Raw genomic sequence first — 57671 nt, forward strand, 5'->3', positions numbered from 1 at the left:
GCTCAACCGGATGAAAAAATGGCGTATTTTGAGTTGGAAGTAGGCAGTGCAACCGGATTGGCAAAAGTGCAAGTCATCGCCACGTCCGGAAACGAAAAAGCAACGTACGAAGTCGAACTCGACATCACTAATCCAAACCCAATTACGAATGAATTTAGCGATATTGTTTTAGAACCCAACAGTTCAAAAACGATAGCTGTTTCCACCTTCGGTGTCGCCGGAAGCAACAAAGCTCAATTGGAAGTTTCGTCTTTCCCAACCATCGATTTTAGCAGAAGATTGCAGTATTTAATCCAATATCCACACGGTTGTTTGGAGCAAACGACGTCGAGTGTTTTCCCGCAATTGTATTTGGCAGATATTTTCGATTTAGACCAAAATCGCAAAAACGAAATTCAGAAAAACATCAAAATCGGAATCCAAAAATTAGGCGGTTTCCAAATTTCAAATGGCGGATTTTCCTATTGGAGCGGACAAAATTATGCCGACGATTGGAGTTCATCCTACGTGGGTCATTTCCTCATTGAAGCAGAGAAAAAAGGCTACGTTTTACCCATAAATTTCAAATCAAAATGGATTGCCTATCAGCAAAAAGCGTCCAAAGAATGGCGATTGAACAAAGGCTATCACAACGATTTTGCTCAAGCCTATCGTTTGTACACCTTGGCTTTAGCGGGTTCGCCCGATATGGCCTCAATGAACCGTTTGCGTGAAACTACCGGAATTTCCAACGAAAGCAAATTGCGTTTGGCGGCTGCGTATGCCTTGGCGGGACAAAAACAAGCCGCTCAAACGCTATTCAATCAAAGTAAAATTGACGAAACAAACCAAAACCATTACTACTATTACGGTTCGCCCGAACGCAATAAAGCAATGGCTTTGGAAACGTTATTGCTAACCGGAAACAAACAAAGAGCCTTCAAAATGGCGACGGATTTGGCGAAAAATATGGCTTCTGATCAATGGATGAGTACGCAAACTACGGCGTATTGCTTGTATGCGATGTCAAAATTCGCTCAACAAAATGGCGTAAAAGGAGTTGAAGTAACTTATTCATTAAATGGAAAATCACAAACTATTACCACCACAAAATCATTGGCAAACCGAAATTTAGAAATCAAAAACGGAAGCAATTTCATCACCATCAAAAACACAAAATCCAATACGTTGTATGTGCGAGTGCTCACGAGCGGCATTTTGCCAATCGGTCAGGAAAAAGCGATGCAAAGTAAATTATACACCAATCTCGTCTTTAAAAACAGAAGCGGAGCCATAGTAAACGTTTCAAAAATCGCTCAAGGAACCGAGTTTATTGCCGAAATCACCATCCGAAACCAAACCAACGAACGCGTGGAAAATCTGGCATTAACCCAAATTATCCCATCCGGTTTTGAAATTGTAAACACCCGTTTCACCGATTTTGGCAGTTTTGGCAACAACGTAGCCGACCATATTGACATTCGCGACGACCGCACGAATTTCTATTTTGGCCTCAAAGCTAACGAATCCAGAACGTTCCGAGTGCTGTTGAATGCGTCGTATTTGGGCAACTATTATCTACCCGGTATGCAAGCCGAAGCGATGTACGATAACACGTATGCGGCGAGAACATTGGGTCAATGGGTGGAAGTGGTGAAGGAGTAGTTTTTACACAATCTTGACATACCGCAAAGTGTGTCATTTCGACGATAGAGAAATCACATAAAGTAGTTTAAGACAAACTATTTCAGACGATCTTGTCATTCCGACGCAGGAGGAATCTTATAAAGTAATGAAGAAAATAATAATTAGCCAACGTTATGTGATTTGCTTCGCCTGTTCGCTTCGCTCGAGTCTCCTATCGTCGAAATGACACAGTACCATAAAAACAGTATTAATATGAAGCCAATCCCGCTTTCCATTCCAAGCTTGTTTGCCAAAGCTGTTTTTTCTAAGACGCCCCAAGTCGCGATAGCTATCTGGATTGGTCGCTTTGGGTCAGCAAGGAAAAAGCAGCTTTGGCAAACAATGCTCTTGCATTGCAATCGGGGCTAGAGGGTTGGTTTTAAATTTAAAGATTTGAAAGAAGTTTTTCTCGTAAGAATGTTGAATAATCACAAAAATAGATACGCGTGGTCAAAGTTTGTATTTAGGGAAAACTATTAATTTCAAACATGTATCATTATTAGTAATAATTAAGTTGTTCTTATTTTTTTTGATAAAAGTTTTTAATTTTTTCTTCGCATATTTAAAATTAATTTACTATTCCTTTATACATTCTAAATATTCCCAATCACCTGTATTCGCGGTAGAAACATTTCCAAGGTTCGCAGCAGGTGCATTCCCAAGAGATGCATAAATAGGTCTATTGTGAATGGCTTTAAAAGTTGTTGGCGTAAATTCTAGAATATACATTCCATATAAGCCAATTTTACCTGATGTATTACAAATAATGCCAAGGTCAGCCCTATATTGAGAAAAATACCCTGAACTTGTTGTAAAGACACAATCTTCTGTTGGCCTCAAAACATAACTTTGATTAGTCACTCCGGCAACTAAACTACCAGAACTCATTTTAAAATGTACATATCTAAAACTATTACAATCTCCAAAGGGTTGCTGTTCAATTAAATTAGCAGTTCCATCACAAAAAGCATAACCTCGCTTTACAATTTTCCAATTACCTAATAAATCATTTAATGTTCCCGTTATAGTAAATGGAAATTGATTTGTAGTCGCTTCTTTACTAAAACAATCTTGTGAATAATTATTGTCACTATTGTCTTCGTTATTACTTGATGAGCATGCAATTATAATTAGAGCAACCGCTACAATAGTCAAAACTTTTTTCATTTACATTTGTTTAAATTAATATTTTGCAATGTACTAATATTTTTAATTTGTTGTAATAATTACATATACCGATATTTTCAGAAAATTATCAACTTCAATATTGGTAAAACAATTAATAAACAATTAATAGATTTTAAAAAATGTAGTGTATATTTGAAATAATTTAATCTTTACAAATTATAATAAGTTTAAGAGTTAAAAAGATTTATTATTAAAGCTTTTTAGGTGTTACATTACAAAACCTATTCAATACTTTTAAGATAAAACTTAAAATGCATTTGACAAAAAGTTAAAATAACAGAAAGAGCTAAATAAAAACCAAGAGTAAGTAACTTTAAATTAATATTTTATGAAAAAATTATCTATTTCAATTTTAATTACATTCATGATGTTTTCATCTTGTAAAGAGAATAATGAAATTAAAAATACTGAAACCATAAAAAATGAAGTTTTAGAAATTGATGAATTATTTACTGTAAAAGAGAAAATATCTAAACATGAACAATTAAATTTCATAAAAGATTTTTATGCATTAACTGTTGTCGATACAATGTTAATGAAAGACAAATCATTGGATAGAATCGCTTTGACAAGAGCTATAAAAGAGTTAGTGAAAGATTTTGGTTTTAGTGGAACAGAAATAGATAATAATAAACTAAATGAAGCACTCAAAAATTCAAAGACAAAATACGAATTAGCAAATGCAATTTATGATAATGATATAGAAAAAAGTTTGGCCTCTGATGGATTAATTACTTACGACATTGAAAAATTGACTGATAATATTTTCAAAATATATAGAAAAGATAGAGCAAGCATGGGTGGAAGTGATTTACTATTCAAGTACATTGATGAAAATTTTTCACCCATTAATGAAGATATGTTAAAAAAAATAGTGGAACCTTCGCTTAATTTAGTTTCTGAAAAGTTAAATCGCAAATTTTATAGACAATCAGCTAAGTATGACACTTATACAAGTACAACTATTGATGGAGAAAAGTATTTCACTATACCATACTATGAAAATTATAACGATGAAGGAGGTGCTGGATTTCAATTTAATTTATTAATTGCCTATAATGGTAATAAATTTCATTATTTATATGATGACCCACGAACAGACAGTGATAATTGGACATTTGATGAAGATGATTCAAAATCAGGTTTTGTTGAGTTTGGAGCAACAGGAGTTCCTTTAAACCCTAAATGGACATTGATAAAATAATCTGTGGGATGTGTTAATTTGTCAAGTTTTGGTTGTTATTAAATTTATGTAATTTTTTTAAAAAAAAAGCTCTGCGTATTCTATAAGTTCGGAGTATATTTTATCACAAATACTCCCAAAAATTCCCAGAATGAATCACAATCGTTTCTTTCGGGTGATATTGTTCGGTAAATGACTTGGTGAATCGCACTTGCTTTTTAGGATTGTATTTGATTTCATACGCTGTGATTTCGTTTTCCAATATTTCTAAAAAATCAATTTCGGCTTTTTGGGTGTTTCGCCAATAATGTGTTTTACCGTAAAAACCAGCGTAACTTAATTTTTTGATGCGTTCGCTAATGAAAAAGTTCTCAAATAACGCACCAACATCCTGTCGGTTTTGCAACGGGTTAAATTGGCCGATAATCGCATTTCGAATACCATTGTCATAAAAATAAATTTTAGGTTTGGCGGTAATTTCATTTCGTTGGTTGGTTGAATACGGATGCAATCGAAAAATCACAAAAACTTTTTCCAACAAATCAATATAATTGACAACGGTTACTCGGTCAACTCCCAATATTTTAGCTAACTCATTATATGAAACTTCACTTCCCACTTGAAGAGCCAAAGCATTGAGTAACTTCATAAGCAAATCCGGTTTTTTGATATTAGCCAACTCCAAAATGTCTTTATACAAATAACTTCCGGCCAATTCCAGCAGAATTTTTTGCTTTTTGCTTTCAGTAACCACTTCGGGATATAAACCATAAACCAAGAATTCTTCTAAACGATTGTGAGCTACCGCAAAACTGTAATGCTTACTCACTTCTTGCCAACTCAATGGGAAAAGTTGATGCTCCCATTTTCTTCCGGTAAGCGGTTCATTAATTTCGTTGCCTAAATCTAATGAAGAAGATCCCGTCAAAATAAATTGTTTATCTAATTTGGCATCAACCAGCATTTTTGCAGTGATGCCAATGTTTTCAATACGTTGAGCTTCGTCAATCACAATCACATCATAATCTGCCACTGTATTTTTAAGAAACGTAAAGTTAGCATTCGAAAATTGTAAACGCGTTTGCGGGTCATCACCGTTTAAAAACAAGACTTTTTTACCTTCTACAAGGTTTTTTATTAAGGTTGTTTTTCCCACTTGACGTGGACCAAGTAGCACAATGGCTTTCTTTTTATCCCAATCTTCTAGGATATTTTGATGTAAATCTCTCGCTATCATAATCACAAATGTAGTAAAAAAAGTTTATAACCACTAAAATATTATAATTTTATATGATTGTAACCCTAAAATATTGTAATATTTTATGATTGTAACCCTAAAATATTATATTTATTTGTTGAAATGAAAGGATGTTAATGCAATATTTTCTGTAATTTTACCGTTGTTAAAAACAAAAGTTTATTCGTTATTCGTGCTCAAACCCTTCCTCCATAAAACAAAAACCAAAATCGGCCAACACAAAATCAAATTCATTTTGATTTTGCTCTTGTTGGTTGGTTATTATTTTCGTTTACCGCGAACGCTTTTCAATAAACTAGATTCTGTTACCTTAAGTCTTTCTATTATGTTATAAGCAATCAACACCTAACTAAAATAGCCTATTTGATTGACTTTATTTTTTGTAAATTTGATTAAGTAATCAACTAAAAACCATGTCTGAAAGCTCTCTTATCATTTATCAAACCGAAGACGGAAAAACCAAAATCGAAACCCGACTTGAAGACGAATCGGTTTGGCTGACGCAAGCTCAAATGGCAGAATTATTCCAAAAAGCAAGAACTACTATCACTGAACACTTAAAAAATATTTTTGAAGAGGGAGAGTTAGAGGAAGGTTCAGTATGTCGGAATTTCCGACATACTGCCACAGACGGTAAAAATTATATGACAACTTTTTACAACTTAGATGTAATTATTTCTGTTGGTTACAGAGTGAAAAGTCATCAAGGCACAAAATTCAGGCAGTGGGCAACCGCTAGATTAAAAGAATACATCGTGAAAGGATTTACTATGAACGATGAACTTTTAAAGCAAGCCGGCGGAGGCAATTATTTTGATGAATTGTTAGCTCGCATTCGCGATATTCGTTCATCTGAAAAAGTGTTCTGGAGAAAAGTTCTTGACATTTATGCAACTAGTATTGATTACGACCCAAAATTAGAATTGTCGGTTCACTTCTTTCAAGCAGTACAGAATAAAATGCATTGGGCAGCCCACGGAAATACAGCGGCTGAAATTATTTTTAAACGAATTGATGTTCAAAAACCAAATTTAGGATTAACAACGTTTAAAGGTGAAAAGCCAACTAAACAAGAAACTGAAATAGCAAAAAATTACCTAACAGAAAGCGAATTAAATCTTCTGAACAGAATGGTGACAGCCTATTTAGAACTTGCAGAATTACAAGCATTGAACCAAAAACCAATGTATATGAAAGATTGGATTGAACGTTTAGACGATTTCTTAAGAATGACAGGAAATGAGGTTTTGCAACATGCAGGAACAATTAGTCATGAGCAAGCTTTGAAAAAGGCTAATGAAGAATATAAAAAGTTTAAAGCGATTAATCAACAAATCCTTTCTAAAGCGGAAGAAGATTTTTTAAAGCAATTGGAAACTACTGGAAAGCAGATTGAAATCAAAAAGGGGAGAAAAAAAGATTAAATAAAATTGTCTTGGATAATAGTTAACCAGCTTTTTGAAATCTCTCACTTTACATCAAATTACAAATAACCGCCAGATTCTAAAGATGTCTAACTTTGAACTTAGTTTATGAAACAATATTATAAAGAATATAATTTTATTGATTGGACAAATCTCTATGTTGATATAAGAAGAGATATTCAGAATAATTGTTGGACTCCTTTTGAACCCAATATTGGAGAAAATACTCGCAAGTTAATTTTGGATGAATTCATCAGGTCAATAGGTGATGAATTTTATGTATGTGAGTTTGGATATTTTTCTCATTATGTAATTGGAATCAAATACATACCAAAAGATTCTAAAAAGAAAATTCCAAATGATTTTCATGGAATAATAATAAATAAAGGAAAAATTATCGAACAGATGGGTAATGATATAATTAAGGTTGGCTGGAGACACTCAGGAAAAGAATTAATAAAAATTATCAAATGACTTGGAAAAGCTCGCTAGCAGGTCTCAGAAGTCTCCAAACTTCGAATTTAATAATTTTGATAAACAACAAAAATTAGTTTTATCTCCGTGCTCAAACCCCACCTCCATAAAGCCAAAACCAAAATCAACCAACACAAAATCAAATCCATTTTGATTTTGCTCTTCTTGGTTGGTTATTATTTTTGCTTACCACAAACACTTTTTAACGATCCGTATTCCACCGTAATTGAAAGTAAAGAAGGCAATTTATTAGGAGCCAAAATTGCTCGGGATGGTCAATGGCGGTTTCCGGCTTCGGATAGTGTGCCGGAGAAATTTCAACAATGTATTATCACTTTTGAAGACCAACATTTTAACTATCATCCCGGTTTTAACCCGATTTCGATGTGGAATGCCTTTCGGCAAAACCGCAAAGCCAATCGCGTTGTTCGTGGCGGAAGTACATTAACTCAACAAGTCATTCGCCTTTCCCGAAAAGGAAAAAACAGAACGTATTTTGAAAAAGTCATTGAAGTGGTTTTGGCTACTCGCTTAGAACTTCGTCATTCGAAAAAAGAAATTTTAAAATTGTATGCGGCTCACGCTCCGTTTGGCAGCAACGTGGTGGGGTTAGAAATGGCGTCGTGGCGGTATTTCGGCGTGCAATCGCATCAGTTATCGTGGGCAGAAACGGCTACATTGGCTGTTTTACCGAATGCTCCAAGCCTAATTTATCCCGGAAAAAACCAAGAACGATTACTCGAAAAACGCAATCGTTTATTAGCAAAATTATATGAAAATGAAGTGTTAGATCAACTTTCATACGAAATGGCGTTGCAAGAACCGTTGCCACAAAAACCGTTTGACTTGCCGCAAATGGCTCCGCATTTATTACAAAAAACAGCTAAAAAACAGGAAGGTCAAAAAGTGAAAACCACCATCGATTTTGCCTTGCAAGAACGATTGAATCAAATAGCTCACAATTATTATTACCACTTCAAACAAAACGAAGTGTACAACTTAGCCATTTTGGTCGTGGAAGTTGAAACCCGAAATATTGTAGGCTATGTTGGAAATGCTCCCACCGATAAAAATCATCAAAAAGATGTTGATATTATTTCGGCACCACGAAGTTCAGGAAGTATTTTGAAACCGTTGCTTTTTGCCGGAATGTTAGATGAGGGTGAATTGTTGCCCAACACCTTAGTTCCTGATATTCCGACACAAATTTCAGGCTACACTCCGCAAAATTTTAATTTGACGTACGATGGAGCGGTTCCTGCTAGACGTGCTTTGTCACGTTCATTAAATATTCCATCTGTGTTAATGTTGCAGGATTTTGGCGTGTATCGGTTTTACGAACAATTGCAACAATATGGTTTTAGCACGATGAAAAAACATCCAAATCACTACGGATTATCACTCATTTTGGGTGGAGCAGAAACCAATTTATGGGATTTGTGTAAAACCTATTCCGGTCTGACAGGAACATTAAATCAATACCAAAAAAACAAATTTCAATACCGCAAAAATGAATTTTCGGAGTTGAATTATATGGTTGAAAATAAAATAGACTTCGGAAAATTATCCTATCAAAAAAATATTGTGGGAGCCGGTTCGGTTTATCTTACTTACGAAGCGATGAAGGAAGTGAACCGTCCCGAAGGCGATGAAGCGTGGCGTTTTTATGATTCCTCGCTTCCCATTGCTTGGAAAACAGGAACTAGTTTTGGGAATCGTGATGCGTGGGCTGTCGGAACAAGTTCAAAATATGTAGTCGGAATTTGGGTCGGAAATGCTACAGGAGAAGGTCGCCCAACATTAACCGGTGTAACAAGTGCTGCACCCATTTTATTTGATGTATTTAATTTATTACCACGAAGCAATTGGTTTGAAAAACCATTGAACAATATGCAAGAAGCCGAAGTTTGTGCCAAAAGCGGTTTTTTGGCTTCAGAAAATTGTCCGAAAAACAAACAATGGATTCCGGTTTCGGCCAAACAAACAGAACAATGCAACTATCATAAATTAGTTCATTTGGATAAAACAGAGCAATTTCGGGTAAACAGCAATTGTGAAAATGTGGATGAAATGATAACTAAATCCTGGTTTGTTTTACCTCCTGTGATGGAATGGTATTACAAAAGTAAAAACATGGATTACTGGATTTTGCCGCCTTTCCGTCAAGATTGTGAGGACAATCAAACTCCTTTTATGGACTTTATTTATCCGAAAACAAATAGTAAAATTTACTTAACCAAAAATTTTGACAGTGAAGTGCAACCGGTCATTTTAAAAGTGGCTCATTCGCAACCCAACATCAAACTGTATTGGTATGTGAACAATACGTATTTGGGCATCACTCAAAACTTTCACGAAATGCCTATGCAAGCCAATTCAGGTGTTCATTATATTACTGTGGTGGATGAAAATGGGGGAGAGATTAAACGGAAAGTGGAAGTGGAGCGGGATTAAAATAAAAAAAACCGCCTCAAATGAGACGGTCTTAGGTTATTCATTTTCCACTACTTTTTCTTTATCTGTTCGCTGTGGTTCTTTTTTTGCTTGTCGATTACTTTTTCCTTTGTTTTCCTCTAAACGGATGTTTTCGGATTGTTCTTTTATTGAAGAAGAATTAACCGGTTGAATATTGTTTTGGTGATAAATGCCTTTTTCTTTGGATTGATTAAATAATTCCGGCATCAAATACTTTCCGCTATCATTCGAATCTTTGTTTATTTCCACGGCTCGTTTTTCAGGGAATTGCCGCAAGTAAGCATCGTTGCGTTCTGCATACACTTGCCACGATATTTTCTGGTTAGGAAGTCCGCCGGCGATTTTGAATTGGTTGTTGTTTATTTCTTCTTGGATAAACACCTCAGATTTTGCTCCAATTGATGTTAGATTATAGGAGAAATTAGTGTTTATTGCTTCAAAATAATTGGGTAGAGTAACAATTGCTTCGCCATTGATATCTAAAATAACGTTTCCACGGTACACATTTAGTACTTCATTTGATTCTAAGGCAAAGTGACGCAAATATTTGTTTGCAGGATCAGTTGGGTGGTCTATATAAAAAGGTTTTACTCCTGAAGCTCCCATATCGCCGTTAGCAAAAACAGCAAAACCAGCTGAACCGGCAGGAGTTTGGCCTACAACGCCATCGCCGGTTAAACTTGTATTAATCCCGACAATAGCAGTTCCTGTTGAGGAGTTTTGTCCTTGTACACCTACGCCGGTACCGGTATTGAATCCAATAACTCCAATTCCGGTTGTTACACTTTGTCCTTGCACACCAACACCCGTGCCTGAGTTTAAACCAAAAACACCAATGCCGGTTGAAGCACTTTGACCTTCCACACCGCGACCAGTTCCGGTATTGTTTCCTAAAACACCATTTCCTGTACCATTATTGAAACCGAAAACACCTATTCCAGTTGTAACACTTTGACCTCTTACGCCGACACCTGTTCCTGAATTTTCACCCCAAACACCGTTTCCTGTGCCGGTATTTGTTCCAATTACGCCTGTTGCGGTTGTTGCACTTTGGCCTCGCACCCCAAACGCATTTGCACCGGTTGTGCTCCCAAAAACACCAATTCCGGTTGCATTATCATTAAATCCCCAAACACCGTATCGATTTGCTACCGTAGATTCTCCAATTACTCCATCGCCACCAGTGTTGTTTGCAAACCCATAGACTCCGGTTCCGTTTGTACCTGTTGCTTGTCCAAAAAGACCACTACCAAGATTTCCTGATGAGTTACCAATCGCACCTATACCATTTGCGCCATTACTTGTTCCATAAGAACCAGCACCATTTGCAACGTTTGCCACGCCAAAAAGTCCAGCACCTACAGCACCGGCTGTTTCGCCGTAAACACCTACACCAGTACTTGTGTTGACACCACCTACGCCTACACCATTAGCATTAGTTGTTAAACCGTAAACCCCTTCGCCTGTGCCTGTGTTTTGGCCGTATACTGCAGAACCTGTACCTGCCGCATTACCATCAATTGCGTCATTATTTCCGGTAGCTAAGCTGTAAAATGTAGATGTTGCAAAACTAGTTGCTGAATTTACAATTACTTGGCCAGAAGCATTGATTCTTAATCTTCCTAATGAATTTGTTGAAAAACCTAAAATATTTGCACCAATTCGGTACATCCCCATGGTTGATCCTGAGGCCACATTCCAAGAGTAAGTTGGTTGTGCAGCATCTCCGTCATTGTAACTTCTTAGCCTACCATTATTTGTGAAATTAAAGCGTTCCGCATTGTTTGTTCGCACTCTAAAATCTATATTGTCAGTCGTTCCTATAAAATTTGTTCCGGCTACAGTTCCGGCATTACCGGTTGTTAGCCATGCAAAACCGTTAAGAGCGGCAGAAGGCGATTGAAAACTCAGAGCACCAACAGCATTGTATTGCAGAATTTGATTTGCTACAGTTGCTGGTCTGGCTGTTGGAAAAGAATAACCTGTTACTGTTGGATTGCCAATTTGGAATTGACTGTTTGTACGTAATATTTTTGCTCCAGTTGTAAAATCACCATAGATTAAAGCATTATCAGCATTAGCGTTGGAATTCTCTATGTATAAACGATTGCTCCCAGTTTCAAAATAACCAGCTTGATTTCCAATAGCTACATTGCTACTTCCGGTTGTGTTGCTGTAAAGTGCTTGAAATCCAATTGCTGTGTTGTTTGACCCGGTTGTGTTGTCTCTACTGGATTGAACTCCAAATGCACTATTTCTTTGACCAGTTGAATTAGTAAATAAACTGTTTACTCCTACAGAGGAATTTTCAAAGCCTGTTGAATTGTTAATTAAGGAAGATCTTCCAACGGCGGTGTTAAAATCGCCCGAAGAGTTATCTCTTAATGCAAGATAACCAAGGGCAGTATTTGAACTTCCTGTTGAATTGGTTGTCATAGCATTTCTCCCTACAGAAGTATTTTGATTTCCTATTGTATTACTGAATAAAGTACCTGCACCCATAGCAACATTCTCTCCACCGGTTGTATTAGAAACTAAAGTGTTTTCTCCAATCGCAGTGTTTCTTGTCCCGGTTGTGTTTGCATTTAATACATTAGCTCCAATAGCAGTATTTCTTGTTCCTGTTGTTGCTGCATTTAAGGAATTTAAACCAAATGAAGTATTGTCTGTGCCTAGTCTTCCCGCTCTCAAATTATTTCTTCTGAATATTAAATCAGTATTGTCAGTTGTACCCAAAAAATTAGTGCTGGAAGAAGTTCCACTATTGCCAACTAAAGACCAATCTGTACTTAACCCAGCGGCAATTTTTTCCCAAATGGTTCCATTGAAAAAGTAAAAACCTACAGAAGTTACATTAACAGTTGTTCCGGAAGCGGTTCCACTTGCTATTTCATCAATATAAACTAAAGTAGATGTTGGCGTACCGGTCATTATTTGAGCCCTTTGTCTTGAAATTCTTGGAATAAGAATTCCATCAACGTTTGTTGAAGGTCCGGTTGGGTTAGTTGCTGTAACATCTAAAGTTGCATTAGGAGTGGTCGTTCCAACTCCAACTTGAGCAGTTGACAAAAAACAATTTACAATTAAAAAAAGAAGTAGAATTTTTTTCATAGACAATCTTATTAAGATTAATAACAAAATAATTGATAAACAGGTAGTTATGTTGTTTTTGGCTATGCTTGGTATTCAAAAGCAAAGGTAAATGTTTTTTTAAGAATTGATAGTATTCTTGGGATAAAAGAAAGGATAAATTGAATTAATTTTACAAAATAGTAAAAAATATACATTTTATTTTGATAATATAGTTTAACATCATTTGGTGAATTAATTCTGTACCAGCGAAAAATAATGCAGTTGTTGTTCAATTGTGCCAATTACTTTTCTGGAAAAACGTTCGTTAGTTAAATAAAAATCAATTCCGTTGGTTGTACTGATGGCTTCAATTTGATGAAAAGGTAATTTGAGTTTTATTTTTCGCTGATTAGCTTTTTCAAAATTAAAAGCGTTTAAATCAGTAATTAAATACATAAAAGGCTTCAGTTTTTTGTTGTGACCACAAAGAGCGATGAGGTTTTTCTCTTCTACAAAAGTAGCTCCGGTAATTAAGCCTTTTACTTTCAAGGTTATAATGTATTCTGCAACATAATTTCCAGGTGTTTTCGGCAAACGATACACAGTAGACTTTTTGTTTTTCCATTGTTTGGTAAACAAAATCAATTCATTTTCTGTGGCGATAAAAGCTTCGCAATCAAAGTCGGTTCTGTTGCTTTTTTGTTTGGAAAAATAAGTTTGTTCTGGGTAAGAAAAAGTTATCGTTTCTATTTTTGGATTATCAAATAAGGAATCTTTTGCAATTTTATAAATGGTTAAATCACTTCGGTTTCCGCTCGCATTATTCCCAAAATCGCCCAAATAAAAATGGGTTTTGTCTTGTGTGAGTTCTTCCCAATCTTTGTTTTTAACGCCGCTTAATTTTATCTTTTTTGTGATAGCACCCTTTTTATCCAATTGATAAAGATGTAAATCTGTGTCGTCATTATGTGTGTAAAGATGACTTTCCCATTCCACCAAACCTGAAGTTTCGTTGAGCGTGTCGCTTAAAATAACAGAAGTAAATTTCTTTATTTTTAATCGTTTATAACAACAATGTCCATCATTTTCAATTGCATTTGCATCGTAATTTCTAGCCAAAACATCTGTGCAACCCGATTGAGCTGAAGTTGTATTTTGGTAAATTATCCAAAAAATAATAATAATTAGTAATTGAAATTTCATCAAAAGTTGCAAAAATAAGTTTCAAAATTAGTGCAATTCGCATAATTCGTGGCGAAACCGAATAAACAAATTTATAGAAAATAAGCAAAAAAAAACGCCTACCAAAAGGCAGACGTTTGTTTTTATTCTTTTATTACATTACCTTCTTTATCATAAAATTGGTATTGTAAAAACGTGTAAGCATCACGAGGTATAATTTTCACCCATTTTTTATGTTCAAAAAACCATTTTGAACGTAATGATGGAAAACCTTTGGTTAGGTATGCGGCCACAAAAGGATGGGCATTAAGCACCAATTTTTTGTGATTTTTTAGTCGTTCAACATCGAGATTGATTTTGTCGATAACTTGAATTGGAGCGTCAATTTCTCCATTTTCGTTGTTAGGGTCTTCTTCTCTTGTTTTAATGTTAACTTCCGGTCTTACGCGTTGTCGCGTGATTTGGATTAATCCAAACTTACTTGGCGGTAAGATTTTGTGTTTTGCTTTGTCATCACTCATTTCCTCTCGCAAGAAATCAAAAAGGACTTTACGGTTTTCGGGATTTTGCATATCGATAAAATCGACAACAATAATTCCGCCCATGTCTCGCAAACGCAATTGTCTGGCAACTTCTGCTGCGGCAATCATGTTTACTTCTAAGGCTGTGTCTTCTTGATTTTGAGCTTTATTGGAACGATTTCCACTATTCACATCGATGACATGAAGAGCTTCCGTGTGTTCAATAATCAAATAAGCTCCTTTACTCATCGATACCGTTTTGCCGAAAGAGGTTTTTATTTGTCTTTCGATATGGTATTTTTCAAAGATGGGTAACTCTTTTGATTGGTACAATTTGACAATGTTGACTTTTGAAGGATCAATTTCTTCAATTGATTCTTTGGTTTGCTCAAACAACTCTTCATCGTCTATATAAATTCCGGTAAAGGAATCATTAAACACGTCTCTCAGTATTGATGAAGCTCTGTTCATTTCACTTAATACTTTTGACGGATGATGAGCTGTTGGTAATTTTTTACACATGGCAGTCCATTTACTGAGTAAATTCTGCATGTCTTGGTCTAGTTCGGCTATTTTTTTGCCTTCTGCTACTGTGCGAACAATAACACCAAATCCTTTTGGTTTGATCGATTGTACAAGTTTCTTTAAACGGTCTTTTTCTTCTTTCGATTCTATTTTTTGAGAAACAGAAACGCGGTCAGAAAAGGGAACCAGAACAATATATCTTCCTGCCAAGGAAAGCTCGGAGCTAATTCTTGGACCTTTGGTTGAAATAGGTTCTTTAACGATTTGTACTAAAACCGACTGGTTGGCACTCAACACATCTGTGATGGTACCGTCTTTGTCGATTTCTTTTTCAAACTGAAAGTTTTTAAGGGAGAAATCTTTTTGTTTACCTGTGCTTACAAGTTTTGTGAATTTCAACATCGAAGATAAGTTGGGTCCTAGATCGTGGTAGTGTAAAAAGGCATCTTTTTCAAAGCCTAAATTTACAAAAGCCGCATTAAGCCCCGGAACCGGTTTTCTGATTTTGGCAATAAAAATATCACCCACTTGAAAGCCGCTCTTTTGCTCCTCTTCTTTGTGTAATTCTACTAGTTTTCCATCTTTTAATAAGGCAAAATCTACAGCTTCAGAACCTGACCTGATGATCAATTCTTTATTCACGGTGTAAATTTTTATCTATACCTTTTAGTTTGGTGATGGGTGATGGGTAATGGGTGATGGGTTGCGGATAATTAGTGAAAAAAGAATTGCAAAACACAATTAATTCAACTCCAATTACCTTTTACCAATTACCAATTGCCTTTTACCATCTTAAAAAACCGAATTGTACAGATGGATTAAACAATATTTTAAACAGGTAGTTTGTACCCGGTGAAACAGTTATTGTTTTTTACTGTTTCATTTCAAAGAACTTCTTGTAAAAGAAAAAAGTAGTTTAGAACTACTTTTTCTTTTTGTGACGGTTAGCTCTCGCTCTTTTCTTACGTTTGTGCGTTGCTACCTTATGTCTTTTTCTCTTTTTTCCACTTGGCATAGTGTGATCTTTTTGGTATTAATAAATGAGTTATACTGCTACTTCAGTGTTGGTTTTCACACCTTCTACAAATACTTTTGCAGGTTTGAATGCCGGAATGTTGTGAGCAGGAATTTTGATTGTTGTGTTTTTTGAAATGTTTCTTCCTGTTTTTTCAGCTCTTGTTTTGATGATAAAACTTCCAAAACCTCTTAGGTAAACATTGTCTCCAGTTTCTAATGAGTTTTTAACTTCTTCCATAAAAGACTCTACTGTTGCTTGAACATCTCCTTTTTCAAGTCCTAATTTTTCTGAAATCTTCGCTACGATATCTGCTTTCGTCATTTTCTTGCGTATTTAATTTTATGTGTAAATTTTTGAGAGTGCAAATATACAAATTAAAAAAACAAATATTCAAGCATAATTGATTAAAATTTAATTACATAAACTTATACTTTTGTTAACCAATTCAAATTTATGACTTTTTCTAATCGGCTTATTCAATGGTATTTAGAAAACAAACGCGATTTACCATGGCGAAACACCACAAATCCTTACAAAATATGGCTCTCGGAAATCATTTTGCAACAAACGCGGGTGGCTCAAGGTTTACCTTATTATGAACGATTTATCGAAACTTTTCCAACCGTTTTTGATTTAGCAAATGCATCTGAAGAACAAGTTTTGAAACTTTGGCAAGGATTAGGCTATTATTCAAGAGGGAGAAATTTGCATAAAACAGCACAAATTATTGTATTTGAACGAAACGGAACATTTCCAAAAACGTATCTTGAGTTATTAACATTAAAAGGAATTGGAACTTACACGGCTGCCGCGATTGCCTCGTTTAGTCAAAAAGAAGTTGTTCCCGTTGTGGATGGAAATGTATTTCGGGTCTTGGCTCGTTATTTTGATGTGGAAACTGATATTTCATCGGCTACAGCCAAAAAAGAATTTACGGCTTTGGCCAATGAACTTATTGATAATAAGCAACCGGATTTGTTTAATCAAGCCTTGATGGAATTTGGAGCCTTGCAATGTGTTCCAAAAAGCCCAAATTGTTCGATGTGTGTTTTTAATGATAGTTGTGCGGCATTACAAAAGAATAAAGTGGCTTTGCTTCCTGTAAAATTAAAAAAAACGAAAGTAACCGAACGCTTTTTTAATTATTTGGTTTTTGAAGACGATAAAAGTCATTCCCTAATTCAACAAAGAACTGCAAAAGGAATTTGGCATAATTTATATGAATTTCCGTTGATTGAATCGGAACATGAACTCAATGAAAAAGAATTAACTAGACAAGTTTCTATCGCCTCTTTTCTTACAAATAAATTAATTTCCATTAAAGCCTATGATGAAAAAAGTGTTGTACACATCTTATCACATCAACGACTGAAAATCAGGTTTTGGGAACTAAAAGTGGAAGGAAAAATTGAAAAAGGAATCTCCAAAGATGCCCTTAGAGCACTTCCATTCCCAATTGTAATTTTTAATTTTATTGAAAAGAATTTCTAAACTGTTATTAAATTTGTAACTTTGATATAATCCAAAAAACAACTCAAGAATATTATGAATGGAACTTTAAATAAAGTGATGTTAATAGGTCACTTAGGCGACGACGTAAAAATGCACTATTTTGATGGTGGAAATTGCATTGGCAGATTTCCATTGGCAACCAACGAAGTTTATATCAACAAAACAACCAACGAAAAATTAACTTCAACGGAATGGCATAATTTGGTGGTGCGAAACAAAGCTGCTGAAATTTGCGAAAAATACCTTTCAAAAGGAGATAAAATTTATGTGGAAGGAAGGATTAAGTCCAGACAATGGCAGGCCGAAGACGGTCAGACCAAATACACTACTGAAATTCAAGTCACTGAGTTTACTTTTTTAACAACTAAAAAAGAAACGGAATTGAATAAACAAAATCAGGATTCAAATAAAAACACTAATTTTGACAACCAAAGCGGAAGAAATTCAGACAATGATGACCTGCCGTATTAATGTTTAACCAATTTTTAAAAATTTGGACGCAGACCCCGCGAGTTTTCTGGAATTAGTCAATACAAGTTTACTCTTTGGAGTAATTAGTATTATTGTTTTATTGTTTTTTTCTGCAATGGTTTCCGGTTCGGAAGTGGCTCTTTTCTCGCTTTCTCAAAAAAACATTGAGGAAGCCATTGAGCAAAATGAAACCAAGGGAAACTTAATTTCCGACTTATTAAAAAGACCTAAAAAATTGTTGGCTACCTTATTGATAGTCAACAATTTTATTAATATTGGCATAGTAATCATCTTTTCGTTTATCAAAAATGATTTGTTGGGAACTATTTATCCCGATTGGTTGCAGTTTACTATTGAAGTTGGTGTGGTTACCTTTTTAATCTTACTCTTCGGTGAAATTTTACCCAAAGTATATGCCAATCGAAACAATATCAAATTCGCCAAAATGGTGGCACGGCCGATTCATATTCTCAATGTGCTTTTGTCGCCCATCAACATGCCGATGCGAGCCGTAACCATTTATTTTGAAAATAAATTAGGCAAACAAAAGACAAATATTTCCGTTAATCAATTGTCGCAGGCGTTGGAATTAACTTCTTCGGAAGACACCACTGACGAAGAACAAAAAATTCTGGAAGGCATTGTTTCCTTTGGAAATACCGATACGAGTCAGGTGATGAGTCCGCGAATTGATGTCTTTGCTCTTGAAATTGATGAATCGTTTAAAGAAATTTTACCTAAAATTTTAGACAAAGGTTATTCCAGAATTCCTGTGTACCGAGACAATATTGATCAGGTGGAAGGCGTTTTGTATGTCAAAGATTTGTTGCCACACATTGACAAAACCGATTTTAATTGGATAACCTTACTACGGGATCCGTTTTTTGTGCCTGAAAATAAAAAGTTAGACAATTTATTGAAAGATTTTCAAGGGATGAAAAACCATTTGGCCATTGTGGTGGATGAATATGGCGGCACATCCGGAGTGATAACTTTAGAAGATATTATCGAAGAAATTGTGGGCGATATCAGCGATGAATTTGACGATGAGAACATCAACTATTCACAAATAGACGACAAGAATTTTTTATTTGAAGGGAAAATAAACCTGAAAGATTTTTACAGAATTGTAGATGTTGATGAAGATTTATTTGAAGATAAAAAAGGTGAAGCTGAAACCTTAGCCGGATTTATTTTAGAAATTATCGGAACATTTCCTAAAAAAGGACAAAAAATCAGTTTTGATATATGTTTGTTTACCATTGAATCGGTAGACAAAAAACGAGTAAAACAAATTAAAGTTACTTTAGATGCGTAAATCGATTGTATATTTCGGGTTGCTATTTTCTTTTTCATTGGTGATAGGGTGCAAAGAGGATGTTTTGCCAAAACCTTCTGCTCAATTGCGATTGGATTATGAAATGGCCAATTACATGCAGTTTGATAGTCCGTGTGATTTTAACTTTGATCATAACACTGCTACGAAAGTGAATGTGAAAGACAATTGCGATGTCACGATTCAGTACCCAAAAATGAAAGCTACGGTTTATCTCACGTATCGAAAAGTGGATAACAACATTGATGAGTTATTGAAAGAGGCACAAAAACTCACCTACGAGCATGTGATTAAAGCCGATGACATTGTGGAAACGCCTTTTATCAACACGAAAGATAAAGTCTACGGCATGTTTTATCAAGTAGGAGGAAATGCCGCTACTAATACGCAATTTTACTTAACCGACAGCATTCAACACTTTGTAAATGGCTCGGTTTATTTTTATGCCAAACCTAATTTTGATTCCATCATGCCGGCGGCAAGTTACATTAAGGATGATATGCAAACGCTGATGGAGACGATGCGGTGGAAGAAATGATGTTGTGATTGGTTGATGTCCATTACATTGTAAATTCTATAGACATTCGGCCTTTTTGTAGCGGGTTGAATTTTATGTAGAAAGCTGCAGCTGGAACATCTACTCTTACTTTTGAAAAAAAAATCAACTTTAGATTATTGAAGATAGTAATAAATGAAAAAAATTAGCTACCTGTTTTATTTAAGTTTTTTATCGCTTTCAGCACAAATAAACTTAGATGTTATATATCGAGTAGAGTTCGTTTTTGAAGAAAAAGAGATGAAAAACGATTATGTTTCTCCATTGATTGAAATGGCAAAAGAAGCGGAAAAGCAGATGAAATTTACATTGAATTATTCAGATGGAAGATCAAAGTTTTATAAAAACAATCAAGGTATAAAGAGTGAAGGTTTAGAAATAGCATCTGTTTTTGCAGATGCGGATAATATATTTTATTCGGATTTTAAAACTAAAGAAAACTATACTGAGATTTCACAAAATGATATGTTTAAAAAGAATGAATTTATCGTAAAGGATGAAACTGTAACAAATTGGACCATCGTTGATAGTGTCAAAGTAATCGGTGACTTAAAATGTAATTATGCTTTTACTATTCTCAATAAAGATAACATAGGAACAAACAAAGATGTTCTTGTTGAAGCTTGGTTTACCCCGGAATTACCTGTTTCAGCAGGGCCAAAAGGATTTGGTAATTTACCTGGTTTAATCATACAGCTAAAAGTTAATAAAACAGTATTTATTGCAGAAAAAATTGATGAATTAACAAAAAAACGCACTATTCTTTTACCTGAAAAAGGCGAAATAATAACGAATGAAAAATACTTGTCGATTTTACGCGAAAGAACATTAAAAATTCAATCTAGTCGAAGAGAATAATAAAAATATGTTTCTTACGATTATATATTAAAATAGAAACATTACAATCGTGTATTTTAGCCAAAAACCATGAATTATTATTATATAGTATTAGTGTCAATTTTCTCATTATCAAATGTATTTTCTCAAAGTAAATCAGGTTTTGTAGAATACAAAGTAGTATTTGGTTCCGATGAAATTTTGGAAACATTAGATAAGAAAATGGTCGAGGAATTTAAGAATGAGACAGAGGCGGAACAGTATTTATTAGAATTCAATGAAAAAGAATATGTCTTTTATCTAAAAGATAAGATGACAATTGATTCAAAAAAAAGTTCAAAAAAAACGTTCTATTACAAAGAAAAGGATTCACTTTATAGTATAAGACCGGTAGAAGATGATACTTTTGGAAAGTTTATGGTAAAAGAACAAAAAAACACGAATTGGGAATTACATAATGAAACCAAAATGATAGGTGAATTTTTATGCTACAAAGCCACTTCTTATTATATTGCCGACAGAGGAGCGTATGGCGTTTTTAAATTTCCAATCATAGCTTGGTATACGCCACAAATACCATTATCATACGGGCCATTAACCTATGGTGGATTACCGGGTATGATTTTAGAATTGCAAGAACGAAATATAACTTACGGAGCAACGATAATTAAGTTTACATCTTTAGGAACTACTTCAAGATTAGCAAAACCTAATCGAAAAGATAAGATGATAACTTTGGAAGAGTATCATAAAATGATTCAAGCGTATTATAAAAAGTAAAAAAACTGTTTATTCATTAAAAAGATTATTGTTTTTTTATATTTTAAAAAACCCTTAACATATTCTGTATAAAAAGTGCCTTTCTTGTTAGTGAAAAGTTAAATTAGTTAGAAAAATTTTTGATTGCGATTTTTCTTTTTGCAATTTTATCATTGTTAAGTAAAATAGTTGGTTTAACGCTAAATTCAGAAAAATGAAATCGAAGATTCACGAACACCTAAAAACAAAAAAATCTCGTAAGTAAAAATTTATGATTAGTGCTATCGCGATGATGGCATTTTCGGAGAGTAGTTTGGGGAATACTATTCAAGTTAATAAACTTTTAGTTGAAAATGTTCACGTTCTTTAAAATTAGGAGTCATTGTAAATAATCACGAAACTTGCTATAATGAGCGAGTTACAGCTTATAATAATGCAATACAAGGAGGTGCAACTCATGAGCAAGCTTCAGCAATTGGATATCAAACTTATTTTAGTTGTATGAGAAACACATCACTAGATTAAATTAATAAGCAATAATGATTGTAATATATAAACAATTTTTCACTGTAGTTTTTTGGCTAATTAGCACTATTCTTTTTAGCCAGAATTCTATTAAAATCAATTATAATGTTGTAATTGATAAAGATGATATCTATGAAAAAGGTGTCGAGAAGCGAGGTATATCAGATATTAATAATGAACTCTATCTAGAGTCTTTACAAGAGTATAATGATTATTCATTTGCTCTGTTAAAAAATGATTCGACTACCGTTTTTTATTTAGAAACTTATAAAAATAAGTCTGCGGATAAAAATAAATATTTTATAATGGCCGGCTATACAGGTGTTATTTATCAGACAAAGAATCGGGTTTATAGTTTTAATTCCTATGAAAATGTATTTTCTTATAAAGATTTTTACTCCGATTGGGAAATTACTACAGAGAAAAAAATAATTGACGGTTACACATGTTATCTTGCAAAAGGAATAAAGTTGATAAAACACAAAGATTTGGTTTTTAGACATCCAATTCATGCGTGGTTCTGTCCGGAGTTACCTTATTCTGTTGGTCCAATGGGCTATGGAGGTCTACCTGGATTAATTCTTGAAATCAGAATAAGAAATGCTACTTTTTTGGCCTCAAAAGTTGAGATGAATTCAACGGAAGCAATTGATTTTGATTTTTTAAATAAACATAAAAAAATTACGCTAGAGGAATTGAATATGAAAATAGAGCAAGAGATGGACGATGCAATACGAAGTAGACGGTTTAAAAATTGAATATACGATGAAATTTAAAATTATTTTAGTTGTTTTATTCTTTCAAAACATTTACTCGCAAATAAATAATGGCGAAGTGACCTATAAAGTAACTTTCCCAATCGATGAGCAAATTGAAAAAATCGAAAAATTCAAAAAAAAATTTAATGAAATTAGAGAAGGAACATTATTGTTAACGATGAAGCTCTATTTTACAAAAGATGAATCGAACTTCACTGTTATGGAATACAGTGGGCTTGATAATAAAAAATGGCTTTTTGCAAAGTCCGTAGCATTAGCAAACTATCCTATTTACTCAAATCGAATAGACAAAACAGTATTGTTTACTACCTTTCAAAAGAACAGTCCATTATTCAAAGATAATGAGTTTTTGGTACAGTATAATTTTGATGATTGGGAACTGATAGATGAGCAAAAAACAATTGATAATTTTATTTGTAATAAAGCCATTTCCAAAAAAGAAAAAATAGTTAACGGTAGAAAAATTGTTTATACTAACATAGCTTGGTATTGCCCTCAAATTCCGGTTAGTTTTGGTCCAAAAGGCTATGGTGGTTTGCCTGGGTTGATATTAGAACTTAATGAAAATAATAAAATAATCTATCATGCGTCGGCATTTGACTTAAATAAGCTTTCTGAAAAAATAACTAAACCAAACAAAGGAGAAACAATATCTTTAGAAAAATATAATGAATTGTATAATGAAAGAAATGCTAAGTTAATGATGCAACGAGAATGATTTTTGTTTTTTTATGATATGAAAATTTTTTTATTTTTAATAAGTTTATTTAATTTACTAGTAGTTTTTTCTCAGGAAAAGAAATTTACTATTAAATATACTTTGTTCTTTGCTGAGCAAGATGATTCAGGCAGTAGTGAATATAAAAAAATTATGGCAGGTGTTTACAAAAAGAGTGGCCAAGTTAATTTTAATCTTTATGTAAAAGATTCATTGTCCTATTTTATTGCCGAAGATGGCATTGATAACTCTAATTTGTCATATCAATTAGCTTTAACAAAACCACTATATAGCATGCCTTTATTTACAAATTTCAATAAAAAAGAAATTGTTTATAAAAACAGTCCCAATTTTATTTTTTTTGACAAAGATCAATTCCTCATTAAAAGAGATTTTATTTCTAATTGGGAAATTCAATCAGAAACTAAAGTAATTGACGATAAGTTGTGCTATAAGGCTGTTTCAAAAGGAAATAATTACTATCATAGCAAAGGTAAGTTGATTAATTTTGATGTTACCGCTTGGTTTTGTCCTGAAATTCCGGTAAATGCTGGTCCGGTTTACTTTAATAATTTACCGGGTTTAATACTCGAAATTTCATACTTGGATGTTAAATTGGTTGCCACCTCAATTAAATTTGATGTTGATGAAAAACTAATTAAACAACCTACGGGAAAAGAGACTGTTAGTTATGAAGAATTTAATAAATTAAAGGAAGAAATGCTTGAAGAAAAAACAAAACAAATGAATGAACAAATGCGTACTAAAGAATAGCTTTATTTAATTTTAATGTTGAAACATTTATTTATATTTTTTTTACTTTTAAATACTCTAGTAAGTTTTTCTCAATCACTCACAGGAACAGTTTCCGATACCCTGAACAATACCCTTAAAAGTGAAAACGTAATAGTCAAACCTCTCTACAAAGTTTTTTCATAAATGTAAGACTGTGATGTATCATAAAAAAAGCAACTGTATCCTATTTTAAAAAATCTATTACTATTTTTTTAATTCCAACTAATTGATATAGTGAAATTTAAATATTTAACAAAACCCTTAACATATTCTGTATAAAAAGTGCCTTTCTTGTTAATGAAAAGTTAAAATAGCAAGAAAAATTTTTGATTCCATTTTTTTTTTTTTTCAATTTTATCTCGGTTAACCAAAAAATTAGTTTTAACTTTAAATTTTAAAAAATGAAAAAATTTATGTTTAGTGCTTTCGCAATAATGGCGTTTTCGGTGGGTTCGATGGCGAATGATGTCGAAGTGAAAGAATTAACTACCCCTAATTGTGAAGCTGAGGCTCAAGCTGTTTATAATTTAGAAATAGAAAACGGAGCATCTCATTATCAAGCCTACTTCAGGTCTAGAATGCAATGGATTGAATGTGTCGATGCTGTTGGAATAAATACTAGTATTGATTAACCTAAATTCTTAACGTCCTAAAAGTAAATAGCTTATTTACTTTTAGGACATTTTTTAACATTATTATGAAAATTATACTATTAATAATACTGATATCGAATTCTCTTTTTTCTCAAATAATTGAAAAAAAAGGTAAAATAATTTATGAAATTACTATTGCTCAAGAAGATTACATGAAAAAAAACCAAAACGTTTTAAAAAATTATCAAAGAGCTGTCGAGAGTACAAAAAATATAGAATTTACACTTACTATAGATGGTATTAATTCACATTTTGAAGTTAGTAAAAATCTTCAACTAGATAAATACGGATATGGGTATGCTTTATCTTACGCCAATTATATGGGTGAAATTTATCAAGATAGTATTTCTGTTTTTACAAAAATAGATAGCCATATAGGAAAATTAATTATAAAAAAACCACCAAAAAAAAATTGGAAAATCCTAGATGAGCAAAAAGTGATTGATGGTTATATTTGTTATAAGGCCACAAATGAATATATCGTTGAAAATGGTGTTGGGATATTTACACATCCAGTAATTGCATGGTTTTGTCCTCAATTACCTTTTCCTTTTGGCCCCAATGGATACGGTAATTTACCTGGATTGATTTTAGAGCTACAAGAACGAAATGTGGTATATGGTGTAAAAAAAATAATTTTTGATTTAAATGAAGATATAAAGTTTGACTTCAAAGAATACAAAGTAATGAATGAAGAAGAATTCCAAATTTATTTAAATAACATTAGTAAAAAAAATTAAGAAGTAGCATTAATAACATTATTAAAAAATAAGTGTTAAAATTATTTCCTTTAAATTAAAAAAATTTTAAAAATGATTAAACTAAATTTATGCCTCTCTTTATCTTAAGATCTTAATTAAGTGTCGATAACTTGTAAAATTAATCTTATACTTTTATTATGTGCTTAATTTAGTGACAACTTTTAAATTCAATTATGATAAAGTTTTTATTTTTTTTATTTTTTTTATTTAATAATGCGTATTCGCAAACGCTTACAGGGAAAGTTACCGATTCATTAGACAATCCCCTTGAGAGTGCCAATGTTATCGCAAAACCATTACAACAAAACGCATCCATAAAATTTGCAATCGCAGATAATAAAGGGAGATACAAACTTGAATTAGAAAAAGACGTTCGTTATGAAATTCGTGTTTCCTACATCGGTTTTGTTGAAGAAACTTTCATCTATGAACCAAATTCTGAAATAAAAACTTATGATTTCAAACTCAAACCAACCGGAATTGATTTAAAAGAAGTAATCATTAATCATAAATACGAACCCATTGTCATCAAAAAAGATACGTTGGTGTATGATGTCAAAGCATTCACTACCGGAAACGAAAGAAAACTCAAAGACCAGCTCGAAAAACTGCCCGGTGTGGAGGTAGATAAAGATGGCGGCGTAACCGTGCAAGGAAAAAGAGTCACTAAGTTTTTAGTAGAAAACAAATCCTTTTTTGGTGGTGGAACCAAATTAGGTGTCGAAAACATTCCCGCCGATGCTGTGGATAAAGTGGAAGTCATCGACAATTTCAACGAAGTAGGTTTCCTCAAACAAGTTTCCGATTCCGAAGACTTGGCGATGAACATCAAACTGAAAGAAGATAAAAAGAAATTTGTTTTTGGCGATGTCGAGGCTGGTGCCGGAAACGATTCCTATCATCTATTGCACGCCGCTTTGTTTTATTATTCCCCCAAAACCAATTTGAGTTTTATTGGCGACATTAACAACATTGGTAAACAAACCTTTACTTTTCAAGATTTAATGCGTTTTCAAGGCGGAGTAAGTAGCTTTATTTCCGGCAGAAAATCGTTGACCAATCTCTATTCTTTTACCTCAGAAAACAAAGATGTGGTAGAAAATAAATCACAGTTTGCAGCACTGAATTTTAGTCACGAACTTTCAACAAAGTTGGATGTTTCCGGTTTTGCTCTTTTTTCAAAATTGTTTACGGCAACACAAAATGAAACAGCGTTAGAATACCTTCAAACTGAAACACTCGAAACCCGAACACAAAATGGCAACAACCGCTCTTTGTTAGGTCTTGGAAATGTAAAACTGGATTATACGCCAAACAAAGACGAAAAATGGTATTACAATGCACAATACCAATCGAGTGCAAATGATGCTTTTTCGTTACTCAATTCGGTATCATTAAACAATCAAAATACATTTGAGACTTTACGGGAAGCCGATAATTCTTCGGTAAAACAATATACAGAATGGCATAAATCCATTTCTAAAAATCATACCACAACTTTAGTAGTGAATCACGCTTATGAAAATAATGTTCCTCAAAATCAATGGTTAACCAATCAACCCTTTTTAGCCGGACTAATTCCGTTGGAAGAAGATGAAAATTATCAAATTGCTCAATTAAAAAAGGTAAAATCCAATTCAGTTGATGCCTTATTTAAACATTATTGGATTTTGAATAATTTCAACCACATTTATACGAATGTTGGAAATAATTTTGGAACCACTGCTTTGCAAACTTCCGAAAGACAATTTTTATCCAACGGAACGATTAATGATTTTGCCGAAAATGGTTTCGGAAATGACATCGATTACCGTTTGAATGATGCTTTTGTCGGAATTGAATATAAATTCAAAATTGGAAAATGGACGAATAAACCCGGCATTTACGGACATTGGTATCAATTGAAAACCAAACAATTTGAGCAAGATGTAATGCATTCTACTTTTTTACTTCAACCGCAGTTTAATAGCGAATACGAATTTAATCAATCGGAATCGTTGCGATTTAATTACCGATTAGTCAATCAATTTCCGGAAGCTTCACAGTTAGCAGAACGATTCACTTTACAAAGTTATAATTCCGTTTTTCGAGGAAATGCTTTGTTGAATAATGAACGCTACCATTCGGCAATGCTGAATTATTCTAAAATGAGTATGTACCGTGGTTTGATGGTCAATGCTTTTGCGAATTGGAATAAGAAAGTAAGAACCCTACGAAACACCGTTGAATTAGACGGGATCAATCAGTTTACGATGCCAATTTTAACCGATAATCCAGAAACCAATTTCAGAGTAGGTGGTTCGGTGAGTAAAAAAATCTATCGTTTCAATCTTCGCTTAAACACATCTCTTTCATGGTTTGATTACATTCAGGAAGTCAACGGAATCGAAACGGCTAATTCTAGAAACAATCAAAATATCGGAGTCGAACTTCGAACGGCACACAAAAGTTGGCCATTTGTAAAAGTTGGTTTTACCAAAGGTTTCAACACATTTAGCGGAATCACTTCTTCCAAATTTGAAACCAATCAGTTTTCGGCAGAAATTGATCATGAAATCATCAAAAACATTTCCTTTAAAGCCGATTATGAAGCATTTACCAATTTGAATTTCACCAATCCAAATACCTTTTTTGAAATTGCCAACGCTTCAGTAACTTATCAAAAGAAAAACAGTCCGTTTGGGTTTGAATTCATGGTTTCCAATCTTTTAAACAATCAAACGATAAACCAAAACAGTTTTTCAGATTTTTTAATTAGTGAGCAAACTACGTTTATTTTACCTCGAATTTTTCAGTTTGTAGTGCGGTATAAATTGTAAGTTGGTCAATGTGTCTATTTGGCAATGAGTTAATTATTTTACCAAACTGCCATTCAAATAGTCTTACTATATTGGTGTAAACACTTTTGCACTCGCGTTTTTACACGAATACTTTCTCACTTTAGATAAAATTATCCGTTCATGACAACGCTTCTTTTGTTTACACTATTCATCGGTTTTGCCATTTTTTTGGATACAATAATTTACTTAATAAATGCTTGCATCTCATTCTCGATATTCACGCGAAGTTGTTTCAATTTTATGGCATACGCTTCTAATTGCTTTTCATGATCGGATGTAGGAACCCATTTTTTTACTTGAAGTGGTTTTCCATCGCTATCAACCGACACAAAAACAATGACACAATGCGTTTTTTTTGTAAATGAGTCTTCGTTGAGTTTTCGTGAGTACACATCAATAGCAATATGAATACTTGTTTGTCCGGTGAAAATAATGTACGCGTCAATTTTCACCAAATCACCAATGTTAATGGGTTTATAAAAACGAATTCCGCCCACATAAACTGTCACACAGTAAGTTTCAGACCATGTTCGTGCACACGTGTAAGCCGTTTGGTCAATCCATTTCATAACAGAACCACCATGAACCTTACCACCAAAATTCACGTCGGTTGGTTCGCTGATAAATTGAAAGGTAATTTTGTGTGTTTGTTTCATGGATTAAGGATTTAGTAATTTTGTAAAATAAAGTAGAACTATTGTAAAGGTAAGCAATTTAACTTTTTAGTTTTCAAAGGATATTGATGCGGCGATGGATTAAGTGTCTAAATATACTGTGTCGCAATTTTAGCATAAAAAAGAGGAGAAAATTTTACTATTAGGGTGCTAACGATAATTCATTAGTGCAGTTATCAATGCTTCGAGGTCGGAAAATCACCGAAGAGCAATGGATATAATTTGTAAGTTGGTCAATCAGTCAATGTGACAATGAGGCACTTATTTTTACCAAACTGCCATTCAAATAATCTTACTATATTTGTGTAAATGCAGTTCTACTTGTAATTTTACAATACTACTTTCTCACTTTAAATAAGATCATCCGTTTATGACAACCGCCCTTGTATTTTTACTTTTAATAGGTTTTGCTATTTATGCGATTAATACCAATCAAAAAAAGAAAGTAGAACAATTTCCACCCAAGTGGCATAATTTACTTTTGAAGCATGTGGCATTCTACGACGATTTATCGCCGGAAGAGCAAAAACGTTTTCAAAACCGAATGATGACATTTTTAAGTGAAGCCCACTTGGAAAGCGTTGGTTTTGAATTGAATGATTTAGACAAAGTATATATTGCTTCCAGTGCCGTAATTCCGGTTTTTAATTTTCCCGAATGGCATTACCGAAATTTAAGCACGGTATTGGTCTATCCCGATCATTTTAACGAAGACTTAGGTTTTGCTCAAAACGATAAAGACCGTAAAATTGGCGGTTTGGTTGGCACCGGACGTTTTGAAAACCAAATGATTCTCTCCCGAAAAGCCTTGCACGAAGGTTTTTCGCCGCATTCGCCAAAACACAATACGGGTATTCACGAATTTGTGCATTTGATTGATAAGCTCGATGGCAGTACCGATGGCGTTCCGGAAGTGTTGATGCAAAAGCCCTACGTCATTCCGTGGCTTAAAATTATTCATGAAAAAATGGAGGAAATCAATAACAATGAATCCGATATCAGACATTATGGTGGGACTAACCAAGCCGAATTTCTCGCCGTAGCCGCCGAATACTTTTTTGAAAAACCTGAGCTAATGAAAAAGAAACATCCCGATTTGTATCAAATGTTGGCGGTTTGTTTTCAGGGGAATAAGTAGATTGTTTTAATCGGTTTATCTATTATAGTCAGCAATTACTTTTAAAATATCTTCGTATGTATATTCTTTATTTTTTATTTTTTTTACAATAGTTTCATTATCATAAAAATATGTGCTTCCATATAATTTGAAATCTGAATTTTTATTTGCTTGTCCAAAGTTTTCATGAATTAAAGTAGCGGCTTCTTCACCGTCTCGAATGCAATAATAGCTTATGCCAGTTAAATTCATTGCTTGCCAACCACTTGCAGAATTTATTGTTGACGACCAATCTAAAGTTCCGATATACAGATTTACTTTTCCTTTTACAGTTTGTAACATCATTCGTTTATTTTTCTGTATTTTTTTTCCGGAAAAGTTAAATACTTTTAAGTTGTGATATTCTATTTTAGCACCATTTATAATCACTTCCAATTTGTCAATCTTTTGTAGTTCAACTTTTTCTTTTTTCTCATTTGTTTTTAATACAATAAATTTAGATCCAGATTTCACGGGTAATTCTAATTTCCCACTTTTTGTTATTCCGTCTTCCAAATAGATGACACAAGTTTCTTCATTTTTGAATTTTTTGTCTTTATCAATAGTAAAGAATGATAATATGCTGAAAAATAATACTACTAGTTTCATTTTTTTAATTTCTTTTACTTTTCTACAGCCGTTTTAAATAAAGGTGTATACGCTCAAATAATTGTATCAAATGTTTTTAAAACCTCAAAAAACCCTAATCCTTTATAAATTGTTTTATAGCACTTCCTTTCTCGGTTGTTAGTTTTATAAAATATGCACCTCTTTTTAATCGGCTCACATCTAGTAAAGAAAGTTCTCGTACTCCCGGATAGGCCAGAACAATTTGCCCTAACGTATTATAAATTGAAACCGAATTCAATTCCATTACTTCATTCATTTTTACATGTAAAACATCTTGTGCTGGATTTGGATAAATAGTGAAATAGCGATCAAAGGCAAAATCCTGCGAATTTAATAGCGTTACAGTTGTTGAAGTTAAATTGGTTGTAATGGGGTAATTGTAATCAAAAAAGATATTTGCCTCATTGGTAAATGTATCGTCAATAACTAAATTTGGATTCGTTTTTATTTTAAATGCAACATAACCATCATTAGTAGCATCTTCAAAAGGAAGATTAATATTTTCAAAAATAAACTCTACTTTTCCATTGATAATTCTTGTTACAAATGAATGACTACTACTTTGTGGAACAAGTGTGTTAAGGTCAAATTTAGTTGTGTCAATATTGTCTGTAACTACAACATTTTCCGCCGGAAACGTGCCGGTATTTTCAAATCGAATTACATAATGAACATAGTTGCCCACCATAGTTGGCGTAATGGTTTGTCCTTCTAAACAGGTTTTGTCATTTGGGTCATAGGAATTAACAACTACTAATTTGATTTGAGAATGATTGTCAACATAATTTTCATCAATATCAACCGGATAAATAATAGAAGAAAAACCCAAATCATCACCACCATTAACAGAAGGTGTTTCCATAGGCGAATTTACATTTAGAGTAAGTGAGATTTCTCTACTTTCAAAAGGTAACAAGTTTGCATAATCCCAATATAAAAAATCTTGACTTTGATTTGAAAGAGGAATACTTGAGCTAACATAGTCTATTTTTGAATCATCAAAATTAAATTGTAATGATCCTGATTGAGACTGATTGCCATTGTTTTTAAAAATAATCTTAAATGTAGCATCGAATCCTGGTCTAACAACACTTGTTGGAATTATTGTTACTTCTAAATCATGACGATTACCATTAGGGGTTATACAAAAACTATGTAAAAAAGGACTTGGATCGTCAGGAAATGAAACAGGGATGGTTGACGAAGAAAGTGTAAAATAAGAAGGATTTTCGATAAAAGGAGTAAATGTATAATCTCCTTCTGTAACAGCAATAATTGACTCTCCAGAACTATCAGAAATATAAATACCATTATAATTCTCACTTGCGATAGTGTATTTTAGAAACGGATATTTTGGGTCGAAACTATCACAACCATTGGTGTTTAAATCTAAAGATGTATTACTTTGAAAGGTATAAAAACTTCCCCCCGGAACAAATGAACAATAACTATTAAATGTACAATTTGTATAATTCCACTGACTAAAATTGGTTATAAACGCATTTAATTCAGACTCATCACAACACACATAAAGTAGACTAGTGCAATTATAAACTGAAGGGGTATTTGTTACACCGTTTTTGATTAGCAAAGTAGTTAACTGTGGATTATTATCATACCATGCACTAGCAAGTTTAGTGCAATTCATCAAATCCAAATATTCAAGTTGAGTATAAGAACATTGGAGTGTTAAAAGTTCTGTCAATACAGGTGTGTTTATTGTGGAAATCATATTTTCTGAAAAATCCAAAGAAGTGAGCGATGTATTATTATCTATATTCAAACTTGTTAAGTTGTTACTACCGCAGAAAAGCCACTTAAGATTGGGACAACCAGAAACATTTAATGAATTCAAATAATTACCATCACAATATAAAAACTCAAGTTGAGTACAAGCACTAACATCTAATGAGGTCAAAAAATTTTCATCGGCATGTAATGTTTTTAAATTTACAAAATATTCAATTCCAACCAACGAATTTGTGTTACATTGCCGCGCATATAACCAACTTACCTGAGCGGCTTCAGCAACTTCTATTTGTCCATTGTTATTTGCATCAATTTTAAAGTATGCGCCTGCTAAGTTTTTAGCAAAATTCACATCAGGAGAAGTAGCCAAAAGTCTGTTCTTAAAGTTTTGATTGGGAAAATTAATCACTTGTGCTTGAACTAAAATACTAAGCAAAACAAAAAGCAAAGTAACGTAACGTTTTTTCATAAGTAAATTATTTGATATTCAAATATATATATATTGTTAATGCAAAAACCAATTGTACAAAGTAAATGATAAGAATTATTTTGTTAGAAGAGAGACGAACTGTTGAAAAAAGGTTACAATTTGCGAAACATCTTAGACTATCCTTGTATTAATTGACTTCAGTCAGATATAAAAATGAAAAAGAAACATCTCGATTTGTATCAAATGTTGGCGGTTTGTTTTCAGGGGAAACGAAAATTTCGAAAGACAATCTACCTACAAACCAACACCTGTTTTTCGGAATCATCAGTAAATGGTCCTTCCTTAAAGTCGCCAAATTTGTGTATAATAGAAAAACCACATCGTTCCAAATAGGCATCTAATTCTTGAGGGAAATACAATCTGAAATCCAAATTCTGAACAGAGTCAAACGCTCCATTGATAAAATAATGCCATTCGATGCGGTTAATCTGCGTTTTGCTTTCATACCGCATGGTTTGCTTGATGACAACCGCTCTACCGTCTTGGGTGGTGTAGGAAGCAATTTGTTGTTGTTCTTTTTCGGCTTCAACGATGTAGCGAATATTGGGGTTAAAGCAATCTAAAAGTAACAATCCATCTTCTTTCAAATGATTTTTAACGCATTGCAACGCCTGAAACAAATCGTCATTTTGATATAAATGATGGATGGAATTAAACGGAATAAAAATCAAATCGAATTTCTCCTTCAAATCTAGTGTTCGAATATCGGCTTCAATAAACGGAATTGTCAACCCGGCTTCCAACGCTTTTGTTTTGGCTTGTGCCAGCATGGTAGGCGTAAAATCTACTCCGGTAATGGCATGGCCTTCTTTGGCAATGGGAATCGTAAGCCGACCAGTGCCACAACATAACTCCAGTATTCGGGCTTCTTTGTTCTTTGGCAACCACTTTTTATAAAAAGGTAAATCAGAGAGGTTGTTATTCATCCCATCATAAATATGGGCATCGTTTATTAAATCGCCTACTTTGTAGTTGGGGGTCATTTTTATAAATTTTATTGGTAATGTGTTTTTATTACTATTATTTATTTTGCTGTGAGGGCAATCTAGACTACTTTCCAGAATCGAAGAGAATCCAATCAAAAATAAGACTTCGAGAGGTGCGTTAAACGTTTAATAGGTAAAGTATTAATTCAATAATTCAATTTGGAATAGTGTCGTTTTAAATGCAGCTTCTAAACCTATCAATTTGGATTCCTCTTTATGTTCTGCAAATTTGGTTCTTAAATAGTCAACTTTTTCCTTAACTCTACTTTCATTTTTGCTGAAAATATAGTATTTAAGTAAAACAAGTTGTGAGTAAATGTAGTCTTCTAAGTTTGAATTTTCGTTAACTACTTTATCATCAATTAATTCTTCAATTTTACTGTCGTTTGCAAGTAACTCATCAAATAAATAAGTATTAGCAAGTTGAGAGCCACTTAAATTTGAATAATCTTTTTCTCCTGACATATCTTTTCTATACGTCAATTTATCGTTGTTTATATAATACCATCTAGTATAAGAATCATCTGTGATTTGCTCTTCAAACTTTTTTAGTTCCGGATTCCAATTGGTGTATAAAGCTAAAATTTCTTTATTGTCTTTTTTAATCAGTACAACAGTTATTAAATAATTATTATGAGCAGATTTATTTATTTCTAACACTAAAGGGTTTTCCGAAGATGTATATTTTTTAATTGCATTTATAACAAATGAAACTTCTTCTTTTGTAGCATCTACTAACAAACTCTCACGCAAAAACAAGTCAATGTATAAGTGATGAGTTAAATAAAAATCATTGACTTTGATATAATTGGTCTCTTTTACGTTTTCAGATTTAATTTTAGCTCTGTTAGTTTGAGCTGTTCCAATGAAAGAAATTAAAAAAATAATAAGTAATAAATTGATTCTGTTTTTCATGTTGTATGTTCATTTTTGTTATATTATTTTATTAGTTCTTCAAATATAACAAAGTTAATTACAATGAGGATTATTATTTGCTAAGAGGTCGGGAGACGAACCATCGTAGAGAATCTTCGAAAAGCATTTATTACTCATTCAACCTATTTGTAATAAAATTTTTTGGCTCAAGGTCATAAAAGATTCCACTTGAACCGGTACCTATTTTTTTATTGTTTGTGTTTAATATGAAAATTGTATCGGCATAGGATAACTTAATTATGTTCCACCCAGCACCTTTCCACATTTCAGGGTTGTCTGCACTTTTTATTTCGCTGATAACAGACTTTAATTCTTGATAATCAGTTATTACAAAAGTAGGGTTAGAATTGTCAAATGTGTTATTGGATGTATAATTAAAATATTCTATTTTGAGAGGGATATCTAATTTTTGAATACTTTCATTTTGTTCAAAAGTCGATTTATTTTCAAAGCAACTAGTCAAATTCAAAGAAGTAATAAGTAGTAGAAAAAATTTATTCATTGTGGATAATTTTCAAGTTCATGGTCAATAAGTTCACAAAATAAAGATTTATGTAACATCTAAAATACCAATTAGTTTATTAAAAAATTCTAAAATGTATTTTTTTTCAACATAACCATGCTTAATTTTATTTGCACCATCAAGCTCTAACATTTCATTTATTTGATTGTAATCAATGGTGCTATTGTCGATGAGGTTGTTTTCAATAACTACATATTTTATATAATTGATAAACTTTTTTCTCTTATATAATTTATTGAAATAGTTATCTAGTCGTAAACTTGTAGAACCCACGGGTTGTACTTTTAAGATATAACCTCTTATAACAGTATTAAAATAGTTGTTTAACCATAACACTTTATCTTGTTTAGAGTCTACTAATAATTTTAATCCGAGGAAAACAACAACATCATTTTCCCAAAACTCATTATTTTTAAAATAGATACAACTTGTTGACATGTAATTACTTCACATTTTTAGAGTTAGAAATAGTTGATATTGTTTCTATGTTTGATGGTGATGCTCGCATTATCTGGGCTTCATATTCTCACTAACGTGCTGTAATAAATCGTTCTACAATAACATAAGAATTCAAAAAACTTTCTTTGTAATGAATAGTTATTACAAATTGATTGGTATTCTTCTCAATCTTTTTTAAATCGTCAGACCACCCTGCTATGAAATGATTCGTGTCTTTAAATTTAAAGTAATAACCTCTTGATTTTCTGCTTTGAGAGATTTTTGTTATTTCACAGTTTTCAATTAAAATGGGTTTGTCTTTAGAATAGTAGTTTTTGTTATAAAAATTAACAAGATACATGAATATTAAACTAAGAGCAAAAGAACCTAACAATAAAACAGCTATGATTTCTATAGTCTTCATTTTTAAATGAATTTTTTTGTAGAAAAAAAATAATGTGGTTAGGAATAAAATAATCACAAAGGAATAAAATTCTATAGTGAGCTTACCGGTATAAATAATTGATTCCGATTGTTCTCTCGAGAATAATAAGAAAATGATAAGTCCTATTAAAATTATATATCTTGATTTTGCTTTCATTCATTATTTTATATTACCTATTCAGTTTACACAACTATTTTTAAGCTTTGAAAGAGTAGGTAGGTTACACTATCAGTAGAACACCTGTGACTATAATAAATCTACCAAAACTTCCACCAAGATTTATTCGTCTTTCCATCACTCGATTTGTTTGCATTAGTTGTTGAATTGTCAATGGCTTTTAGTTGTCCGTTTTCAGGAAAAAATATGTCACCATTATCTCCACTGGCATCAAAAAAACCTACGCCATGTTTTTCGGCAAGTTTAAGCATTGTTGAATAGGCTTGTTCTGCTAAAGACCATGCAAATGCAACATAAATTACATCTCTGCCGATGCAATAGTCTGCAACGTTATGGTTTTCTTCATCATCCTCACTTGCAAAAGGCCCATTCATAGCAGGGAAAGTTTGAATCATTTCCATAAACCAATTTCGTAATGCTGCTGATGTATTGGCAGGATCATCATAAGTATGTTCTTCAGTCCACTCCGTTTGGTCTTCATACCAATCCATAAATTCAGTTTTAGTCATCGGAGCAGCTTCTTTTCTAAATACCATTAAGTCGTAACTCATTTTTTTGATTTTTAAGTTGATGTTGTACTTCTAAAAACGGAAACGATTTTTAAAAAGCTATTGTTTAAAGCGAATTATTTCCCCCACTAAAATACTCAAAATACTTAAATCTCTTCAAAACATTTATCCACATAAATAGAAAACCAAAAACCCCGCCAAATGGCAGGGCTTTCTACATCAAATCACTTTTTATTGTTTAGAAACTAATTTGCCGGTTTGAACTGTTCCATCGGCAGTGGCTATTCTGTAGTAGTAAATTCCGGTTGGAAGGTTCACGGGTAATTCGCTATAGTTTTGTTGTAATGCTGTTGCAAAAACAAGTACTCCTAAACTGTTATAAATAGTAAGATTAGAAGTTGCAACGTCAACTTCCGCTAAATCTATCGTTAACACAGAGGAAAATGGGTTAGGATAGAGTTTAGCCGTTTTGTCTTGTGTAGTGGCAGTGATTCCTAAAAGTTCACAACCCGGCGTAATTGCGGCGGTGATGTTGTTGGTAGTAATGCCACCACTGCGGTTCATTACACGTCCTTCAATTTCCACACCCGGATGCAAAGTTATGGCTCCGTTGTTTGAAATTAGGGTTCCTTTAAAGCTAGTGTTTTCGTTTAACGTAATGGTACTATTCACCCTCCAGAACAAATTTTTGGCTTGTGCACCGTTTATTAATTCTATAACAGCATCGGTTGCTGTAGTAAGTGTTCCGTTGACTTTGATAATAAAAACCGCATCCGGATTGCCTTGTGCATTCAAGGTAAGTTTTCCGGTTAATACGGTCGACGACATGTGATAGGCATGAGGTGTTAGCACAAGATCATTCCCTAATGCTGATGGTTGGTGCAATAATATATCTATCGGAATAGAGTTTATGTAACTATATACCGCATTCAAATCGGTATGACATTGTGCCGTTGATGCATCGGGACTTTCATGGATGGTTCCGGTTACATTTTCGGTTTGAAAACCGGTTGTTGCTCCATTATTTGTTCCTACATCTCCGGTTAAAATCGAATCACCGGTATTGGTTATTTGACCATTTCCTGAAAAAAGGGTATAACATACTACGGTGTTCAGCGGTGGTGCAGGCGGTCCTGTAAGTTGCGGAACTCCGCAGCCAAGCGGTATTCTTACTGTTACTCCGGTAGCTGTAACGGTTCCATTGGTAGAAACGGCACGACCTTCTATTTCTACTCCGCTGTTTAGAACAATGGAAGAATCGTAGCCAATAAGTGTACCTTTCATTATTGTGTTTTCGGCAAGATTTATAGTACCATATACTAGCCAGATGACATTACAAGCTTGTGCACCGTTAATAAGAGCTACTTGTGCTCCTTCAGTTGAGGAAAATGGCGATTGTATTTGAAAAATAAATACGGCCTCGGGATTTTCTTCTCCATCCAGCGTTAAAATGTTGTTTAGTAATGTACTTTCTCCGATAAAGTAGGTTCCCGCTTGGAGGATTTGTCCGTTCCCTAATTCCGGTCCCGGAAAAAAATCGGAAGTAGTTTCATGAATTTCTATACAAGTAATCGTGAGCGAATTTGCTGCATCTGCTGATGTAGAATTAGTGTCATGCAATACACCGTCAACATTTCCAAAATTAGAAATTGCACCATTGTGGGTTCCAACATTTCCAGTTAGATGAGAAAGTCCAGTATTATTCACGTTCCCATTGGATGAAAAAAGTGCAAAAGAAGATACGTTTCCTAGCGTGGGAGCTTGTGCTCTGCTTTGGGGAACAAAACATAGTGAGGCAACCGAAGTTGCCAATAGTAGAAGTTTATACATGACTTGGGGTTTAGTATAACTACAATTTTATTATTGTAGTATGGTAAAAATAGTTTTTAAATCTAAAAACCCAAAAACTTTAACACTAAATGCTGTTTTGTAAGAATATAAGAAAGTATGTCAACAAAAAACCCTTGTCAATTTTAATTTTGACAAAGGTTAGTAAGGTAATGACTAAACTTAGTGAATTAGAGTGTTTCAGCTTTTTTTGAAGCACAACACGCTTTTTTATCACCGGAAGAGCATGCTTTTTTTTCATCCGAAGTATCGGTTTCTTTTTCTTTATTCTTAGCTTTCTTTTTCTTTTTGTCTTTGTTAAAAAACATTGCTTTATCGGTAGTGTTTACCACATCAGATACTTTATAGGTTTTTCCGTCGGCGGCATTTTCTACCGTTTGAACCAATACTTCAGGCGTTAGCACGTTGGCATCGTATTCGATGGTTGCTTTTTTAGCTTCAAAATCGATTTCTGCTTTTTGAACACCATCTAATTTGGCTAATTTTTTTTCTAAATGTCCGGCACATCCCACTTCGCAATGCATACCTTCTACTGTGAAGGAAGCTGTTGCCAATTGAGCCGGCTGATTTTGTGTCTGCTCGTTTGTTGCAGTTGCGTTTTCGGTGTTTTCAGTTGCTTCTTTTTTGCAACTTACCATCAATAATGTGGTGAAAGCGATGGCTGCGATTTTTTTTGTGAATTTCATATTAAAATGTTTTAAAATTTAGAGTTATTATTTTATTAATCGGTTTTCTTAAAACTAGTTGGAACACAGATTCAAAAAATTGGAATAATTTTTAAAATTTAAATTGATTGTCATTTTTCATACCTCTTCAATTTTTAAAATCTGTGCTCTTTTAACTGTAAGGAACGCAGATTTAAGAAATTAGGATAATGTTAAAAATCTACAGAATAAATTTTATTTATAACGCATTACAAAAATAACATTTTTTTCGCTTTTTATTTGCCAAAATTAACGGAGTTTTGTGACGCGAAATTTTATTCATGGAAAATAAGAACTTACGATTTGTTTATCTAGTCATTTTGGCCTTGGTTTGGGGGAGTTCTTTTATCTTAATCAAACGTGGATTGATTGGTTTAACACCTTTTCAATTGGGTTCTCTGAGAATGGTTTTTGCCGGACTTTTTTTATTGATTATTGGATTTAATAGTATTAAACAAATTCAGCTTCGCCATTGGAAATATTTAGCGTTAACGGCGTGTTTTGGCACATTTATTCCGGTTTATTTGTTTTCGTATGCTCAAACAGAAATCAGTAGTTCGGTGAGTGCTATTTTGAATTCGCTCACGCCGCTGAATACATTATTGTTAGGCATTTTATTGTTTAAAATAGATTTTCAACGCAGACAGATATATGGCGTTTTTATTGGTTTGATTGGTAGTGCTTTACTGATTTTAAATGGTGCAGCGAATCATCCGGAGCAGAATTATAATTATGCTATCTTATTAGTTATTGCCTCTGTTTGTTATGCGATAAATGTGAATTTTATTAAAATGTATTTATCCGATCTAAATCCGTTAAGTATTACCACCGGGAATTTTATTGTGATGTTGATTCCTGCTTCCATTGTTTTGTATTTCTCCGGCTTTTTTGAAGCGGTTCAAGTTCAGGAAACACAAAGTGTGATTGGTTATATTGTCATTTTAGGCGTGGTTGGTACTGCTTTGGCGAATATTTTGTTTTATAAATTAATCAAAATATCGTCGCCTGTTTTTGCTTCTTCGGTTACTTATTTAATTCCGGTTGTTGCTTTTATGTGGGGTTTGGTTGATCATGAAAGTTTGACCTCGATTCAGTTTTTAGGAGCGGCAATTATTATGTTTGGGGTTTATCTTTCGGCTAAGAAGTGATTTTTAGGGACTAAGGTGCTGAGGTTCTAAGGTACTGCGGTTTTTATTTGTGACTTGCTTTCTTTGTGGCAAAAACGCTTCTTAGTTAAAAAAAAAGACTGCCATTGCTGACAGTCTCATTTAAGAATTATGTGTTTATTGATTATTGAAAATCGGCATCGCTAACCCCTTCGTTAACTTTGATTTCGCTGATCTTGATGTCTAAATCAAATCCAACATTCATAATGTAGTTATAAGGAATTTTTACTCCTTTTACATCTCTGTAATCTTTATAGGTTATGGCACTGCTTCCTTGCGGGGTTGCTGTTACATCGGCAACTTTTAATCCAGTAGCTATATCAAAATAGCTAGTTGTTTTTCCATTTACAATAGCATAACAATCTTTTCCGTCTTGGCTTTCAATACCTTTTAAAGAAACCCCTTCTTTTTTAAGTAAATTAACTTCAGGAAATGGATGAGCCAATCCTTTCATGTCTTCTAACATTTCACCTTCTAAATTCATTTTCTGACCTTGTTGAGCCATAAATCCGGTATTTCCATTCACTACTTGTTTCATCATACTCATTCCGCTCATGGTTAATTCAATCATCAATTTACCATTAGCATCCGTTTTATTAATATAGGTTAATGGAGCGGGAGCACCCGGAACGGTTGTAGAGCCTGTTAAAAATAATGATTTTACATCAGTAACCGCTTTTTGTCCACCAACTGCTGTAATGTATTTTTCTAAAACAGACTTCGCAGTAACATCAGCACTTGCCTTTTTTTCTTCTGGTTTTTCAACCTTGTTACCGTATTTGTCGAAATAGAAGATTGGAATGTTTAATTTTTCTAAGCCAGGTAAAACATCACCTGCTTTACTTACAATAACAATTCTTAGATTATCAGCTAAGAAGTATTTTTTAGAAACTCTCAATACATCATCAGCCGTGACAGCATTGATGTTTTTGATGTAGTTTTCATAGAAATCTGAGGGCAAACCTTGTGTTTTCGTTTGCAAAGCATAACGAGCTACGGTTGTTGGTTTTTCAATATCCATTACGAATTTTCCAATGTAACCGGCTTTTACGTTTTGCAACGTTTCATCAGATACTTTTTCTGTTCTAATACGTTTGATTTCTTTCAAAATTTCAACCACAGCACTATCGGTAACTGCGTTTCTAACTTGTGTTGTTGCACTAAAGTTTGACGTGTATTTGTTTCCTCTCAAACCTGAACGAGCACCATAAGTCCAGCCGTGAGCCTCTCTCAAATTCATGTTTAAATAACTATTAAAATCACCTCCTAAGATTTGATTTGCCACTAAAGCAGCAAAATAATCTTTATCAGTCATTTTTAAGTTAGTAATGTGTACCGCAGCAATTTCAGATTGTACTGCATTTGGAGCATCTACAAAGTTAATTTGGGTATATTGAACATCTTTTGGTGAAGAGTAGGTTACTTGTGGAGCAACTCCTTTTTTCCAAGTCCCAAATAATTTTTCAACGTTGGCTTTAACCTCAGCAAATTTTACATCACCAACAATCACTAAATAAGCGTTTTGTGGGTTGAAATAAGTGGCATAGTTTTGACTAACATCAGCCAATGTAACATTGTTAATTGTTTCTTCGCTCAAATATTCTCCGCTTGGATGACTTTTTCCATAGGCCAATACTCGTTGAACACGACCTGCGATAGAAGGAACACTTTTTTCTTCCGCTTTTAAACCTTCGATAAGTTTTGCTTTTTCTTTGTCAAATTCTTCTTGTGTAAACACTGGATTTAAAGCACCATCAGCCATTAACTCCATTATTCGTGTTGAGTATTTTGAAAGACCACTTGCAAAAGCTCCATTTCCTCCAAAATTGATGCTTGCTCCTAAGAAGTCAATTTCTTCGTTAAAAGCATCTTTTGAAATGGTTTTTGTGCCGTTTCCAATTAAACTACTGGTTAAATCAGCTACTCCTTTTTTTGCACCTTCTGTATAAGGAGCATTATCTATCGTAAGGTTGTAAGAAATTCTTGGAAGTTTGTCGTTTTCAACCACTAGAACTTTTAATCCGTTTTTCAATTCGAAAGTTTGTGGCTTTCCAATATTAATTTTAGGAGCCGGTCCCGGCTTTGGTTGAGGTCTGTCTTGTGCTTGCATAGAAAGTGATAAAAACAAGCTCGTTGCTATAATGACTATTTTTTTCATATTTGATATCTTAATTTTGAGCTTTATCTGATTTAGGAGCGTAATCTAGTAGTAAACGTTGGTTTGGATTTAAGAATTTTTTTGCCGCTTCTCTTATTTCCTCTCTTGTGATAGAACGGTAGATGTCAATTTCAGTATTAATTAAATTTACATCGCCGTATAACATGTGAAAAGTGGCTAAATTACCGGCAATTCCCTCAACCGAAGCATTGCTGTTTACGTATTGATTCTCGTAAATATTTTGTAATTTTTGAAATTCTTTTTCAGAAATTAAATCCGTTTGAAGTTTTACGATTTCTTCGTCAATTTCGCTCATTAAAGTTTCTGGTGTAGTTCCACCCATTGGCAATCCGTATAAAATATACATGCCATAATCTTCTTGACTAAAGCTAAATGCACCAACTTGTAACGCCATTTTTTTGTCGTCAACCAATTTTTTGTATAAACGAGAAGATTTTCCGTCTGATAAAAGTGTAGAAATCATATCTAAAACTCGAGCGTCTTTTGTTTTCATAGATGGGGTTCTGTACGAAGCAACCACCATTGGAATTTGAATATTTGGATCTTCAAAACGGGCTTTGATGGTTTGTGTAATTGGAGCTTCCTCGATTTTTTGGCGAGTAACGGCTTCCCCTCTAGGAATTACACCAAAATATTTATCAATCCAAGCTTTTGCTTGAGCAGGGTCAAATTGTCCGGCAACAACTAAAGTAGCATTGTTTGGCACATAGTATTTTTTGTTAAATGCCTGAAATTCTTCTAAGGTAGCAGCATCTAAATGTTCCATCGAACCAATGGTCGCCCAACGGTATGGATGGTTTACAAACATATTCTTTTTAACCTCTCCAATTAAATTTCCGTAAGGTTGATTGTCAACACGAAGACGTTTCTCTTCTTTTACTACTTCGTTTTGCGTGTCTACGCCAATTTGGTTAATAACTGGGTGAAGTAAACGTTCTGATTCCATCCAAAGACCCAACTCTAAGTTGTTTGATGGGAAGATTTCATAATAATACGTTCTGTCGTCAGAAGTGTTAGCGTTGTTTGTTCCTCCGTTTCCAGTTACAATTTTAAACCATTCACCACGACCGATGTTTTGTGTTCCTTCAAACAAAAGGTGCTCAAAAAAGTGAGCAAAACCTGTTCTTTCAGGATTTTCATCTTTTGCACCTACGTGATACATTACCGATGTGATAACTACCGGAGCTGAATTGTCTTGGTGTAAAATCACATGCATTCCGTTATTTAGCGTGTAATGTTCGAACTCTACTTTTTGAGCAGAAACTGTACCTCCAAGCATAAGAACTGAACTTAAAGCCATTAAAGATTTTTTCATAAAAATTAGTTATTTATTTTTTTGCTTTTAAATAAGTATGCAATTTCGGGAATTTGTTACAGTTTTTTTTAATTTTTATCAAAAAAATTGCCCTTGGGTACATTATTTTTTTTGAGTTAAATATTTTTTGAAGTTTAAGTTGTGTGACTCATAATAAGTTGTATATTTGCAAACTTAAAAATTAATTAAAAACACATTGTTATGTACGCAATCGTAGAGATAGCAGGGCAACAATTTAAAGTAAGCAAAGACCAAAAAGTATTTGTTCACCGTTTAGCATCTGAAGAAGGAAGCAAAGTTTCTTTCGATAAAGTGATGTTGTTAGACGATAACGGAACAGTTACTATAGGCGCCCCCGCTATAGAAGGAGCTTCAGTAGAAGCCAAAGTGTTACAACACTTAAAAGGTGATAAAGTAATCGTTTTCAAAAAGAAAAGAAGAAAAGGTTACAAAAAGAAAAACGGACACAGACAGTCATTTACGCAAATTGTTGTTGAAGGTATTGTAGCTTCAGGAACAAAGAAAGCGGCTGCAAAAACTGAAAGTCCTAAAGCTCCAAAAGCAACCAAATCAGCTGATGATTTAACGCTTATCGAAGGAGTTGGACCAGTTGCTGCTGAAGTATTAGCTGCTGCCGGAATAACTACTTTTGCTAAATTAGCAAAATCTAAAGCAGACGATGTTAAAACTATTTTAGAAGCATCTGATGCTAAAGTATCACATTTAGATCCAACTACTTGGGCTCAACAAGCTCAATTAGCTGCTGATGGTAAAATGGATGAATTAAAAAAATTACAAGATGAATTAAATGGCGGTAGAGCTGTTTAATTTTAATATTAACTTATAAAACCCTAACATCATGGCTCACAAGAAAGGTGTCGGTAGTTCCAAGAATGGTAGAGAATCAGAATCGAAACGTTTAGGTGTTAAGATTTATGGTGGTCAAGCAGCTATTGCAGGAAATATCATAGTAAGACAAAGAGGTTCTAAACACAATCCGGGAGAAAACGTTTACATTAGTAAAGATCATACTTTACATGCAAGAATTGACGGAGTTGTTAAGTTTCAGAAAAAAGGTGATAACAAATCATTTGTATCTGTTATTCCTTTTGAAGCATAATTTAGAATTTACTTCAAAATATAAAACCCATTTCGAGAGAGATGGGTTTTTTGTTTATTAGATTTTTGTGATTAATTTGATAAATTCATCAAAATTAAATGAAGAATAACAAGTCGTTCTGTTTCATAAAATTTTTCAGATTCATTTATTAAAGTGTAAATCCTTATTTCATTATTATAACCATCTGCCATTAGATTTGCATACATAGTAAATCGTTTTCTTAAGGTTGTCTTTTTCAAATCATCAGTTTCCTTACTATAAACTTCTTCTGGACAAGAAGAATAAAAATCTAATGTAGTTAGAGAAAGTAAATCAAAAAAATTGTTATCAACATTTGATTTAATATCTGTCATTATTTTTTTTGAAATTTCTTCATCATTAAAAGCCATTTCGTTTAATTTGAGATAACTTTCTTTGTTTTTGTTTTGAATTATTTTATTTTCTAATAATGATAATTCTGCTTCTTCAAGTAATTTGAAAATATCTTTTTTAACTCCGTAACCTTCGATTATTTTTTTTTGAGTTCTTTCAATAACACAACTTTTATAATTATCTTCTGAATTCTTCGATTTACAACCCGATAAAAAACAAGAAATTATAATTAAAAAACCAACAAAAATATATATTTTAATTTTTAAAATCATATTACAAGTTTAAACAAAAAACCCTCACTTTTCAGCAAGGGTAAATTTTATTTAAAAATCTTACTACTAATATCTGTAATACTCAGGCTTATAAGGACCTTGAACATCCACACCAATATATGCAGCTTGCTCTACGTTTAATGTTTCTAATTCAACACCTAATTTTTCTAAGTGTAAAGCCGCTACTTTTTCATCTAAATGTTTTGGTAACATATACACTTCGTTTTTATAAGCAGAAGCATTGGTATATAACTCAATTTGAGCTAACGTCTGGTTTGTAAATGAATTACTCATTACAAAACTTGGGTGACCTGTAGCACAACCTAAGTTAACCAAACGACCTTCGGCTAAGATGATAATATCTTTTCCGGCAATCGTATATTTGTCAACTTGAGGCTTGATTTCAATTTTTGAACCACCGTGGTTACTGTTTAACCAAGCCATATCGATTTCATTGTCAAAGTGACCAATGTTACAAACGATGGTTTTGTCTTTCATTTGTTCAAAATGTTTTCCAACAACGATGTCTTTGTTTCCGGTAGTAGTGATAATGATATCCGCTGTTTTGATAACAGTTTCTAATCTTTTCACTTCAAAACCATCCATCGCAGCTTGTAAAGCACAAATTGGGTCGATTTCAGTAACCGTTACAATAGAACCGGCACCTCTAAACGAAGCAGCAGTTCCTTTTCCAACATCACCATAACCACAAACGATTACTCTTTTTCCTGCTAACATAATATCTGTTGCACGACGAACAGCATCAACAGCCGATTCTTTACAACCGTATTTGTTATCAAATTTCGATTTAGTAACCGAGTCATTTACGTTGATGGCAGGAATGTGTAATGTTCCGTTTTTCATTCTTTCATACAAACGGTGAACTCCGGTAGTCGTTTCTTCAGAAAGACCTTTGATTCCACTAATTAATTCTGGATATTTATCAAAAACCATATTCGTTAAATCGCCACCATCATCTAAAATCATATTCAATGGTTGTCTGTCTTCTCCAAAAAATAAGGTTTGTTCAATACACCAATCAAAATCAACTTCGTTCAATCCTTTCCAGGCATAAACCTGAATTCCGGCAGCAGCAATTGCAGCAGCAGCATGATCTTGTGTTGAAAAAATATTACATGAACTCCAAGTCACTTCTGCACCTAAAGCAATTAATGTTTCAATTAAAACAGCTGTTTGAATCGTCATGTGCAAGCAGCCTGCAATTCGAGCTCCTTTTAACGGTTGACTATCGCCATATTCGCGGCGAAGAGCCATTAAACCCGGCATTTCGGCCTCGGCCAATTCAATTTCTTTTCTTCCCCAAGCGGCAAGCGAAATATCTTTCACTTTGAACGCTACAAATGGCAATGTTTGTGTACTCATTTATAAATTAGTTATATTAGCTAAAAATTTCTGCAAAAATACGGAATAGCTAAGAAAATTAAAAGCCTTTTTATGTTTTTTGTGATTTGTTTAGTTTACTAATGTTTTGAATTACAATTTGATATATACTTTTCAAAAATGCCATTTTACCAAAAAATAAATGTTGACGACAAAACGGCTATCTTCGTTTGGAAAATAACGGAGGAGTTCAACGAGTTATTTCGTGCTGTTTCGTTGAAAGATATTTCATTAGCCCGATTAGAAGGTATGAAATCCGAAAGCCATCAAAAAGGTTTTATGGCGGTTCGAATGCTGTTACAACACAATGGTTATTCCGATTTTGATTTATATTATGATGAATTTGGGAAGCCGAATTTAAAAGACGGCGTCAACATTTCCATTTCACATTCATTTGATTTTTCAGTAATTATTCTATCGGATAAAAATAGTGGAATTGATTTGGAACTTAGAAGAAATTTAATCCAAAAAATCGCTTACAAGTTTGCCGAGGAAAAATTTGTGTACGAATGTGAAAATAATTCAGCCGAGTTCGTCAGTAAATTAACCGTGATTTGGGGTGTAAAAGAAGCTATTTTTAAAGTGCGAAATGAAATCGGAATTAGTTTTAAAGACCACATTTTTGTCCAACCGTTTGAAATGAATGATTCAAAAACCACGGCTTTATTAGATTTTAATTCGGTAAAAAAAGAATTTTTGGTTTACTTTACCGAAATAGAAAACTACACCTTAGTCTGGCTTTGGGAAAGTGAATAATGAAAAAAATATACCACGAAATACTATCAGCCAAAGCTGAAAACAGAAAACTACTTGCTGTTTTATTAGATCCGGATAAAGTTGACATGGACAATTTATCTGTTTTGATTGAAAAAATCAGAACCAGTCCGGCTACGCACATTTTTGTTGGCGGAAGTATTGTAGAAACGAATAAAATGGATGAATTGGTTCATTTTTTAAAGAATGGATTATCATTGCCGATTGTGCTTTTTCCGGGAAATCCATCACAAATTTCAACTTTTGCAGATGGTATTTTATTTTTGAGTTTATTATCAGGAAGAAACCCGGATTATTTAATTGAACATCACGTAAATGCCGTCTCTGTTTTGAATAAATCAACATTAGAAATTATTTCAACCGGTTACATTTTGATTGAAAGCGGAAGTCAAACGGCTGTAGAAAGAATAAGTAAAACCAAACCTTTAGATAGAAATAATGTTGAATATGTCTGTCAAACCGCCAAAGCAGGAGAATATTTAGGCAATAAATTAATTTATCTCGAAGCCGGAAGCGGAGCAAAATTGGCTGTCCCGATAGAAATGATTAAAGTAGTTTCGAAAGAAATTTCAGTTCCGCTCATTGTGGGCGGTGGAATTCGTTCGCAACAAGCCATTCAAGCTGCTTTTGAAGCCGGAGCCGATTTAGTAGTCATCGGAACTGCTTTTGAAAACGATCTTAACTTTTTTACTCATGATTGATTTTCTTTTTTCGCAATACGATGGTTATTCTACCCTTCACATTTTTCTGGAAATTACGGGAGTGATTTTTGGTTTAATGAGTGTTTGGTATGCCAAAAAAGATAACATTTTAGTCTTCCCAACAGGAATCATAAGTACAACCATTTTTATCTATTTGTTGTGGGAATGGAAGTTGCTAGGTGATTTTACTATCAACATTTATTATTCAATAATGAGTGTGTACGGTTGGTATCATTGGTCTCGAAAAAAAGAAGGTGAAACAGAATTTCCCATTGCTCATATTTCTAAAAACGAAAAAGCATGGGCCGTTGGAATTTTTGTTTTAACAACAATTGTTGTAGTGATGATTTATACTTTTTTTGATAAATTTACCAGTTGGACGGCTTATGTTGATACTTTTACCACAGGATTATTTTTTGTTGGAATGTGGCTTATGGCCAAACGCAAAATTGAACACTGGATTTTATGGATTGTTGGCGATATCATTTCTGTACCTTTGTATTTCTATAAAGGATATACGTTCACAAGCCTGCAATATTTTATATTTACAATAATCGCCTTTTACGGCTATATCGAATGGAAGAAAATCTTAAACAACAGCCTACAGAAATCATAAAAATAGCGATTTATGGTCCGGAAAGCACCGGTAAAACTACTTTGGCTAAGCAATTAGCCGAGCATTTCAATACGGTTTGGATTCCTGAATTTGCACGTGATTATCTTCAACAAAAATGGGATCAGCAGCAACAAATTTGTCAAAAAGATGATTTGTTGCCCATAGCTATTGGTCAGACTAAATTAGAAAATGAAGGATTGCAAAAAGCAAATGTTTTTTTATTTGCCGACACTAATTTGATGGTTACCAAAGTTTTTTCTGATATTTATTATGGAGAAACGGATGCCATTTTAGCCAAAGCTGCCAAAAAACACAAATATGATTTGTTTTTGTTAACAGATATCGATGTGCCTTGGGAAAAAGATGATTTACGCGACAAGCCCGAAAAAAGAGAAGAAACATTAAAAATATTTGAAGATAATTTAATTGAATTCAATAAACCGTATGTAAAAATTTCCGGCCCAAAGGAAAAGCGATTTCAAAAAGCGATTACATTAATTGCTAGTCTTTTAGAGGCGAAAAGGGTAGGTTTAAATTCATTCGATTTTGTTCATCTAAACCACAGAGAAATCAAATTAGAATGTGTGAAAAATCAGGTTGCTTTTTTAATCAACGGAATTCAAGCTGTTAATCTTGAGCGACCTGCAAAACTTAATGATGGTATTGAATCATTGTCAGCGGAGGAAGCAACCTATTTTGCCAATTTTTTTGATGAAAAGCGAAATCATATAAAACTAAAAAAATTCGTCCCGGCCTCTGGTGCTGCGAGTAGAATGTTTAAGTTTTTAAGTGAGTTTTTACAGGATTATAAATTGGGCGAAGAATCAATAAATGCCTACATCAACAGAAAGAAAGCCAAAAACTTATCGCTTTTTTTGATAGGTTTAGATAAATTTCCGTTTTACGAAGAGGTAATAACTAGGTTAACTATTCTATTTACCGATTTTGATTCGTGGGGTTATGACAGCAAACAGTATGCTTTTATTAAAATACTTTTAGCCAAAGACGAATTTGATGTTGCTAACAAGCCCAAAGGAGTTTTGCCTTTTCATAAATATCCCTCACACTTGGCAACGCCTATAGAAGAGCATTTGAACGAAGCAGTAGCCTACGCTTCTTCCAATCAAAAAGCTCATTTACATTTTACCGTTTCAGAAGAGCATCAATTTGAGTTTGAAAAAATTGTAGAAAACGTGAAACCGAAAATTGAAGCGGCTTCTCAAACAGAAATTAGTGTAACCTATTCTTATCAAGATAAATCAACAGATAGTGTGGCGTTAGATTATGACAATCAATTTTTTAGAGAAGAGAATGATAGTTTAATATTCAGACCGGGTGGACATGGAGCCTTGATTCAAAACTTGAACAATTTGGATGCCGATATTATTTTTATTAAAAATATTGACAATGTTATTCAGAATCATTTAGATGAAATTTCATTGTATAAAAAAGCATTAGCAGGAATTTTATTAGACAAGCAACAACAGATTTTTGAGTACCTCCGAATGCTTGATGAAGATAATTTGAATAGAGAAATCCTTGACGAAATTGTTAATTTTATTCAATCAAAATTACATTTTGAAGTGGCAGAAGATTTTTCAAAATATACCAAAGAGAGTAAAGTTGATTATTTAAAAAATTATTTAAATCGACCCATTCGTGTGTGTGGAATGGTTAAAAATGAAGGTGAACCCGGCGGTGGACCTTTTTGGGTGAGGGACAAAAAAGGATTGGTTTTCTTGCAAATCGTTGAATCTTCTCAAATTGATGAAAAAGATGCCAACCAGATAAAAATTCTCAAAAGTTCAACCCATTTTAATCCGGTAGATCTAGTGTGTGGAATCAGAAATTACCGTGGAGCCAATTTTGATTTAACCGAGTTTGTTGATCATAGCAGTGGTTTTATTGTACATAAAAACAAAGGCGGAAAAGATCTAAAAGCTTACGAATTACCCGGACTTTGGAACGGAGCGATGGCAAAATGGCTAACCATTTTTGTTGAAGTACCATTGATTACATTTAATCCGGTGAAAACCGTGAATGATTTATTAAAAATTGCTCATCAACCGCACTAAAATGGAGGTCCAAAAAATCACAACTGAATTAACTTTCAAAGCCGTTAGAAGCAGTGGAGCAGGTGGACAAAACGTGAATAAAGTTTCGTCCAAAGTCGTGCTGACTTTTGATTTAGTCAATTCGCAAAGTTTATCTGACGATGAAAAAACAGTACTTTCTGAAAAATTAAAAACAAAATTAACGTCTGAGGGAATTCTGATTTTAAACTGCGACGAAGATAGAAGTCAACTCAAAAACAAAGAAATAGTCACCAAACGTTTTTTGAAACTCATTCAAAACGCATTAATTATTCCCAAAAAAAGAAAACCAACCAAAATTCCACGTTCGGTAATTGAAAAAAGAATAAAAGCCAAACGAAGTACTTCAGAAATTAAACAAAACAGAAAAAGACCGGATTTTTGAAAAAGGTAATAGGTAAATGGTTATGGGTAATAGGAGTTTCTCTTTTCATTAAATTTTGAATTTGATTTTTATCATTGCCATTGAAAATCTTTTACTACCTTTGCCCCGTCTCAAAGGGGTGCTCTAAATAACGAGCTGAGATCATACCCAACGAACCTAGAACAGGTAATGCTGTTTAGGGATTAGATTAAGAAATAAAAGTGCACGTTTATTTCTGCGTCAAGAGTATCAATTTTAATTTTTAACCAAGAATAATTACCCCTTTTATTCGTAAACTTTTACGAATGAAAATTTTATTCAACAATCGCCAGTATGGCTCAAAAACGCTAAGTAGGTATTGCTTTGCGACTTTTTTCCTATTTTCTTTTATCGGATTTTCGCAGGAACAACAAACGGGTGTGGACACAACCAAAACGAAAGACATTCCGCTTGATGAGGTCTTAGTTTCAGCTATTCGCGTAACTGCTCAATCGCCGGTTACCTTTTCCAATCTTCGCAAAGAAGAATTTCAATCTCGAAATCTCGGACAAGATATTCCGATTATGATGAATTATCTTCCGTCAGTGGTCACCACAACCGATGCCGGAGCAGGAGTGGGTTACACCGGAATTCGAGTGCGTGGTTCTGATGCAACGCGTGTGAATGTAACCATTAACGGAATTCCGTATAACGATTCCGAAAGCCAAGGAACCTTTTGGGTCAATATGCCCGATTTTGCCAGTTCAACCGAAAGTTTGCAATTGCAACGTGGAGTCGGAACTTCAACCAATGGAGCAGGAGCGTTTGGAGCGAGTTTAAACTTGTTGACCGACTCCTATTCGAAAGAAGCCAGTGGAGAAATTTCCAATTCATTTGGAAGTTTTAATACACGAAAACACACTGTAAAATTTAGCACCGGATTGATGAATGACAAATTTGAAATCGCCGGACGATTATCCAATATTGTTTCCGATGGTTATATCGACAGGGCTTCTTCTGATTTAAAATCCTATTTTTTACAAGGAACGTATGTTGGAGAAACAACGTTAATTAAAGCTCTTGCTTTTGGAGGAATTCAAAAAACCTATCAAGCTTGGTATGGTTTAGAGGATCCCGAATTGCGTGAGAAAAACAGAACCTTTAATGTCGCCGGAATGTATTTTGACGACGAAGGTAACATGCAATTCTATGACAATGAAACGGATAATTACCAACAAGACCATTACCAATTGCATTGGAACGAACGTTGGAGTGACCACTGGAGTTCCAATTTAGCCTTTCATTATACCAAAGGAAAAGGTTATTTTGAACAGTATCGAGAGAATGAAGATTTTACCGATTATGGTTTAAATCCAATTTCTTTGGGTGGCGAAACCATTGATGTAACCGATTTAATTCGCCGTCGTTGGTTGGATAATGATTTTTATGGAACAACATTTTCATTAAATTACAAAAAAGATAAAATCGATTTTATTTTAGGCGGAGGAGCAAATAAGTACGAAGGGGCTCATTTTGGCGAAATCATTTGGGCTGAATTTGCCTCGCAAAGCGAAATCAGAGACCGCTATTACGATGATTTTTCAACCAAAACCGATGTCAATGTTTTTGCGAAAATGAATTATGATTTAACCTCAAAATGGCGACTTTTTGGCGACATTCAATACAGAAACGTTGGTTTTACAGCCAATGGTGTAGATACCGGAATCGTAAATGATACTTTTAATTTTATCAATCCAAAAGCCGGAATTACTTATACGTTAAACCAAAACAATAATTTTTATTTTTCGTATGCCAAAGCCCAACGCGAACCCAATCGTAACGACTACGAAAACGGAAATCCAAGACCGGAAAAATTAGATGACCTTGAGTTAGGATGGCGATATACTACCGAAAACGTAAAATTGAATGTCAACAGTTATTTTATGTTATACAAGGATCAATTGGTCTTAACCGGAGAATTAAATGATGTTGGAGCTCCCATTCGAGCCAACAGTGGTGATAGTTACCGACTTGGTTTGGAAGTTGATGCGTCTGTAAAGATAATGAAACAATGGATTTGGCAATCAAATATTACCTTAAGTCAAAATAGAAACAATGATTTTGTTTTTCAAAAAGATGGCGTTATCCAAAATTTGGGTTCAACAAATATTGCTTTTTCTCCTGCTATAATCTATGGTAATATTTTAACATATAATCCAGTTAAAGGATTGCAAACATCACTTTTAACAAAATTTGTTGGTAAACAATATATGGGTAATATTGATTCTAAAATGTCAGTCCTAGATCCGTACTCAACAACAGATTTTAATGTTTCGTATGAAATAGAAACGAAGAAAATTTTCAAATCCATTCAATTCAATGCCTTAATCAATAATATTTTTGATTTGAAATACGAAAGCAATGGCTATTTCTACACGTTTGACGATGATTTTTCATCACCGGGAACTGTTACAACCATTGAAGGAGCCGGTTTTTATCCACAAGCGGGGATTAATTTTTTGGCAGGAGTAACGCTATTGTTTTAGTGATAAACTAAATTTTAAATACAACTCAAATAAGTGATTCATTATTTGGGTTGTGTTTATTTTTTTTTAAGTTGACTCAATGGCTACTATAATCAAAAAAATATTTTATTTTTAGATTTATTGCTTGATTAAAATCAGCTCTTGAAACAAGGGTAAGCTAATAGCTAAAGGTGTCGGGCTTCCTGCTACACGAGTTTCCATTCCTCTGAACATTTCTATTTTGATAGCTTCTTGTCCATTGTGAATAATTTTTCGTATTCTTAATTCACATGATTTACCGGTGGTAATATCTTTGATATACCCCATTAACCATCGTTCCGATGTAGGGCACTCTTCACAAAATCCATAACCACCGCCTGGAATAATTAGTCTACAACTAATCACATGCTTAATTCCATTTGAAAAATTATTGTCGACATCATTTAAAACATTGGCAATTTCAACATTGTTTATTTTCAGTTGATAACCTCCAATCAACCTGTCTTCAAAGTAATAATTATTCATGGAAGACATTTCTTTTTTCTGTAAAATAAACTTTAAATAGATGCCGTTCTCATCGTATAAATAAGTTCCAGTAAAATTATCAAAGATGTGGTCTAAATCTTTGTAGTAAACACCTGTTTCGCCAAAATCTGAACCTGCAACATTCTTAATAGTTGTATAGGGTTGTGCTTGTGCCACGCAAAAACCCGAAAACAAAAGAAATAATAATAAAGTTGCAATTTGTTTCATGGTTTTACTATCAGCTTATATAACGCATTGCTAATATAATCAAAAAAACCAATTGATTTTTTAGATTTATTGCTTGATGAGTTCGTATCGTCCAAAAGGAATGGTATACGAAAAAAACTGATTTTGTGCAGCTCCTTCATTTTCATTTACATAAACATTACCGTTGGCATATAGGGTAAAAAATATTTTTTCTACTCCATTTTCTACTTTATGTCGGAATATAATTCTAGGGTCTAGAAAATCAATTTGTCTATTAGGTTCGTTAAAAGTGCCATCAACTATGACGTCATTAGGGCCACAATTGCTACAAACGTCGGGGTTTGTAGATATAGGTTTTATGATAATACTACCTACCATGTTGTATTTATATGGATTTGTGTGATTTGTTAATAAATTAGAAAACGTGTTTATTTTTTCAATCCCATTTTCATCATAACGATATTCAGCTACTAAAAAGTCTCTATAAAAAGTTATATCACCATAATCAATAAATTGTTCTTCTTTTATTTGAATTCTCACGATAAGTTCAGTTGAACCTTGTTGATATTTCCATTCTCCCACAAATCTTTGAAAGTCTTGTTGTAAATCTTTATAATACGCTCCTTGAACATCTTTGGTAGAATTGTAAAGCGGTAAAACAGGTGTTTGAGCCACGCAAAAACCCGAAAACAAAAGAAATAATAATAAAGTTGCAATTTGTTTCATGGTTTTACTATCAGCTTATATAACGCAATGCCACTATAATAAAAAAAAATATTTATATTTACGTATTGCTTGATGAGTTCTATATAATCACTTTTAAAAATGTTCATGAATTTTTCAAATAATATTAGATAAATTCTATAATAATTTTTTGATTAAGGAATTTGAACCAAATCAAAAGATATTCCAACTGGGTATTTTTGCATCGGAGTTGGACCATCGTTTTGATGTCTGCTTCGGCTAACCGGATAGATAAATATTCTCAAAGTGGGTTGACCATTTACAACAAATTTTCTCATGTGAATTTTATCTGCGGCCCCAGTGTCGGGTTCAATAATCGTAGCAATAACCCATTTTTCATTTTCCGTACATTCATCACAGCCTCTAACTTTACCAGTCATAATTTCATTACCATATAAATAATAATTACTATAATGATTATGATTGTTGTTAATATCGTTCAAGACATCAATTTCAACAATGTTTTCTTTAATCAACAAGTAGGAGCCAATTAAAATGTCTTGGTAATTGTAACCATTATAAAACACTTCTCTTTTTTGTATTTTAATTTCAAAAAGAATACTATTTGATTCGTATTTATAGTGACCTTCAAATGGATTTAAAACGTTAGCTACATCTTTATAATAAACTCCTTGTAAATAATTTGTCCAACCATCAAGACTTTGAATTCCTGTATATTGAGCGGAAATTATTTGACAGTAAAAAATTAAAGTAAAGGTGATAAATATTTGTTTCATGGTTTTGATATCAGCTTATATTGTTTAATGCTAATATAATCAAAAAAATATTTTATTTTTAGATTTATTGCTTGATGAGTTCGTATCTACCTTCTGGTAAATTATAAGTGGTATGCGGCCCATATACACCATCAAAATCGGGTAATAAATTACCAAATATTCTAAAGGTTAAAAAAATCTTTTCCACTCCATTTTCTATTTTATGTCTAAAAACAACCATGGGTTCATAGCCTAAAATCTCTATTTCTGGATCACTAAATGGACCTTTAACCATCACATCATTAGGACCGCAATTGGGACAAACATCTGGATTGGTCGAAACTGGCTTGATAATGATGTTACATTTAATACTATAATCATAAGGATCAGGATGATTAATCAAAAGATTTGGAAGTGTATTGATTTTTTCCACTCCATTTTCTACATAATGATACTCAGCGACTAAGTAGTCTTCATAAACACTAATGTTTCCATAGTCAACAAATTGCTCTTCTTTTATTTGAATTCTCACAATAAGTTCAGTTGAACCTTGTTCGTATTTCCATTCGCCTACAAATCTGTTAAAGTCTTGTTGTAAATCTTTATAATACGCTCCTTGAATCGTTTTACTTGAGTCATATAGCGGTAAAATAGGGGTTTGTGCAAAAGTAATTTTGCAAAAAAAGGTTAATAAAATTGTTAGTTTATTCAAATTGTTATTTTCAGCTTTTTATGGTTGTTTGATTAAAACATACTGTCCCCATGGTACATGAAACGACATGTAAGTTGGAGGAGTGTCATCTATCGGAA

The 57671-nt window shown here is 33.4% G+C and carries 53 protein-coding genes (2 of these 53 cut by a window edge); 27 read left to right on the plus strand and 26 right to left on the minus strand.

What is annotated here, in order from left to right; all coding sequences use genetic code 11:
* Window positions 1–1644: the 3' end of an alpha-2-macroglobulin family protein gene (locus B0I10_RS07450; RefSeq protein ID WP_112085882.1), read on the plus strand. The gene continues 3858 nt to the left of window position 1, outside the view; the window shows 1644 of its 5502 coding nt (coding positions 3859–5502); the start codon falls outside the window, past its left edge; it ends in the stop codon at window positions 1642–1644.
* Between the two features lie 597 nt (window positions 1645–2241).
* On the opposite strand, the gene B0I10_RS07455 is transcribed toward B0I10_RS07450, so the two are convergent.
* A complete protein-coding gene (locus B0I10_RS07455) occupies window positions 2242–2832 on the minus strand; it encodes a hypothetical protein (protein WP_112085883.1) in 591 nt (196 codons plus the stop codon).
* 349 nt (window positions 2833–3181) lie between these two features.
* Between B0I10_RS07455 and B0I10_RS07460 the strand changes: the two genes are divergently transcribed.
* Window positions 3182–4057: a TIR domain-containing protein gene (locus tag B0I10_RS07460; protein ID WP_112085884.1), complete on the plus strand. Its 876-nt coding sequence runs from the start codon at window positions 3182–3184 to the stop codon at window positions 4055–4057.
* A gap of 103 nt (window positions 4058–4160) precedes the next feature.
* On the opposite strand, the gene B0I10_RS07465 is transcribed toward B0I10_RS07460, so the two are convergent.
* Entirely contained in the window at window positions 4161–5273 is a 1113-nt protein-coding gene (locus B0I10_RS07465; protein ID WP_112085885.1) for an ATP-binding protein, read from the minus strand.
* Between the two features lie 434 nt (window positions 5274–5707).
* Here B0I10_RS07465 and B0I10_RS07475 point away from each other — a divergent pair, with 434 nt between their 5' ends.
* The 3 genes from B0I10_RS07475 (at window position 5708) to pbpC (ending at window position 9646) form a co-directional block, all read left to right on the plus strand.
* Window positions 5708–6718 carry a virulence RhuM family protein gene (locus B0I10_RS07475; RefSeq protein ID WP_112085887.1) on the plus strand — a complete coding sequence of 337 codons (1011 nt, stop codon included), beginning with the start codon at window positions 5708–5710 and terminating at the stop codon, window positions 6716–6718.
* 108 nt (window positions 6719–6826) lie between these two features.
* Window positions 6827–7192: a hypothetical protein gene (locus B0I10_RS07480; RefSeq protein ID WP_112085888.1), complete on the plus strand. Its 366-nt coding sequence runs from the start codon at window positions 6827–6829 to the stop codon at window positions 7190–7192.
* A gap of 87 nt (window positions 7193–7279) precedes the next feature.
* On the plus strand, window positions 7280–9646 hold the full coding sequence (pbpC, locus tag B0I10_RS07485) for a penicillin-binding protein 1C (RefSeq protein ID WP_245942959.1): 2367 nt from the start codon (window positions 7280–7282) through the stop codon (window positions 9644–9646).
* Window positions 9647–9682: 36 nt separating this feature from the next.
* Here pbpC and B0I10_RS07490 read toward each other — a convergent pair whose 3' ends face one another.
* The 4 genes from B0I10_RS07490 to B0I10_RS07505 all read right to left on the minus strand — a co-directional run bounded on the left by B0I10_RS07490 (window position 9683) and on the right by B0I10_RS07505 (window position 16306).
* Complete coding sequence (locus B0I10_RS07490; protein WP_112085889.1) at window positions 9683–12778, minus strand: beta strand repeat-containing protein; 3096 nt, start codon at window positions 12776–12778, stop codon at window positions 9683–9685.
* Between the two features lie 213 nt (window positions 12779–12991).
* A complete protein-coding gene (locus B0I10_RS07495) occupies window positions 12992–13942 on the minus strand; it encodes a T9SS C-terminal target domain-containing protein (RefSeq protein WP_245942960.1) in 951 nt (316 codons plus the stop codon).
* Between the two features lie 122 nt (window positions 13943–14064).
* A complete protein-coding gene (locus tag B0I10_RS07500; RefSeq protein WP_112085890.1) occupies window positions 14065–15609 on the minus strand; it encodes an Rne/Rng family ribonuclease in 1545 nt (514 codons plus the stop codon).
* A gap of 403 nt (window positions 15610–16012) precedes the next feature.
* Window positions 16013–16306: an HU family DNA-binding protein gene (locus B0I10_RS07505; protein WP_112085891.1), complete on the minus strand. Its 294-nt coding sequence runs from the start codon at window positions 16304–16306 to the stop codon at window positions 16013–16015.
* 132 nt (window positions 16307–16438) lie between these two features.
* Between B0I10_RS07505 and mutY the strand changes: the two genes are divergently transcribed.
* From mutY to B0I10_RS07565, 12 genes are all read left to right on the plus strand, one after another.
* Entirely contained in the window at window positions 16439–17476 is a 1038-nt protein-coding gene (gene mutY, locus B0I10_RS07510) for an A/G-specific adenine glycosylase (RefSeq protein ID WP_112085892.1), read from the plus strand.
* 54 nt (window positions 17477–17530) lie between these two features.
* Window positions 17531–17968, plus strand: coding sequence for a single-stranded DNA-binding protein (locus B0I10_RS07515; RefSeq protein WP_112085893.1), 438 nt, complete (start codon window positions 17531–17533; stop codon window positions 17966–17968).
* A gap of 22 nt (window positions 17969–17990) precedes the next feature.
* Window positions 17991–19286: a gliding motility-associated protein GldE gene (locus B0I10_RS07520; protein ID WP_112085894.1), complete on the plus strand. Its 1296-nt coding sequence runs from the start codon at window positions 17991–17993 to the stop codon at window positions 19284–19286.
* Window positions 19279–19842 carry a gliding motility lipoprotein GldD gene (gene gldD, locus B0I10_RS07525; RefSeq protein ID WP_112085895.1) on the plus strand — a complete coding sequence of 188 codons (564 nt, stop codon included), beginning with the start codon at window positions 19279–19281 and terminating at the stop codon, window positions 19840–19842. Before B0I10_RS07520 ends, gldD begins: the two co-directional genes overlap by 8 nt.
* Before the next feature lie 153 nt (window positions 19843–19995).
* A complete protein-coding gene (locus B0I10_RS07530; protein ID WP_112085896.1) occupies window positions 19996–20718 on the plus strand; it encodes a GLPGLI family protein in 723 nt (240 codons plus the stop codon).
* A gap of 69 nt (window positions 20719–20787) precedes the next feature.
* Window positions 20788–21477 (plus strand): GLPGLI family protein, encoded by a 690-nt coding sequence (locus tag B0I10_RS07535; RefSeq protein WP_112085897.1) that lies wholly within the window; start codon window positions 20788–20790, stop codon window positions 21475–21477.
* A 518-nt stretch (window positions 21478–21995) separates the two neighbouring features.
* Entirely contained in the window at window positions 21996–22739 is a 744-nt protein-coding gene (locus tag B0I10_RS07540; protein WP_112085898.1) for a GLPGLI family protein, read from the plus strand.
* A 7-nt stretch (window positions 22740–22746) separates the two neighbouring features.
* Window positions 22747–23478: a GLPGLI family protein gene (locus B0I10_RS07545; RefSeq protein ID WP_220086197.1), complete on the plus strand. Its 732-nt coding sequence runs from the start codon at window positions 22747–22749 to the stop codon at window positions 23476–23478.
* 18 nt (window positions 23479–23496) lie between these two features.
* Entirely contained in the window at window positions 23497–24252 is a 756-nt protein-coding gene (locus B0I10_RS07550) for a GLPGLI family protein (protein ID WP_112085900.1), read from the plus strand.
* A 422-nt stretch (window positions 24253–24674) separates the two neighbouring features.
* Complete coding sequence (locus B0I10_RS07555; protein WP_112085901.1) at window positions 24675–24905, plus strand: hypothetical protein; 231 nt, start codon at window positions 24675–24677, stop codon at window positions 24903–24905.
* 65 nt (window positions 24906–24970) lie between these two features.
* Window positions 24971–25666 (plus strand): GLPGLI family protein, encoded by a 696-nt coding sequence (locus B0I10_RS07560; protein WP_112085902.1) that lies wholly within the window; start codon window positions 24971–24973, stop codon window positions 25664–25666.
* 194 nt (window positions 25667–25860) lie between these two features.
* A complete protein-coding gene (locus B0I10_RS07565) occupies window positions 25861–28506 on the plus strand; it encodes a carboxypeptidase-like regulatory domain-containing protein (protein ID WP_112085903.1) in 2646 nt (881 codons plus the stop codon).
* 203 nt (window positions 28507–28709) lie between these two features.
* On the opposite strand, the gene B0I10_RS07570 is transcribed toward B0I10_RS07565, so the two are convergent.
* Window positions 28710–29183, minus strand: coding sequence for an acyl-CoA thioesterase (locus B0I10_RS07570; RefSeq protein WP_112085904.1), 474 nt, complete (start codon window positions 29181–29183; stop codon window positions 28710–28712).
* 388 nt (window positions 29184–29571) lie between these two features.
* Here B0I10_RS07570 and B0I10_RS07575 point away from each other — a divergent pair, with 388 nt between their 5' ends.
* Window positions 29572–30339 (plus strand): M90 family metallopeptidase, encoded by a 768-nt coding sequence (locus tag B0I10_RS07575; RefSeq protein ID WP_112085905.1) that lies wholly within the window; start codon window positions 29572–29574, stop codon window positions 30337–30339.
* A 15-nt stretch (window positions 30340–30354) separates the two neighbouring features.
* Here the strand turns inward: B0I10_RS07575 and B0I10_RS07580 are convergent, their stop codons facing one another.
* From B0I10_RS07580 to B0I10_RS07625, 10 genes are all read right to left on the minus strand, one after another.
* On the minus strand, window positions 30355–30966 hold the full coding sequence (locus tag B0I10_RS07580) for a hypothetical protein (RefSeq protein ID WP_112085906.1): 612 nt from the start codon (window positions 30964–30966) through the stop codon (window positions 30355–30357).
* A 94-nt stretch (window positions 30967–31060) separates the two neighbouring features.
* Window positions 31061–33205 (minus strand): DUF7619 domain-containing protein, encoded by a 2145-nt coding sequence (locus tag B0I10_RS07585; protein WP_112085907.1) that lies wholly within the window; start codon window positions 33203–33205, stop codon window positions 31061–31063.
* A gap of 251 nt (window positions 33206–33456) precedes the next feature.
* The gene (locus B0I10_RS07590) at window positions 33457–34209 is read right to left on the minus strand and encodes a class I SAM-dependent methyltransferase (protein WP_112085908.1); all 753 of its coding nucleotides are present in this window, start codon (window positions 34207–34209) and stop codon (window positions 33457–33459) included.
* A gap of 144 nt (window positions 34210–34353) precedes the next feature.
* Window positions 34354–35127: a hypothetical protein gene (locus tag B0I10_RS07595; protein WP_112085909.1), complete on the minus strand. Its 774-nt coding sequence runs from the start codon at window positions 35125–35127 to the stop codon at window positions 34354–34356.
* A 130-nt stretch (window positions 35128–35257) separates the two neighbouring features.
* A complete protein-coding gene (locus tag B0I10_RS07600; protein WP_112085910.1) occupies window positions 35258–35650 on the minus strand; it encodes a hypothetical protein in 393 nt (130 codons plus the stop codon).
* A 48-nt stretch (window positions 35651–35698) separates the two neighbouring features.
* On the minus strand, window positions 35699–36109 hold the full coding sequence (locus tag B0I10_RS07605) for a hypothetical protein (RefSeq protein ID WP_112085911.1): 411 nt from the start codon (window positions 36107–36109) through the stop codon (window positions 35699–35701).
* Between the two features lie 91 nt (window positions 36110–36200).
* The gene (locus tag B0I10_RS07610) at window positions 36201–36533 is read right to left on the minus strand and encodes a hypothetical protein (RefSeq protein ID WP_146740324.1); all 333 of its coding nucleotides are present in this window, start codon (window positions 36531–36533) and stop codon (window positions 36201–36203) included.
* Between the two features lie 278 nt (window positions 36534–36811).
* Window positions 36812–37282 carry a hypothetical protein gene (locus B0I10_RS07615; protein ID WP_220086198.1) on the minus strand — a complete coding sequence of 157 codons (471 nt, stop codon included), beginning with the start codon at window positions 37280–37282 and terminating at the stop codon, window positions 36812–36814.
* Window positions 37283–37471: 189 nt separating this feature from the next.
* On the minus strand, window positions 37472–39070 hold the full coding sequence (locus tag B0I10_RS07620) for an ice-binding family protein (protein ID WP_112085913.1): 1599 nt from the start codon (window positions 39068–39070) through the stop codon (window positions 37472–37474).
* A gap of 188 nt (window positions 39071–39258) precedes the next feature.
* Window positions 39259–39774: a heavy-metal-associated domain-containing protein gene (locus tag B0I10_RS07625; RefSeq protein WP_112085914.1), complete on the minus strand. Its 516-nt coding sequence runs from the start codon at window positions 39772–39774 to the stop codon at window positions 39259–39261.
* A gap of 299 nt (window positions 39775–40073) precedes the next feature.
* On the opposite strand from B0I10_RS07625, the gene B0I10_RS07630 reads away from it, so the two are divergent.
* On the plus strand, window positions 40074–40940 hold the full coding sequence (locus B0I10_RS07630) for a DMT family transporter (RefSeq protein ID WP_112085915.1): 867 nt from the start codon (window positions 40074–40076) through the stop codon (window positions 40938–40940).
* 142 nt (window positions 40941–41082) lie between these two features.
* Here B0I10_RS07630 and B0I10_RS07635 read toward each other — a convergent pair whose 3' ends face one another.
* Window positions 41083–43116 (minus strand): M16 family metallopeptidase, encoded by a 2034-nt coding sequence (locus B0I10_RS07635; protein ID WP_245942961.1) that lies wholly within the window; start codon window positions 43114–43116, stop codon window positions 41083–41085.
* 10 nt (window positions 43117–43126) lie between these two features.
* Window positions 43127–44452 carry a M16 family metallopeptidase gene (locus tag B0I10_RS07640; RefSeq protein ID WP_112085917.1) on the minus strand — a complete coding sequence of 442 codons (1326 nt, stop codon included), beginning with the start codon at window positions 44450–44452 and terminating at the stop codon, window positions 43127–43129.
* A 201-nt stretch (window positions 44453–44653) separates the two neighbouring features.
* On the opposite strand from B0I10_RS07640, the gene rplU reads away from it, so the two are divergent.
* Together rplU and rpmA are read left to right on the plus strand one after the other, a co-directional pair.
* The gene (rplU, locus tag B0I10_RS07645) at window positions 44654–45280 is read left to right on the plus strand and encodes a 50S ribosomal protein L21 (protein ID WP_112085918.1); all 627 of its coding nucleotides are present in this window, start codon (window positions 44654–44656) and stop codon (window positions 45278–45280) included.
* 31 nt (window positions 45281–45311) lie between these two features.
* Complete coding sequence (gene rpmA, locus B0I10_RS07650; RefSeq protein WP_112085919.1) at window positions 45312–45572, plus strand: 50S ribosomal protein L27; 261 nt, start codon at window positions 45312–45314, stop codon at window positions 45570–45572.
* Between the two features lie 71 nt (window positions 45573–45643).
* On the opposite strand, the gene B0I10_RS07655 is transcribed toward rpmA, so the two are convergent.
* Together B0I10_RS07655 and ahcY are read right to left on the minus strand one after the other, a co-directional pair.
* Window positions 45644–46216, minus strand: coding sequence for a hypothetical protein (locus B0I10_RS07655; protein WP_112085920.1), 573 nt, complete (start codon window positions 46214–46216; stop codon window positions 45644–45646).
* A 66-nt stretch (window positions 46217–46282) separates the two neighbouring features.
* Window positions 46283–47599: an adenosylhomocysteinase gene (gene ahcY, locus B0I10_RS07660; protein ID WP_112085921.1), complete on the minus strand. Its 1317-nt coding sequence runs from the start codon at window positions 47597–47599 to the stop codon at window positions 46283–46285.
* 138 nt (window positions 47600–47737) lie between these two features.
* Here ahcY and B0I10_RS07665 point away from each other — a divergent pair, with 138 nt between their 5' ends.
* From B0I10_RS07665 to B0I10_RS07690, 6 genes are all read left to right on the plus strand, one after another.
* The gene (locus B0I10_RS07665; RefSeq protein WP_112085922.1) at window positions 47738–48373 is read left to right on the plus strand and encodes a 4'-phosphopantetheinyl transferase family protein; all 636 of its coding nucleotides are present in this window, start codon (window positions 47738–47740) and stop codon (window positions 48371–48373) included.
* Window positions 48373–49092 (plus strand): geranylgeranylglyceryl/heptaprenylglyceryl phosphate synthase, encoded by a 720-nt coding sequence (locus B0I10_RS07670; RefSeq protein ID WP_112085923.1) that lies wholly within the window; start codon window positions 48373–48375, stop codon window positions 49090–49092. Before B0I10_RS07665 ends, B0I10_RS07670 begins: the two co-directional genes overlap by 1 nt.
* Window positions 49085–49708, plus strand: a complete 624-nt coding sequence (gene pnuC, locus B0I10_RS07675) for a nicotinamide riboside transporter PnuC (protein WP_112085924.1) — start codon at window positions 49085–49087, stop codon at window positions 49706–49708. The genes B0I10_RS07670 and pnuC overlap by 8 nt, the downstream gene beginning before the upstream one ends.
* On the plus strand, window positions 49669–51783 hold the full coding sequence (locus B0I10_RS07680) for a DUF4301 family protein (protein WP_112085925.1): 2115 nt from the start codon (window positions 49669–49671) through the stop codon (window positions 51781–51783). The genes pnuC and B0I10_RS07680 overlap by 40 nt, the downstream gene beginning before the upstream one ends.
* A gap of 1 nt (window position 51784) precedes the next feature.
* The gene (gene arfB, locus B0I10_RS07685; protein ID WP_112085926.1) at window positions 51785–52186 is read left to right on the plus strand and encodes an alternative ribosome rescue aminoacyl-tRNA hydrolase ArfB; all 402 of its coding nucleotides are present in this window, start codon (window positions 51785–51787) and stop codon (window positions 52184–52186) included.
* Window positions 52187–52470: 284 nt separating this feature from the next.
* Window positions 52471–54690: a TonB-dependent receptor gene (locus tag B0I10_RS07690; RefSeq protein WP_112085927.1), complete on the plus strand. Its 2220-nt coding sequence runs from the start codon at window positions 52471–52473 to the stop codon at window positions 54688–54690.
* A gap of 117 nt (window positions 54691–54807) precedes the next feature.
* On the opposite strand, the gene B0I10_RS07695 is transcribed toward B0I10_RS07690, so the two are convergent.
* The 5 genes from B0I10_RS07695 to B0I10_RS07715 form a co-directional block, all read right to left on the minus strand.
* The gene (locus tag B0I10_RS07695) at window positions 54808–55422 is read right to left on the minus strand and encodes a DUF6705 family protein (RefSeq protein ID WP_112085928.1); all 615 of its coding nucleotides are present in this window, start codon (window positions 55420–55422) and stop codon (window positions 54808–54810) included.
* A 66-nt stretch (window positions 55423–55488) separates the two neighbouring features.
* The gene (locus tag B0I10_RS07700) at window positions 55489–56127 is read right to left on the minus strand and encodes a DUF6705 family protein (protein ID WP_112085929.1); all 639 of its coding nucleotides are present in this window, start codon (window positions 56125–56127) and stop codon (window positions 55489–55491) included.
* Window positions 56128–56279: 152 nt separating this feature from the next.
* A complete protein-coding gene (locus B0I10_RS07705) occupies window positions 56280–56882 on the minus strand; it encodes a DUF6705 family protein (protein ID WP_112085930.1) in 603 nt (200 codons plus the stop codon).
* A 64-nt stretch (window positions 56883–56946) separates the two neighbouring features.
* Window positions 56947–57573, minus strand: coding sequence for a DUF6705 family protein (locus B0I10_RS07710; protein ID WP_112085931.1), 627 nt, complete (start codon window positions 57571–57573; stop codon window positions 56947–56949).
* A gap of 18 nt (window positions 57574–57591) precedes the next feature.
* Window positions 57592–57671, minus strand: partial view of a DUF6705 family protein gene (locus tag B0I10_RS07715; RefSeq protein ID WP_112085932.1) — the 3' end only. The gene runs 541 nt beyond the window's last position; only the last 80 of its 621 coding nucleotides appear in the window; the start codon falls outside the window, past its right edge — the gene reads right to left on this strand; it ends in the stop codon at window positions 57592–57594.

The sequence above is a fragment of the Flavobacterium lacus genome (assembly GCF_003268815.1).
In the GTDB taxonomy this organism is placed as follows: domain Bacteria; phylum Bacteroidota; class Bacteroidia; order Flavobacteriales; family Flavobacteriaceae; genus Flavobacterium; species Flavobacterium lacus.

Bases quoted from the DNA above. Each gene is read 5' to 3' on its own strand.
- B0I10_RS07455 (WP_112085883.1), bottom strand. From the start codon at position 2,832: ATGAAAAAAGTTTTGACTATTGTAGCGGTTGCTCTAATTATAATTGCA.
- B0I10_RS07460 (WP_112085884.1), top strand. From the start codon at position 3,182: ATGAAAAAATTATCTATTTCAATTTTAATTACATTCATGATGTTTTCA.
- B0I10_RS07465 (WP_112085885.1), bottom strand. From the start codon at position 5,273: ATGATAGCGAGAGATTTACATCAAAATATCCTAGAAGATTGGGATAAA.
- B0I10_RS07475 (WP_112085887.1), top strand. From the start codon at position 5,708: ATGTCTGAAAGCTCTCTTATCATTTATCAAACCGAAGACGGAAAAACC.
- B0I10_RS07480 (WP_112085888.1), top strand. From the start codon at position 6,827: ATGAAACAATATTATAAAGAATATAATTTTATTGATTGGACAAATCTC.
- B0I10_RS07490 (WP_112085889.1), bottom strand. From the start codon at position 12,778: ATGAAAAAAATTCTACTTCTTTTTTTAATTGTAAATTGTTTTTTGTCA.
- B0I10_RS07495 (WP_245942960.1), bottom strand. From the start codon at position 13,942: ATGAAATTTCAATTACTAATTATTATTATTTTTTGGATAATTTACCAA.
- B0I10_RS07505 (WP_112085891.1), bottom strand. From the start codon at position 16,306: ATGACGAAAGCAGATATCGTAGCGAAGATTTCAGAAAAATTAGGACTT.
- mutY (WP_112085892.1), top strand. From the start codon at position 16,439: ATGACTTTTTCTAATCGGCTTATTCAATGGTATTTAGAAAACAAACGC.
- B0I10_RS07515 (WP_112085893.1), top strand. From the start codon at position 17,531: ATGAATGGAACTTTAAATAAAGTGATGTTAATAGGTCACTTAGGCGAC.
- gldD (WP_112085895.1), top strand. From the start codon at position 19,279: ATGCGTAAATCGATTGTATATTTCGGGTTGCTATTTTCTTTTTCATTG.
- B0I10_RS07530 (WP_112085896.1), top strand. From the start codon at position 19,996: ATGAAAAAAATTAGCTACCTGTTTTATTTAAGTTTTTTATCGCTTTCA.
- B0I10_RS07535 (WP_112085897.1), top strand. From the start codon at position 20,788: ATGAATTATTATTATATAGTATTAGTGTCAATTTTCTCATTATCAAAT.
- B0I10_RS07540 (WP_112085898.1), top strand. From the start codon at position 21,996: ATGATTGTAATATATAAACAATTTTTCACTGTAGTTTTTTGGCTAATT.
- B0I10_RS07545 (WP_220086197.1), top strand. From the start codon at position 22,747: ATGAAATTTAAAATTATTTTAGTTGTTTTATTCTTTCAAAACATTTAC.
- B0I10_RS07550 (WP_112085900.1), top strand. From the start codon at position 23,497: ATGAAAATTTTTTTATTTTTAATAAGTTTATTTAATTTACTAGTAGTT.
- B0I10_RS07555 (WP_112085901.1), top strand. From the start codon at position 24,675: ATGAAAAAATTTATGTTTAGTGCTTTCGCAATAATGGCGTTTTCGGTG.
- B0I10_RS07560 (WP_112085902.1), top strand. From the start codon at position 24,971: ATGAAAATTATACTATTAATAATACTGATATCGAATTCTCTTTTTTCT.
- B0I10_RS07565 (WP_112085903.1), top strand. From the start codon at position 25,861: ATGATAAAGTTTTTATTTTTTTTATTTTTTTTATTTAATAATGCGTAT.
- B0I10_RS07570 (WP_112085904.1), bottom strand. From the start codon at position 29,183: ATGAAACAAACACACAAAATTACCTTTCAATTTATCAGCGAACCAACC.
- B0I10_RS07575 (WP_112085905.1), top strand. From the start codon at position 29,572: ATGACAACCGCCCTTGTATTTTTACTTTTAATAGGTTTTGCTATTTAT.
- B0I10_RS07580 (WP_112085906.1), bottom strand. From the start codon at position 30,966: ATGAAACTAGTAGTATTATTTTTCAGCATATTATCATTCTTTACTATT.
- B0I10_RS07585 (WP_112085907.1), bottom strand. From the start codon at position 33,205: ATGAAAAAACGTTACGTTACTTTGCTTTTTGTTTTGCTTAGTATTTTA.
- B0I10_RS07590 (WP_112085908.1), bottom strand. From the start codon at position 34,209: ATGACCCCCAACTACAAAGTAGGCGATTTAATAAACGATGCCCATATT.
- B0I10_RS07595 (WP_112085909.1), bottom strand. From the start codon at position 35,127: ATGAAAAACAGAATCAATTTATTACTTATTATTTTTTTAATTTCTTTC.
- B0I10_RS07600 (WP_112085910.1), bottom strand. From the start codon at position 35,650: ATGAATAAATTTTTTCTACTACTTATTACTTCTTTGAATTTGACTAGT.
- B0I10_RS07605 (WP_112085911.1), bottom strand. From the start codon at position 36,109: ATGTCAACAAGTTGTATCTATTTTAAAAATAATGAGTTTTGGGAAAAT.
- B0I10_RS07610 (WP_146740324.1), bottom strand. From the start codon at position 36,533: ATGAAGACTATAGAAATCATAGCTGTTTTATTGTTAGGTTCTTTTGCT.
- B0I10_RS07615 (WP_220086198.1), bottom strand. From the start codon at position 37,282: ATGAGTTACGACTTAATGGTATTTAGAAAAGAAGCTGCTCCGATGACT.
- B0I10_RS07620 (WP_112085913.1), bottom strand. From the start codon at position 39,070: ATGTATAAACTTCTACTATTGGCAACTTCGGTTGCCTCACTATGTTTT.
- B0I10_RS07625 (WP_112085914.1), bottom strand. From the start codon at position 39,774: ATGAAATTCACAAAAAAAATCGCAGCCATCGCTTTCACCACATTATTG.
- B0I10_RS07630 (WP_112085915.1), top strand. From the start codon at position 40,074: ATGGAAAATAAGAACTTACGATTTGTTTATCTAGTCATTTTGGCCTTG.
- B0I10_RS07635 (WP_245942961.1), bottom strand. From the start codon at position 43,116: ATGAAAAAAATAGTCATTATAGCAACGAGCTTGTTTTTATCACTTTCT.
- B0I10_RS07640 (WP_112085917.1), bottom strand. From the start codon at position 44,452: ATGAAAAAATCTTTAATGGCTTTAAGTTCAGTTCTTATGCTTGGAGGT.
- rplU (WP_112085918.1), top strand. From the start codon at position 44,654: ATGTACGCAATCGTAGAGATAGCAGGGCAACAATTTAAAGTAAGCAAA.
- rpmA (WP_112085919.1), top strand. From the start codon at position 45,312: ATGGCTCACAAGAAAGGTGTCGGTAGTTCCAAGAATGGTAGAGAATCA.
- B0I10_RS07655 (WP_112085920.1), bottom strand. From the start codon at position 46,216: ATGATTTTAAAAATTAAAATATATATTTTTGTTGGTTTTTTAATTATA.
- ahcY (WP_112085921.1), bottom strand. From the start codon at position 47,599: ATGAGTACACAAACATTGCCATTTGTAGCGTTCAAAGTGAAAGATATT.
- B0I10_RS07665 (WP_112085922.1), top strand. From the start codon at position 47,738: ATGCCATTTTACCAAAAAATAAATGTTGACGACAAAACGGCTATCTTC.
- B0I10_RS07670 (WP_112085923.1), top strand. From the start codon at position 48,373: ATGAAAAAAATATACCACGAAATACTATCAGCCAAAGCTGAAAACAGA.
- pnuC (WP_112085924.1), top strand. From the start codon at position 49,085: ATGATTGATTTTCTTTTTTCGCAATACGATGGTTATTCTACCCTTCAC.
- B0I10_RS07680 (WP_112085925.1), top strand. From the start codon at position 49,669: ATGGAAGAAAATCTTAAACAACAGCCTACAGAAATCATAAAAATAGCG.
- arfB (WP_112085926.1), top strand. From the start codon at position 51,785: ATGGAGGTCCAAAAAATCACAACTGAATTAACTTTCAAAGCCGTTAGA.
- B0I10_RS07690 (WP_112085927.1), top strand. From the start codon at position 52,471: ATGAAAATTTTATTCAACAATCGCCAGTATGGCTCAAAAACGCTAAGT.
- B0I10_RS07695 (WP_112085928.1), bottom strand. From the start codon at position 55,422: ATGAAACAAATTGCAACTTTATTATTATTTCTTTTGTTTTCGGGTTTT.
- B0I10_RS07700 (WP_112085929.1), bottom strand. From the start codon at position 56,127: ATGAAACAAATTGCAACTTTATTATTATTTCTTTTGTTTTCGGGTTTT.
- B0I10_RS07705 (WP_112085930.1), bottom strand. From the start codon at position 56,882: ATGAAACAAATATTTATCACCTTTACTTTAATTTTTTACTGTCAAATA.